The organism is Rhizobium leguminosarum (genome assembly GCF_004123835.1).
GTDB lineage: Bacteria > Pseudomonadota > Alphaproteobacteria > Rhizobiales > Rhizobiaceae > Rhizobium > Rhizobium leguminosarum_M.
In genome coordinates this window covers 1-55030 of sequence record NZ_MZMU01000015.1, presented here as the reverse complement: position 1 = coordinate 55030, position 55030 = coordinate 1, and the positions used below count along the sequence as shown (strand labels likewise).

Genomic DNA, 55030 nt, shown 5'->3' with positions numbered 1-55030 from the left:
ATCTGGGCAAACCAGTTCGATAACGTCGCCAACCGCCAGGCGCATGTCGAAACGACGGCAAAAGAAATCTGGAAAGACACCGACGGCAAGGTCGATGGCTTCATTTGCTCGGTCGGCTCCGGCGGCACGCTGGCAGGTGTCGCCGCCGGCCTCAAGGCTTTCAAGGCAGACGTCAAGATCGGCATCGCCGATCCCGATGGCGCCGCACTCTATGAATTCTACCAGAACGGCGCGCTGAAATCCGAGGGATCCTCGATCACCGAGGGCATCGGCCAGGGCCGCGTCACCGCCAATCTCGAGGGTTTCACGCCTGACTATGCCTATCGGATCTCGGATGCCGAAGCGCTGCCTTATCTCTTCGACCTCGTCGAGAACGAGGGCCTCTGCCTCGGCGGCTCGACAGCGATCAACATTGCCGGCGCGGTCAATCTCGCCCGGGATCTCGGGCCTGGTCACACGGTGGTGACGATCCTCTGCGATTACGGCAACCGCTATCAGTCTAAGCTCTTCAACCCGGATTTCCTGACGTCGAAGGGGCTGCCCGTTCCGGGCTGGATGGCCAAGTCGCCCGATATCCGCGTTCCCTACGAGCCTGTGTGAGACGCCATGCCCGTCAATGCCCTTTATCGTGACGACTTCTATCTCTCGACGTGCGAGGCGGTCGTCACCGCCGTTCACGAAGACGGGGGCATCGAACTGGACCAGACCTGCTTCTATGCCACATCAGGCGGCCAGCCCGGAGACACCGGAGAGCTCGAGCGCGCTGACGGCAGCAAGATCGCGCTCGGCCAGACGAAACATGGTCCGAGCAAGGATGTCATCATCCACGTGCCGCTCGAAGGTGCGCCGCGGCCCGTGGTCGGCGAGAACTTGGTGCTGCATGTCGACTGGCCGCGCCGCTACAGGCTGATGCGCATGCACACGGCCTGCCACTTGCTTTCCGTCGTCTGCTCCTATCCGATCACCGGGGCTGCCGTCGGCGAGGAGGAAAGCCGCGTCGACTTCGACATGATCGAGACGATCGACAAGGACGAAGTGACCGTCAAGCTGATGGAACTCGTCGGCCAGAACCATCCGGTCACCCTGCAATGGATCACCGATGAGGAACTTGCGGCCAATCCCGACATCGTCAAATCGAAGAACGTCCGCCCGCCGATGGGGCTCGGGCGCGTCAGCCTCGTCTGCATCGGCGAGAACTCCTCGATTGACAGCCAGCCCTGCGGCGGCACACATGTCTCCGAGACCCAGGAAGTCGGGCAGATCCATATCGCCAAGATCGAGAAGAAGGGCAAGGAAAACCGCCGCTTCCGCATCCGCTTCGGCACGCCCGGCGACGAAGCCTGACCATCAAGGGAGACCATCATGAGTGAGACCAAGAGCCGTTTCGTCGTTTCGGCCGACTGGCTGCAGTCCGAGCTCGGGAAAGCTGACCTGCGGGTGCTGGACGCCTCCTTCTATCTGCCGGCGCAGAAGCGCGATGCCGATGCTGAATATGCGGCCGGCCATATTCCCGGCGCCATCCGCTTCGACCAGGACAAGATCGCCGACCACTCGACGTCGCTGCCGCATACGATCCCATCGCCCGACTATTTCGCTGCCGAAGTCGGCCGGCTCGGCATCAGCGAGAATGATCGGATCGTCGTCTATGACGGCATCGGCCTGTTCGCCTCGCCGCGCGTCTGGTGGCTGTTCCGGGTGATGGGGGCGAAAAATGTCTTCGTGCTCGATGGCGGTCTCGACGGCTGGAAGGCCGAGGGCCGTCCGCTTGAAACCGAAGCGCCCAATCCTGCGCCGGCGACCTTCACGCCGAATTTCGACGAGAGCCGCGTGGTGACGCTCGATACGATGCGCGACATCGTCTCCAGCGGTGCGATGCAGATTGCCGATGCCCGCAGCGCCGGCCGCTTTGCCGCCGTCGAGCCGGAGCCGCGCGCCGGCATGCGTTCCGGCCATATGCCGGGCGCCTGCAGCCTGCCCTCTGGCGTCTTCGCCAGCCAGGGCCGTTTCAAGTCGCTGCCCGAACTCAGGCAGACGATCGAGGATGCAGGCATCGATCTTTCAAAGCCTGTCGTCACCTCCTGCGGTTCGGGAATCACCGCCGCGATCATCACGCTGGCGCTGGAATCGCTCGGTCATCACGACAACAAGCTTTATGACGGCTCGTGGAGCGAATGGGGCAGCCGTGACGATACACCCATCGTCACCGGTCCGCCGACGCCGGTCAAAGTCTGATCGCCATGGGAAAGGCACCCGCTTCGCTGAAAGCTCACATCACCCGGCTCGAAATGACGGCGCCGCCAAAGGCAAGCATGCCGGTGCCTGTCAATATCCAGACGGCGATCATGCGCGCTCCCGAGATCCCATTGCCCTTCTACCGCTATCTCTACCGGCAGGTCGGCGCGCGCTGGCAATGGGTGGACCGGTTGCGCATGAGCGACGAGCAGCTTGCCGAGACTCTGAACGACAAGCGCAACAATATCAGCGTTCTCTATGTGAACGGGGCGCCCGCCGGCTTCTACGAATATTTCTGCGAAGACGAGGATATGATCGAGCTCAGCCATTTCGGCCTGATCGAACATGCGCTCGGTCTCGGCATCGGCAAATGGTTCCTGCTGCAGGCGCTCTATGCCATCTGGTCGCTCAATCCGAAGCGGGTCACCACCACCACCAACAACCTCGACCATCCGCGTGCGCTGCAGCTCTACCAAATGTACGGCTTCTCCCCGGTTTCGACCGGCACCGGCATCGTCCGGCCGCTCAGCGACAAGGAGCTTCTGGAGATTGTGCGGAAAAGCTGACGGATGCCTTCCTGACGTAGGCAGAGCTGGTTAACGCTGCGTCAGGCTGTTCGGGCGGCGCGGGTCGTTGCGGCGCTCGAAGTCGAGCGTGCGGCCCGACTGTTCCTTCAGTTCCGCCACCTCCCGCCGCAGAGCCCTGAGCTCTTCCAGTATTTCTGCGTTCTGTTGCGCCAGCAGCGCGAGATCGATGTCGGGCATGGGCTTTTTCCTTTTCGTCATGCAGTTTTGCGGAATCCGATAGCAAATGCCAGCCATGTCGGCTTGGCCCAAAGCTGACATTCACGCTGAGCGGAAATCACCAATAACGCACGGGGGACTGTCGCCGTACCGGCGGCCGGTGATCAGCCATGCGCGCGAATCGAATTGAATTCCGTGGGGTGTCTGGTGCGCCTCCAGCATGTCGAGCAGCCGCGCTCGTATTTGGGCTGTCGTGGCGGGACGATCGAGGGCGCTCTTCACATTTTCAAATGTCTGAATCGTCGCCAATGCAGTCTCGGGATCCTGACCGTAGAACACAGGCTCGTTGATTTCACGAAACTCGATGGCAGTGAACCCTGCCGTTTCGAGCAGTCCAGACGTTACCAAGGGTTCGCTCAGCGAAAAGGCTTTGCTGGCCGCAACCGGACCGGTTGAATCCGGATCAAGCGCTTTATGTATAGCGGTCGCCCACTCATTGTGGTCTCTGCCCTGCCAGACCATGAAAATGAAACGTCCACCCGGGCGTACGGCGTTGGCGATATTGGCGAAAGCCACCGCCGGATCGGCGAAGAACATGACGCCAAATCGACTGATGCAAAGATCGAATTCCCCTTTTGCGAAGTGATAGTTCTGTGCATCCGCCACTTCGAACGTCGCATTGGGTAATCCCTCCTCGGCGCTGCGCCGGCGGGCAATCTCCAGCATCGTGACGGACAGGTCGATTCCGTGCGCCCGTCCTGCTTCCGCAGCGCGAGCGGCGTCACGTGTGGTTTGTCCGGCGCCGCAACCGACATCGAGCACACGATCAGACCGCCCGACCGCGGCGGCGACCCGAAAATGCGCGTTGTGGAGAGCAAGCTCGGCATCATAGAAGTCCGCGAAGTTCAATGCTGCTTCTTCGGCCATCACCTCTCCCTCCAAACCGAAATCGCGAGGGGTACCAGCCCCAAGCCGGCGCACCCTCTCAAAACCGAGCAGCGGCCCATACATGTGCCCCCATCGTGTATCACGGTATGAAGATGCCAAATATACCCGGCGCGGCAACGAGAGACACAATCGAACGACGACAGTCTACCGCGAGAAGCAAGCTGGTCCATGACAGGGCTCAGCCCGTTTGGGGCGACTTTTGGCGTACTCCGCAGTGTCTGAGGTTAAGAGGGGGTGGGAGCGTGCGCTTTGCGAAGAATCATATTCCGCGTTTCACTCGATCGCCCAATGCCTACGGCGTCGCAAGAATCGGGTGGCTTGCACACTCGTCCGGGTGCATTTCATGGCAATCACAAGGAGATTTGCCATGACCGCCATTCGTTTTGTGGCCATGCCGACCACTGAGGCCGAACATCTGTGGACTGGCGGCCGCGACGCTTATGACAGGCTGCCGGACACGATCGTTTCCGATGGTCCCGGCCACCCCTGCCGCCATTGCCTTCAGAATATCGATGCCAGCGAGGAGTTGCTAGTCTTCGCCTACCGGCCGTTCCCCGAGCTGCAGCCCTATGCCGAAACCGGCCCGGTCTTCCTGCACAAGCAGCCTTGTGCACGTTATGCCGCCGAAGAGATCATGCCGCCGGTGCTGACGACGAGCCGTGACTTCATCGTCCGCGGCTATAGCGAGAACGACCGCATCGTCTACGGCACCGGCGCGGTGACTGCTATCGGCGATATTCCAGCCTATGGAGAAGAGCTGCTGGGACGATCTGATATCGCCTATGTGCATGTGCGTTCCGCGCGCAACAACTGCTTCCAATGCCGGATCGACAAGGTAAAGGCGCCGGACCTGGCTGAGGCCGGCGCCTAACCTAGAGTCAGGTAGCTTACGCTACGTTCAGCACGCTCTCCGGCGCGAAGGCCTCGTAACCCAGCGCGTCGGCGACCGGCTTGTTGGTGATGCGGCCCTTGTGGACGTTGAGGCCGTTCCTCAGATGCTTGTCTTCGGCAATAGCGCGCAGACCGCGATCGGCAAGCGCCAGGCCATGAACCAATGTGGCATTGTTCAGCGCGTGCGCCGAGGTGACCGGTACGGCGCCCGGCATATTGGCGACGCAATAATGCACGACGCCGTCGACTTCATAGGTCGGATCGGAATGGGTCGTCGCATGCGAAGTCTCGAAGCAACCGCCCTGGTCGATGGCGACGTCGACGATGACGGAGCCCTTCTTCATGCCGGACAGCATCTCGCGGGTGACGAGCTTCGGAGCGGCAGCACCCGGGATCAGCACGGCGCCGATAATGAGATCGGCCGAGAAGACTTCCTCCTCCAGCGCCTGGATGCTGGAATAACGCGTGTGGATGCGGCCGGAGAAGATATCGTCGAGCTGGCGCAGGCGCGGCAGCGACTTGTCGAGGATACTGACATCGGCGCCAAGGCCTGCGGCCATCCTGGCCGCATGCAGGCCGACGACGCCGCCGCCGATGACCGCGACCTTGGCCGGCAACACGCCGGGCACGCCGCCGAGCAGGACGCCGAGGCCGCCATTGGCCTTCTGCAGGGCGGTCGCTCCTGCCTGGATCGACAGGCGGCCGGCGACCTCCGACATCGGCGCCAGCAACGGCAGACCGCCGCGCTCGTCGGTCACCGTCTCATAGGCGATCGCAGTAACGCCGGAGGCGAGCAAACCCTTGGTCTGTTCGGGATCCGGCGCCAGATGCAGATAGGTGTAGAGAAGCTGGCCGTCGCGGAGCTGTGCCCATTCGGCGGGCTGCGGCTCCTTCACCTTGACGATCATGTCGCACTTTTCGAAGATATCCTTGGCGGAGGCGGCGATTTTGGCACCGGCCGCGGCATAGGCGGCATCATCAGCGCCGATACCGACGCCCGCCTTGGTCTCCACCCAGACCTCGTGGCCGTGGGCGATATATTCGCGCACTGAAGCCGGCGTCAGGCCGACGCGATACTCATGATTCTTGATTTCCTTCGGGCAACCGACACGCATGCGCGTTCCTCTCATTTTATCTCCGCGGCCGCGGATCTTTTCGGATGAGGAATCCAACCATCAAGACAGTGAAATGTCCTTGCAAAGACGATTTGCGAAGACGCGATTTTTCGGTGATTATTGCGCTTCTTCTACCTTTCTTCGAAGGTTCTTCGAATGGCCGATCTCGATACCATCGATCTTGCGATTCTCCGGGCATTGCAGGCCAACGCCCGCATCACCAATGCCGAGCTTGCCGAAAGGATCGGATTGTCGCCTTCGGCCTGTTCGCGCCGGCTCGACATCTTGGAAAGAAGCGGCGTCATCGGCGGCTACCATGCGCGGCTTTCACACAAGGCGCTTGACTACAAGATGATCGCCATCGTGCATATCTCGCTCTCCGGCCAGTTCGCCAAGACGCTGGCGGAATTCGAGGCAGCGGTGAAGCTCTGCCCGAACGTGCTCGTCTGTTACCTGATGTCGGGCGAATACGACTATATCTTGCGCGTCGCCGCCCGCGACCTCGAGGACTATGAGCGCATCCACCGCGACTGGCTGTCGGCCCTGCCCCACGTCGTCAAGATCAATTCGAGCTTCGCGCTCAGAGAAATCATCGACAAGCCGAATGTCGGCCTTTGAGGCCTTGCATCTTAGCCGAAAGCCTGCCCAGACTTTCGGTGCGCGCAGGCGTTTCCCCACTACAGCGCCGCGCGTCTTTTCAGACGCGCAGCGCTGTAACACTTTGGACTTCTGCATAATTTCACCCTTAAATCGGAACCGATTTAAGGGTGAAATTATGCAGTAATGGCAAGTCATGACATCGAAGACCCAAGGCTATATTTTCGCGCTGCTGGCGATCACCATCTTCTCCCTGCAGGATGCCGTCTCGAAACATCTGGCGACGGCCTATCCGCCAATCTTCGTGACGATGATCCGCTACTGGGCCTTTGCGCTTTTCACGATCATCCTCGCTTCGAAGATGCGCGGCGGCATCAAGGCGACGGCCCGCACCAAACGCCCTCTCCTGCAGGTGACCCGCGGCGTGCTGCTTGCGGTCCAGGTGGTACTGGCGATCACCTGCTTTGCAATGATCGGCCTTGCCCGTTCACAGGCGATCTTTTCCGCGACGCCGATCTTGATCGCGCTGCTGGCGATGCCGATCCTCGGCGAGCGGGTCGGGTGGCGGCGGTGGGCAGCGATCGGCGCCGGACTTTTCGGGGTGCTGCTGATCCTCAAGCCGGAAGGCGAATTTTTCGACGTGAAGCTGCTTCTCGCCGTCATTTCCTGCTTCAACTTCGCCTTCTACGTCATCGCCACCCGTCTGGTCAGCCGCGAGGATTCATCGATGACCAGCTTTTTCTATACCGGCGTCGTCGGCGGCGTCACGATGACGCTCATCGGACCGTTCTACTGGAGCTGGATGTCGCCGGGTGACTGGGGTTGGATGGCGCTCGTCTGCGTCACCAGCATTTCCAGCCATTATTTCCTGATCCGCGCCTATGATATTCTCGATGCCGCCGCCGTGCAGCCGCTGACCTATCTGTCACTTGTCTACGCCTCTATCATCGGCATGGCGGTCTATGACGAAACGCTCAGTCTCAACACGATCATCGGTTCGATCATCGTGGTTGCCGCCGGGATCTTCACGGTCTGGCGGGAGCATGTGGTCGGAAGCAGGGCCGCTGCTGCCAATTGATGTTTCACTGCAATTTTAGCTAAGCCCCTAAAACCATTTCAATTTTCCGGCGCTATGCTCCTTCGCTATATACCAAGGGAGACAGTATGACCCGCAACTTGAAAATCACGGCCCGGAAGACCGATCGGAAACACTGCCGCGTTTTCGGCCATGTCAAATACGTGAACAGCCAGGTGGATGCCCGCATCCTCGACCTATCGCTGACCGGTGCCGCCCTGGAGATGAAGGGGCCGCTCCATGCCGCTTCCGGCAGCAAGGTGCGCATCGAGGCCGAAAACCTCGGGCTGCTCGAAGGCATCATCCGCTGGAAGCATAATGGCCGCGTCGGCATCCAGTTCGACGTGAATTCGAATGCGCGGGCGCAGATCTCCTCCTATTTCCGCTTTTTCCATAAGGAGGTACGGCCGGTGCTGGCGGTACGCCAACTGGCCAAAGCCGGCGCCAATAGCGACCGGACACCTCATTTGGCAACGTCGACGCTGAAATCGTAAGGCTGCACGGCCTTTGCGCCGAATGACCGGCTGAGATCGTTCCAGTAGCTGCGGTTGACGTTGACGTCGAGGGTGACCGAGCCTTGCGTCTGCGGCAGCCTGGCGCCGAGGTCCCTGACGTTGACCGTGGCGGTATTGGCGTTGGCGCCGGACAGCAGGATCGTTTCCGTGCCAAGCGGCACGTTAACTGCGCCGGGCGCCTGGCTGCTGGAGAGCGGCTCGCTTGATATGATCTGGCCGTCTCCACCAAGGAACTTGATATCGCAGGTCTGGCATTCGCCCTGCGTCCATCCGGGATTGACCTTCAACTCGACCCGCGGCGGCAGCGAGCGAGTGCCGTCCTGAGCATGGGCGACGCCGACGATGCCGAACAGGCTGGCGGCCGAGCTGACCTCGATCGGCCTCGGGTTGGCTGCACTCCCCTGTGCAGCGGCCATGATCAGAGCCGGTGCGCCGATGCCAAGAAGAAGCGCCTTCTGCAACTGCTGTTCGCGATAGATCAGGGCGATAGCGCCGCCGATAATGAAGAAGACGACGATGGCGGCAAGCGCGCAGGCAACCGAGATCCAAGGGTTTGCCGTCGTCGTCAGCCATTTCTCCACATCGCCGCTGTAGAGCGCCTGCGCCTTGTCGACCAGACTGGGTGCGATGCCTCCGAAACCTCCGACCAAAGCGATAACGACCTTGTTCATAATCCCATCTCCCCAATGGTTCCAGCTGTTACCACTGTACCATAAATTGCATTTCACGACCATGCCGCTTTCCCGCTGGATTGTTTTGCCGTTCTGTCATTTTCACGGTGTACTCCTCGGCAAATCGTCCTAATTCTGACGGGCCGGACGATGCATGATCCCTATTAGGAGAATTTCCATGTCTTCCATTTTCAATGTTGGCGCGATGAGCCGCCGTTCCCTGCTCGGCGGCCTCGCCGCCACTTCCGCCCTGGTGCTGCTGCACCCTTTCAGCGCGCGCGCCAGCGCCAACCAGGCGCATCTGAGGCTGATGGAAACGACCGACATTCACGTCAACGTCTTCCCCTATGACTATTATGCCGACAAGCCGAACGACACGATGGGCCTGTCGCGCACCGGGACGATCATCGACGCGATCCGCGCAGAGGCTGTCAATTCGCTGCTGATAGACAATGGCGACGTGCTGCAGGGCAATCCGATGGGCGATTACATGGCCTATCAGCACGGCATGAAGGACGGCGACGTCCATCCGGTGATCAAGGCGATGAACACGCTCGGCTATACGGTCGGCACGCTCGGCAATCACGAGTTCAACTACGGCCTCGACTTCATGTTCAAGGTCCTAGCAGGCGCAAACTTCCCCTTCGTCTGCGCCAACCTGACCAAGGGCCAGCTTGCCTCGGACCCGAAGCAGGACGATCTCTTCTTCAAGCCCTACATCATCGTCGAAAAGCAGATCAAGGACGGCGCCGGCAATGAGAGCCCGGTCAAGGTCGGCTTCATCGGCTTCGTGCCGCCGCAGATCATGCTCTGGGACATCAAGAACCTCGAAGGCAAGGCGCAGACGCGCGACATCGTCGAGGCCGCCAAGGCCTGGGTTCCAGCCATGAAGGAAGCCGGCGCCGATATCGTCATTGCGCTCTCGCATTCCGGCATCGACGGCAGCGCACCGTCCGAAAAGATGGAGAACGCCTCACTGCATCTCGCCGCCGTCGACGGGATCGACGCGATCTTCACCGGCCACCAGCATCTCGTCTTCCCCGGCCCGAAAAGCTGGGACGGTGTGGCCAATGCCGATCCCGTCAAGGGCACGCTGCACGGCAAACCCGCCGTGATGGCCGGCTTCTGGGGCTCGCATCTCGGCCTTATCGACCTGCTGCTCGAAAAGGACGGCAATAGCTGGAAGATCGTCGATTTCACCTCGGAAGCACGGCCGATCTTCCATCGCGACGACAAGAAGAAGGTGGTTGCCGACTTCGCCGACAAGAAGGAGGTGGTCGAGGCCGCCAAGGCCGAGCACGAGGCGACGCTTGCCTATGTCCGCACCCCGGTCGGCAAGACCTCCGCACCGCTCTATTCCTATTTCGCACTGGTCGCCGACGATCCCTCGGTGCAGGTCGTCAGCCAAGCCCAGACCTGGTACATCAAGCAGATGCTCGCCGACACCGAATTCAAGGACCTGCCGGTGCTTTCAGCGGCTGCCCCCTTCAAGGCCGGCGGTCGCGGCGGCGCCGACTACTATACCGATGTTCCGGCCGGCGATATCGCCATCAAGAACGTCGCCGACCTCTATCTCTACCCGAATACGGTGCAGGCTGTCGCCATTACCGGCGCCCAGGTGAAGAATTGGCTCGAAATGTCGGCCGGCATGTTCAATCACATCGAGGCCGGCTCGAAGGATGCGGCGCTGCTCAACAACGATTTTCCGTCCTACAATTTCGACGTGATCGACGGCGTCACCTACCAGATCGACCTGTCGCAGCCGCCGAAATATGATTCATCCGGCAAGCCAATCAATCCGGACGCCAACCGCATCCAGAACCTCGCCTTCAATGGCAAGCCGATCGATCCGGCCCAGAAGTTCGTCGTCGTCTCGAACAACTACCGCGCAGGCGGCGGCGGCAATTTCCCTGAAATCACCGCGGACAAGGTGATCTTCCAGGCGCCGGATACCAACCGCGACGTCATCGTCCGCTATGTCCATGATCAAGGCACGATCAATCCGTCTGCCGACGCCAACTGGACCTTCAAGCCGCTCCCGGGCACGACTGCGACCTTCGAAAGCGGCCCGAAGGCAAAACAGTTCCTCGCCGAGGTCAAGAGCGTCAAGATCGAGGATGCCGGCGAAGGGGCCGACGGTTTCTCGAAATTCAGGCTGGTTCTTTAGGCGGAGGACAATATCAGCGAAGGCGCGGCACCCGCGCCTTCGTCATTCGGCTGCGAGCGGCGTACCAGTTTCCTGGAGTTCCGCTATCTGAGCATGGAAATCGGCTTGGCTCGGGCAGGCGGAAAGCCGCGTGCGGAACGCGTCGATCATCCAGGTGGCGGCAGGTCCGGGCGGGTTGGCGAGCTGACGGACCGAATATATGGGATACTCCCCCTGTTCGTAGGCATCCAGATCGAGATGAACGAGCCTGCCGCTCGTCAGATCGTCATGAATCACGGAAGCCGGGAGGCCGCCCCAGCCAAGGCCGGCCCTGATGAGCTGATGCTTCGTCGCAATATCGCTAACACGCCATGTCTTGTAGGACAGCACGTTGAAATCGCGCCCCTTTGTCCGTCCCGATGCATCGGTGACGACGAGCTGCACTTCCTCGCGCACGTCGCCGAGCGTCAGCGGCCGGCCGATTCCGGCAAGCGGGTGGTTATGCGCGGCAACCGGCAACATGAAGGAATGACCGATGCGCTCCGTGACAATCGAATCGTCCTGCTTGACGACCGCGCCGCCAATCCCGATCGTCGCCTTGCCGCTGAGGACGAGATCCATGACCATTCCGAGCTCACCGACATTGAGGCTTAACGAAACGGATGGAAACATCTCCCGGAATTCGCGGAGAACGTCCACCAGGGCTCGTGAAGGCACCATGACACTGATGGCGACGGAGACCTCCGCTTCGAGCCCTTCCCTCAGGCTCTTGACGCGCGCCCGCATGACCTGCAGGTCGCCCAGAATGCGCCGCGCATCCTCCAGCATCGCCTTGCCCGCCTCCGTCAGCTTCGGCTGACGCGCGCCGGAACGCTCGAAAAGCGGCACTTCGAGCTGCGCCTCCAGATTGGCGATCGTATAGCTCACGACCGACTGTGCACGGTTCAACACCCGCGAAGCGGCCGAGAAGCTGCCGGTCTCGGCAACGGTCAGAAACACCTGCAATTGGTCCAGAGTGGGGTTCGGCAGCATCTTCTATCCATTCCATCGATAGTTTCGATCGACATTATCACCGTTTTTTCGATAGCAGGCCAGACCTATTTTCCTGATCGAGACTGCGGCTCACCTCCCAGCAACGGGCCGTCAAATTCCATTCGAAAGGAAATGCACCATGTCGTCCATCCTTCTTCTGACGTCCAGCCCGCGTGCCGAATCGCTCTCGACGCCGATCGCCGTCGATCTCGCCGAAAAGCTGAAGAGCCAGAATCCAGGCAGCGTCGTCGTTCGCCGCGACCTTGCCGCCAACCCGCTGCCGCACATCGATGACCTCTTCACCGGCGCAATCCGCAAGCCGGCCGAGGCCCGCACCGCTGAGGAAGCCGCAGCCGTCGAGACTTCCGACGAACTCGTCAACGAACTGCTCGCCGCCGACACGATCGTCATCAGCACCGGCCTCATCAACTTCAACATCTATTCGTCGCTGAAGACCTGGATCGACAACGTCGCCCGCGCCGGCCTGACCTTCAAGTACACGGAAAGCGGCCCGGTTGGCCTCGCAACCGGCAAGAAGGTCTATGTGGTGCTCGCCTCGGGTGGTATCTACTCGCAGGGACCGGCCGCCCCCTTGAACCATGCCGTGCCATACCTGAAGTCGGTTTTCGGTTTCCTCGGCATCAGCGATATCGAGACCATCTATGTCGAAGGCCTGGCCTTTGGTCCGGAAGCTGCCGAAAAGGCGATCGACGCTGCCAAGTCGCGCGTCCAGGAAATCGCGCTGGCGGCCTGATCGGCTCCTAAACGCTTCACGGAACGGCCGGCCTTTGCCGGCCGTTTTCATTTGTCGATATCGGCGACAAAATCCCGGACCGTCGCCAGGATTTCGGCCGAGAGTTCCTCATCGGACGAAATCCTGGCGAGGCCGACGCCGCCGGCCATCATCGCGAAGGCCATGATCGCCTTGCGCCGCCGTTCGCTATCGTCCATTCCCGCAGCCTTGCTCGCCAATGACGCGAAATTACGCCTGAGCCCGTCCGTCGCGATCCTCCGCGCCTTCTCGCCGCTGCGGGATAGATCGGAGGTCAGCGCGGCAAAAGGGCAGCCCTCACCGGGATTGTCGCGATGATAGGCGCTGACATAACGATCGGCGACATCGGCAGCCGTCATCTCCGCCGGGTTTATCCCCTCGGCCTCCAGCTTGCGTCCCCATGAATCAAAAGCGGACTGGATCGCCTCGGCAACCAGATCGTCACGGGAGGCGAAATGCTTGTAGAAGCCGCCGACGGTCAGTCCGGCCTCCTTCATCAGATCGGCGACGCCAATACCTTCGAGCCCCTCCTCGCGCAGCCGCTTCGACGCGATCACGACAATCTTCTCGTGCGTCTTCTGTTTCTCCAACTGCGAACGCCCCATCGGACATCTCCCCGGCACCAATCGAATGAGCATGATGTCGGCCGAAAACCGCTTACACTTTTCGGCATCATGCTCCCCTTGACTCATGTAGATTACCATCATAATCCTTATAGATAACGATCATAATCCAGATCGTTGCAAATTCCAAGAGGAGCATGAATCATGCGTCTAAGAAACAAGGTCGCCCTGATTACCGGCGGAAACAGCGGCATCGGTCTTGCGACCGCCAGGGTCTTCATCGACGAGGGTGCCAAGGTGGTGATCACCGGCCGCAACCCGGAAACGCTCGCGGCTGCTGAAAAGGCGCTCGGCGCCGGCGTGCTGGCGCTGAAGGTCGACGTCACCGATGCCGCCGCCACCGAGAAGGCCTTTGCGGAAGCTGCCGCAAAGGTCGGCAAGTTCGACATCGTCTTCGCCAATGCCGGCATCGGCGGCGCCACGCCGCTCGGCGAGACATCACCGGCGCAGTTCAACCAGATCATCAGCACCAATCTCACGGCGGTTTTCTTCACCGTGCAATCAGCCCTGCCGCATCTCAATGACGGCGCTTCGGTGATCCTCAACGGGTCGGTGCATGCGGTGCTCGGCGCTCCCGGCTGGTCGGCCTATGCGGCGACCAAGGCGGCAGTCCGGGCAATGACGCGCAATATGGCATCCGAGCTCGCGCCGCGCGGCATCCGCGTCAATCAGGTAACGCCCGGCGGCACCAAGACGCCGATCTGGTCGCCGATGGCCCAGACCGAAGACGCCATGTCGGCGCTCGAGGCCCGCATCGGCGGCATGAGCCCGCTCGGCCGCATGAGCGAAGCCGACGAAATCGCCAAGGCGGCGCTTTATCTGGCCTCGGATGATTCGGCCAATGTCACCGGCATCGAGATCACCGTCGACGGCGGCATGACGAGCGCGCCCTCCGGCGCCAAGATCTTCCGCGCTGCCTGAATAAGTTTCAGCTGAGCTTGACCACACCGGAGCGGCCGACGACGCAGTTGCGGCCGCTCTTCTTGGCTGCGTAGAGCCTGCCGTCGGCAGCCGTCAGCACGGCGGTGAAATCGACGCCGTCCTCATCGGCAGTCGCAACGCCGATACTGACCGTTACCGGCCTGTCATCCGGCGTCTTGACGCTGGTCGCGATCGTCCAGCGCAGGCGCTCGGCAAGCAGCAGACCTTCCTCGTGGTCGGTGCCCGGACAGACGGCAACGAATTCCTCGCCGCCGAAGCGGAAGACGCGATCGTTCGAGCGCAACGTCGTGCCCAATCGGGCGGCGATCGCCTTCAGCACCTCGTCGCCCTGGAGATGACCGTAGCCGTCATTGACATCCTTGAAGTGATCGGCGTCGATAATGAGGACGGTGGCGAATGACCCCTGCTTCAGTGCCTCGAGCAGCATCAGCGGCGCTTCCATTTCCATGCGCGTCCGATCGTAGACACCGGTCAGCATGTCGCGGCCGGTGCGCTCCAGCAGATCGTTGTAGCGCTCGCGGAACGTCAGGTCGCCGAACACGTCGCTGATCGAACGTGCGGACCCGGCTGCGCCGATACGGCGAATACGATACTCATAGACTGCGAACATCGCCGCGTAGAGGCAGACAGCAAGCATTTTCGCCTTCCATCCGCCCCAGAAGGCGGCGATCGGCACATCCAGGAAGTAATGCAGCGCCGCGAAGAAGCCGATCTGGTCGAAGGTCAGCAGCACGAAGCCGGAAATCAGGAAACGCAGGACCACGCGGCGGCGGAAGAACTCGCCGAGTTTTTCGTAAAGCAGGATGATGCCGAGTGAATCGACATAGAGCAGCGCCGTGCCCCAGACCATCAGCCAGCCCATCTCCTTGAGGAAATCGACGTCGGGTGTGTGGCCGGTCGACATCTGCAGCGGCTGGTGCACTTGCAGCACCCAGGCAATACCGACGGTAAGCAGGTTGCCGAGGAACAGGCCGTAGATCGGCTGGCGCACCGTCGCCGCATCTTCCTGCAGGTAGAGCATCAGGATCATCATCAGCTTGCCGGAGAAGAAGACGGATGAGCCCGGCGACACATCCCCGAACGGCAGCGAGACATAGAAGACCGCCGCCAGATAGGTCTCCATGAAATGCATGACGCCGAGCGCCGTCAGGAAAACCCCGAGACCGAGCCGATGACGGAAATGCAGAAGCGTTACCATCAGCACGAAATAGGCGATGGCTTCGACGACGAAGAGAAAGAGGTTGACTGTCTCCATCATGAGACCGCGGCTCCGGACGTTCGGCCTCCTGCTGGCGCGGCGATCGCGACAGCGAATCCTTTGGTCAATCGTCCGAAACAGTCAAACACGAGGGTGTCCTGCAAATCCTGCAGGCGATACCTTTCACCGCAATCCTTTAAGATTGCGTGAGTGAGATTGCGCCCGCCGGAGGGCACCCGGGTCACACACAGGAATAGTTGCAGCCGGTATCAAGGACCTATGCCCGGATCCCGATTCAAACCTGACGGAGCTTCTCGCCGTCGCCAAAGAGCGACGAACCATGCTGATCGATGATCTGCTGCGCCTTGCGCACCGTGCATTCGAGCGCGTCATCGGAGGAGGAAAACAGATCGGCGCGGATGAAATTGCGCACCAGCACCTCGTCGCCGACCTTCTTTTCGATGCGGCCGGCAAGGCGATACTGGCCGCCTTCCTTGCGTGGCTCGGCATAGATCGTGCAATCGCCGTAAAGCTGCGGCTCGCCGGAAGGGCCTGCCGCCTCCGAAGCCGGTTTGCCGCCGCCGGAGAACATCGAAAAGATATTTGAAATGAACGAAGCCATGCTCCGCCTTTAGCACGACCGTATCGCTGTCGCCAAGTCAAATGATCAGATTGGCGAGGATCTCGTTTTCGGTAATATCCTCGTAACCCATGCCGGCTGCTTCGAAATTTCCGATCAGCCGAGCGAAATTCTCAGGCGCCTTGGTTTCGATGCCAATCAGGATCGAGCCGAAGTTGCGCGCCGATTTCTTCAGATATTCGAAGCGGGCGATATCATCGTCGGGGCCGAGCAGATTGAGGAAGTCCCGAAGCGCGCCGGGGCGCTGGGCGAGCCGCAGGATGAAGTATTTCTTCAGCCCTGCGTAACGCATGGCTCTTTCCTTTACGTCAGGCAGACGCTCGAAATCGAAATTGCCGCCGGAGACGACAGCAACGATGGTCTTGCCGCGGATCGCTTGGCCGTCCATCGCGGCGATCGCCGTCAGTGACAGCGCGCCGGCCGGCTCCAGCACGACGCCCTCGACATTCAGCATTTCCTGAATGGTGACGCAGATGGCGTTCTCCGGCATCAGTTGCACTTGGCTTGCAGGGAACTCACGAAGAGCGGCGAAATTGAGGTCGCCGATGCGGGCGACGGCTGCGCCATCGACGAAATTGTCGACCTTGGCAAGCGTCGTCACCTTGCCCGCCTCGATGCTGCGCTTAAGGCTCGGCGCGCCGGCTGGCTCAGTGAAGACAAAAGCCGATTTCGGCACCGTGCCGTCGAGATAACCGGTGATGCCGGCGGCAAGTCCGCCGCCGCCAACCGGCAGGACGACCATGTCCGGCACGGTTCCTTCCGGCAACTGCTGCATGATTTCGGCGGCGACGGTTGCCTGGCCTTCAATGATGTCGGCATGGTCGAAGGGCGGCACCATGACGCCGCCGACCGCCTCCACATGTTCGCGGGCGGCCTGGTAGCACTGGTCGAAGAAGTCGCCGAACAGCCGGATGGTGATGAATTCAGCGCCGAACATGCGGGTCTTGTCGATCTTCTGCTGCGGTGTCGTCACCGGCATGAAGACGACGCCCGGCACGCCGAAATGGCGGCAGACGAAGGCAAAGCCCTGGGCGTGATTACCGGCCGAGGCGCAGACGAAGGTCTTGCCAGCAGCACCCTGCCCGATCGCCTTGCGGAAGAAATTGAAGGCGCCGCGGATCTTGTAGGAGCGCACCGGCGACAGATCTTCGCGCTTCAGCCAGATGTCGGCCCCGTAGCGGACCGAGAGGTGATCGTTGAGCTGCAGCGGCGTTGCCGGAAACAGGCTGCGCATTGCCTCTTCGGCGCTTTCGACATCAAGTCTCGTCACGGGTATGGTCCATTCTCATGATTACAGCGCCGCGCGTCTTTTCAGACGCGCAAAGGACGCTGTAACACTTTCAATTGCTGCATAATTTTATCCTTAAATCGATTCCGATTTAAGGAATTATGCAGTCGCCACTGCCGCTATCGCATAGGCCGACCGGCAAAAGAAAGCCCGTTTCGGCCATTTCCGGTTCGCTCCCGGGAAAGCCATTCTTAAGCCAATTGCGAAATCGGCGGCAGATGAACTGATTTTAACTGTCAATGAAAAGCCAGGCCATTAATATGAAGCCATGATGATCTTCAAATTCGCAAGACCGCTCGCCTGGCTTCTGCTCGCCTTTATCCTCTTCGTCACGGTTTCGCCGATCGGGCTGAGGCCGGAAACGGTCACGACGGTCGATACCGACCGCGGGGGCGCCTATGTTCTCGTCGGCCTCGCCTTCGCGCTCGCCTATCCCAAACAGTGGAAGACGGTGGCGGTGCTGCTGATTGCCGGTGCAGTCGCCATCGAATATCTGCAGTATCTCGCACCGACACGCCATCCGCGCCTGCACGATGCCGGCATCAAGGCCGCGGGCGCAGCCCTCGGACTGCTGGCTGGCTGGGTGATCAACAGGTGGCGCGAGACCAAAGCGCCAAACACGCTTCCGCTCACGGAGCGATGATCACTATCAGGAACAGACCGTACATAATCCCGAAAATCGAATTCGGGATCTGTCTAGGGATCGAAAGTAATAGAGCGTCCTTAGCGCGTCTTTTTAGACGCGCTAAGGACGCTCTAGAAACCGCGCAAATGCATTGCCCAGAAGAACAGCGGTATCGCGGCTATCGCAGTCCCCAGAACAAGTGCGACACTGGTCTTGAAGATGCGGATGCGCCGAACCTTAGTTCCACTCCAATCGTAAACCATCGTCTTACTCCCACAAGACAACCCTTACTCAACTGTCGCGGCGCAATCGTTACGCCGGAAATTCCTTTGTCAAGCGATAACTTGCTTTTATGCACAATATACAAGCAGATTCAATACAGGCATATTCAAACAGGATTATGAAGGTGGTGCGGGCGACGGGGGTCGAACCCGTACAGCCAAGGCCGAGGGATTTTAAGTCCCTTGCGTCTACCAGTTTCGCCACGCCCGCTTGCGGCATTTTCAATATCTTGCGTCATGGGTGATTGGAAGAGCCGTGAGGCTTAAAAATCATGCCTGTTTTGCCGGCCAGCACCGACGAATGATCGGCCAGGCATTTCCCTCCCGAAAGACCTCGCCGATGAAGGCTGCCCAGTCTCTTGTGGGAAAAAACAGAAAAGGCGCGGCGAGCCCCACGCCCGCCGCGCCTTCATCATTTCAGCGTCAAAGATCAGGCGAGCTTGGCGGCAAGCTTGGCGACATAGGCGCCCTGGTATTTCGCGCCTTCCAACTCGATCTCGGAAGGCTGGCGCGAGCCGTCGGCGTTGGTGATGGTGGAAGCGCCGTAAGGCGAGCCGCCCTTGACTTCCTCGGTGCCCATCTGGCCCTGGAAGGCATAAGGCAGACCGGCAACGACCATGCCCTGGTGCAGGAAGGTGGGGATGAAGCCGAGGATGGTCGATTCCTGGCCGCCGTGCTGGGTTGCCGAAGAAGTGAAGACCGAACCGAGCTTGCCGACAAGTTTGCCGGCGAACCAGAGACCGCCCGTCTGATCCCAGAAATTGCGCATCTGCGAAGCGACCGTGCCGAAGCGGGTGCCGGCGCCGACGATGATCGCGTCATAGTCCGCCAGTTCGTCGACGGTGGCGATCGGAGCCGCCTGGTCGACCTTGTAATAGGAGGCCTTGGCGACGTCTTCCGGAACCAGTTCCGGAACGCGCTTGACGGTGACCTCGGCACCGGCCGACTTCGCGCCTTCGGCGACCGCATAGGCCATGGTTTCGATATGGCCGTAAGCCGAATAATAAAGGACGAGAACCTTCGCCATCTTCTATCTTCCTTGAAATATCGAGTTGAATTCGTGCCCGACGCGATTTCTATCAGCGCGCCTGGGCGAACACAGCCCTGCCCTCAAGAACTCAGTGTTCACCACCCGGAGACCAAAATTCGCTTGCGGTTTTCATTTCGGCAAAAATGACGCATCGCCCGAGTTAAAGAGTTAGCGCATGATGTCGTCCGAAAACCGCCTGCACTTTTCGGCATCATGCTCTGGTGTTTGCAAAGCGAGCGAACGGCGCTACCTATTCCCCAGCCTCACATCACGGAACATCCCATGAGCCAAGACATCGTCGTCACCGCCGCCATGCTCGCCATCGGCGACGAACTTCTCTCCGGCCGCACCAAGGATAAAAATATCGGCCATCTCGCCGATTTGCTGACGCTTTCCGGCATCGATCTCAAGGAGGTGCGCATCGTCGCCGACGACGAGGAGGCGATCGTCGAGGCACTGAACGCGCTTCGCGGCAAATATGATTACGTCTTCACCTCGGGCGGCATCGGGCCGACGCATGACGACATCACCGCCGATGCCATCTCCAAGGCTTTCGGCGTACCCTGCGAATATGACGAAACAGCAATGACACTGCTTGCCGAGATGTACCGCCGCCGCGAGATGGAATTCACCGAGGCGCGCCAGCGCATGGCGCGCATGCCGCGGGGCGCTGCGCATATCGCCAATCCGGTCTCGACGGCGCCCGGCTTCATCATCGGCAACGTCTATGTCATGGCCGGCGTGCCGCAGGTCTTTCAGGCGATGGTCGACAATGTGCTGCCGACGCTTCGAACCGGCACGCCGGTGCTTTCGCTCGTCATCGCCTGCCCTTACGGCGAAGGCGAGATCGGCACGCCGCTGACCGCGATCCAGAAGGCACATCCGGAAACCAGCATTGGTTCCTATCCACGCTATATTGGCCAGAAATTTTCGACCGAGATCGTCGTACGCGGCCGCTCCCAGGCAGCAATCGATGCGGCCGGCGCCGAGGTGCAGGCGATGATCGACGCCATCCGCCAAAGAAGGGACATCGCCGAAAACCATTCCGCCGAGGCTTGAAGGCAAAGCCGGAACTGGAGGCCATCCTTGATCCCTATCAAGGAACAGGAGAACGGTCCGGCGCATTCCTTCCATCGCGCAAGCCATTTCAGCGCAAGGAGAATTGATATGTCTTACAAAACCATTCTCGCCATTCTCGATACAGCAGACAATAGTACCGCGGTCGCCGATTTCGCCTTTGCCATCGCCGCTGAAAGCGGCGCCCATGTCATCGGCCTTCATGCCGAAATCATCTCCGCCGTGCCGTTGGTGGCGCCGATGGAAATCCCCGATCCTGTTGCCGTGCAGGCGCTGCAGGATATGGCGCATAGCGAAACGATCGCCGTCGAGCGTATTTTTCGCGCGAAAGCGGAGGCATCCGGGGGCTCCTCCGAGTGGCGCAGCTTTGCCACATCAACCGGTTATGGATCGGCACCGCTGATCGAAAGTGCGCGTAGCGCCGACCTCCTGATCGCCTCGCAGGCCGATCCGGCCAAACCTTCCGACAGCCACGTCGACGTCGACAGTTTCCTTTTCGAAACCGGCCGGCCGGTGCTGATGATCCCCTATATCATTCGCCAGCCGAAGCCGATCAAGCGCGTGCTGATCGCCTGGAACGGATCGAAAGAGGTGGCGCGCGCAACCTTCGACGCACTGCCGATCCTCAAAGCCGCTGACGAAGTGGAGATCTTTTCGGTCGATCCGGCCGACACGGCGCTGCAATCGCCGCTGACCGCTGGCGCCGACATCGCCGCGACGCTTGCGCGTCATGGCGTGAAGACGACGCTTTCGACGGCCCAGAGTGTGGATAAGAGCGCATCGCATGTCATCGAGAACCGGCTTTCGGACAGCAGCATCGATCTTCTCGTCATGGGCGCCTATACGCATTCCTGGCTCTGGCAGATGATCTTCGGCGGCACGACCAAGACCTTGCTGCAATCGATGACGGCGCTGACCCTGTTATCGCGTTGATTGGCTGCTCTTGCCTTTTGCCGGCAAATCCCGCTAATTGCGGCGACCGATGACAGCTTCGAGCCTCGGCCCCAGCTCGCGCAGCTGCAGCTCGCGATCTCGCGCAGTTCCGGCTGCGCGATTTGCGTTTTGCCAATCGCCGCTTCAAGTCCATCCGGTCGCCGGCAAACGGCGTGTCGTTTTTTCATGCCGCGGAGCAGCCCGATGTCCCTTCCCGATAAAGCCTTTCCCGTTTCCTGGGATCAGTTCCACCGCGATGCGCGCGCCCTTGCCTGGCGGCTTGCCGGCTTGAATCAGACGTTCAAGGCGATCGTCTGCATCACCCGCGGCGGCCTCGTTCCGGCCGCGATCATTTCGCGCGAACTGAACATCCGGCTGATCGAGACCGTCTGCGTCGCTTCCTATCATGACTATGTGAACCAGGGCGACATGGTACTGCTCAAGGGAATAGCGCCCGAACTTATGGAGAATGGCGGCGAAACCGTGCTGGTCGTCGACGATCTGACAGATACCGGCAAGACCGCCGCACAGGTGCGCACCATGCTGCCGAGAGCACATTTCGCCTGCGTCTACGCCAAGCCGAAGGGCGTGCCGACCGTCGACACCTTCATCACCGAGGTAAGCCAGGATACCTGGATCTACTTCCCTTGGGACATGGGCTTCACCTATCAGGAGCCGATCGCCAAGGGCGCGCGCTGATCAACGCGCAGCCTTCGCATTTACCACTTGAAATTGTTCCAGATTTTGTCGGTGAGGTTTCCTGAATCCGCTATCGGGATCTGCACATCTATTTTATCTTATCCTAATAGACTGACGACGTGCGAATCCTGTCAAATTGCGCCTAAAGCGTGCAACGATCGATACGGTACAAGGAAACAAGATGGCGCGGTGGGGGCATATAAGAGCGGTTGTGACCGTCGGGCTGGCGGCCTTTCTGTTGCCGCTGGTGCCTGTCCGCGCTGAACCTGCCTATATTCCCCTCGTGCGCGACTACGTCGAGAAACGAATCCGGCCGATAGTGGAAACGCCGTTGGTGCTGAAAGCCATTGCCGAGCAGAACTCAAAATTCGGCAATGTCAGCGAAATGGATATGCGAGTGCTCGACGAGACCTACCGATCGGAGGTCGATCAGCACCACCTGCAGATGATCAAGCTGCTGCTCGACAAATCCGTGTCGCATTACCTGAGGGAAAAACAGGACGCCTCGCAGGGCGCGATTCTCGAATTTTTCGTCACGGACTCGCATGGGCTGAATGTAGGGCAGAGCACCATCACCGCCGACTACTGGCAGGGCGACGAGGAGAAATATCTCAAAACCTTCGCCAATGGCTCCCGCGAGATCTTCATCGACCGGGCGGAACGCAACGAATCCACCCAGAATCTCGAAACGCAGGCGAGCTTTGTCGTCATGGACAAAGAGAACAGGCGGATCGGCGTCGCCATCGTTACCATCGCCATCGATGCGCTTTAAAAGCATGTCGCGCAAAAGTGTGCAGCGGTTTTGCGACAACCACATGCGTAAGAACAAGAGCGCTGATTTCACCGGCGAATCGGCATGCCCATTTGCGCCGGAAATGCCATCACAAGATTTGCCGCAGGACGCTTTTTTGCCATTCCGAGGTTTTCCTTAGCCGGCAACACCTGCAAGCCATTGTAATATCAGCGCTCCCCGGCTTTCCCCAATCTCCACAGGCGCATCCACAACATGTTGTGGTTAGCAATCAATTAAAAGCCAGCCCTTGACGGAATCAGCTGTTTCAAACTTTACTGATCCTGATGTTGCGGCGGCGACAGGACCGGAGGTAACGAGCCCGGTTCCCTTTTGAAAATTAGGACGCGGAATCAGGGCGATGGACCGGGAACGGTTCAGGCCTGACAGGATTTCTGCGCGGTTTTCAGCCTCCAAAAAAAGTGACATCGGGGCTGGCGATAATAAGCTGTTAATACTATATTTAGCGTTTGCAGCCACCATCACCACAAGATACAGGAAGGACATCTCCGGATGACACCCCTGTCACAATACGGAAACGAGACTGGCTGCACGACGACAAAGTGCCGCCGGATAGAAATTTTGCGCCTGAGGTCGCGGGGACCAGGCGCCAACGCGAGGTCAAGACAATGCGCATCGAACGTCGTTTCACGAAGGCCGGCCAAGGCGCCTATGCGGATATCGAATTCCGCAAGGCGACGAGCGAGATCAAGAACCCCGATGGTTCGGTCGTGTTCCGCCTCGAGAATATCGACGTTCCGGCGCAGTTCTCCCAGGTCGCAACCGACGTGCTGGCGCAGAAGTATTTCCGCAAGGCCGGCGTTCCCACCCGGCTGAAGAAGGTCGAGGAGAACGACGTTCCCTCCTTCCTGTGGCGCTCCGTTCCCGACGATGCTGCGCTGAAGACCCTGTCGAAGGACGAGCAGACCGGCTCCGAAATCGATGCGCGCCAGGTCTTCGACCGCCTTGCCGGCACTTGGACCTATTGGGGCTGGAAGGGCGGCTATTTCTCCTCCGAGGAAGATGCCTCGGCCTTCAAGGACGAGCTTGCCTATATGCTCGCCACCCAGCGCGTCGCCCCGAACTCGCCGCAGTGGTTCAACACAGGCCTGCACTGGGCCTACGGCATCGACGGCCCTGGACAGGGCCATTTCTATGTCGATCCCTTCACCGGCAAGCTGACCAAGTCCAAGTCTGCCTACGAACACCCGCAGCCGCATGCCTGCTTCATCCAGTCTGTCGAGGACGATCTCGTCAACGAAGGCGGCATCATGGATCTCTGGGTGCGTGAAGCGCGCCTGTTCAAATACGGCTCCGGCACCGGCTCCAACTTCTCGATGCTGCGCGGCGAAGGCGAAAAGCTTTCCGGCGGCGGCCGCTCCTCCGGCCTGATGAGCTTCCTGAAGATCGGCGACCGCGCCGCCGGCGCCATCAAATCGGGCGGCACCACGCGCCGTGCCGCCAAGATGGTGGTCGTCGACATCGACCACCCCGATATCGAGGAATACATCAACTGGAAGGTCAAGGAAGAGCAGAAGGTCGCAGCTCTCGTGACCGGCTCGAAGGTCGTCGCCAAGCATCTGAAGGCGATCATGAAGGCCTGCTTCAATTGCGAAGGCGGCGATAACGGCGATTGCTTCGACCCCAACAAGAACCCTGCCCTGAAGCGCGAAATCCGCGCCGCCAAGAAGGACCAGGTTCCGGAAAACTATGTCCAGCGCGTCATCCAGTTCGCCCGCCAGGGCTACAAGGATCTCCAATTCAAGACCTACGACACGGATTGGGACTCGGAAGCCTACCTCACGGTATCCGGCCAGAACTCCAACAACTCCGTCTCGATCAAGGACGACTTCCTGCGCGCCGTCGAGAATGATGGCGAATGGAACCTGACCGCCCGCAAGGACGGCCGAGTGATGAAGACGCTGAAGGCCCGCGATCTCTGGGAAACCATTTCCTACGCTGCCTGGGCTTCCGCCGATCCGGGCATCCACTTCAACACAACGATGAACGACTGGCACACTTCGCCGGCCGGCGGCCCGATCCGTGGCTCGAACCCGTGCTCGGAATATATGTTCCTCGATGACACGGCCTGCAACCTTGCCTCGCTGAACCTGCTGCAGTTCAAGGACAAGGCCACCAAGCGCATCAACATCGCCGATTACGAACATGCGGTTCGCCTGTGGACCGTCGTGCTCGAAGTCTCGGTGATGATGGCGCAGTTCCCGTCGAAGCGCATTGCCGAACTCTCCTACGAATATCGCACGCTCGGCCTTGGCTACGCCAATATCGGCGGCCTGCTGATGTCGTCGGGCATTCCCTATGACTCCACTGAGGCCCGCGCCATTGCAGGGTCGCTGACTGCGATCATGACCGGCATCTGCTATGCGACCTCGGCCGAAATGGCTGCCGAGCTCGGCCCGTTCCCGAACTTCGCGCCGAACCGCGAGAGCATGCTCAAGGTCATTCGCAACCATCGCCGTGCGGCGCATGGCGAGAGCTCCGGCTATGAGGCGCTGTCGATCAACCCGGTCGCGCTGATCCATTCGGAAAACCCCGACCAGGATCTCGTCGCCCACGCCAAATCGGCCTGGGACAAGGCGCTCGAGCTCGGTGAACAGCATGGCTACCGCAATGCCCAGGTCTCGGTCATCGCGCCCACAGGCACGATCGGCCTCGTCATGGATTGCGACACCACCGGCATCGAGCCCGACTTCGCCCTCGTCAAGTTCAAGAAGCTTGCCGGCGGCGGCTACTTCAAGATCATCAACCGCGCCGTGCCCGACGCGCTGCGCACGCTCGGCTATTCGGAAAGCCAGATCGCCGAGATCGAGGCCTATGCCGTCGGCCACGGCAACCTGAACCAGGCGCCGGCTGTCAATCCGTCGACGCTGAAGACCAAGGGCTTTACCCACGAGAAGGTGGAAGCCGTCAACGCCGCGCTGAAGAGCGCCTTCGACATCAAGTTCGTCTTCAACCAGTGGACGCTCGGCGCCGACTTCCTGAAGGAGACGCTGAAGGTTTCCGACGAACAGCTCGGCGACATGAGCTTCAGCCTGCTCGACCATATCGGCTTCTCGAAGAAGGACATCGAAGCCGCCAATATCCATGTCTGCGGTGCGATGACGCTGGAAGGCGCGCCCTTCCTCAAGAATGAACATCTGCCGGTCTTCGATTGCGCCAATCCCTGCGGCAAGATCGGCAAGCGTTACCTCTCGGTGGAAAGCCATATCCGCATGATGGCGGCGGCCCAGCCGTTCATCTCGGGCGCGATTTCCAAGACGATCAACATGCCGAACGAGGCGACCGTCGAGGATTGCAAGAACGCCTACATGCTCTCCTGGAAGCTTGGTCTCAAGGCCAACGCGCTCTATCGCGACGGCTCGAAGCTGTCGCAGCCGCTCAATTCCTCGCTGATCGAGGACGAGGACGACGAGGATGCGCTGGAGGAACTGCTGCAGGCGCCCCTCGCCGCCCAGGCCGTCACCGTCACCGAGAAGATCATCGAGCGGGTGATCGAGCGTGTTTCCCGCGAACGCGAGAAGCTGCCGAACCGCCGCCAGGGCTATACCCAGAAGGCCGCCGTCGGCGGACACAAGGTCTATCTCCGCACCGGCGAATTCGGCGACGGCCGCATCGGCGAGATCTTCATCGACATGCACAAGGAAGGTGCTGCCTTCCGTGCGATGATGAACAATTTCGCCATCGCCATCTCGCTCGGCCTGCAATATGGCGTGCCGCTCGAGGAATATGTCGAGGCCTTCACCTTCACCAAGTTCGAGCCGGCCGGCATGGTCATCGGCAATGACGCGATCAAGAACGCCACCTCGATCCTCGACTATGTCTTCCGCGAGCTGGCCGTCTCCTATCTCGGCCGCCACGACCTGGCGCATGTCGATACGTCTGATTTCTCGAACACGGCACTCGGCAAGGGCATCCAGGAAGGCAAGACCAACCTGCTCTCCACCGGCTGGACCCGCGGCTACAAGCCGACGCTGGTCTCCGGCACCGGCGGCGAACGCCAGGCAGGCGAACCCAAGGGTGCGGCCACCGCCGCCCCTGCCCGCGCCACTTCCACCGGCACAGTGACTGCCTTTGCAGGCAGCGCGGCCCGCAAACTGGAGCCGACGATCGCCATCTCCACCTCGGAAATCGTCGCTTTCAAGCGCGATTACGAGGAGCGCGCGAAGGAATTGGCGGAAGAAATCGCCGAAGAGGTGACCGAGGAAATCACCAGCGACGCAACCGCCCTCTTCTCCGACAAGGCGGCAGCCGACGCGGCAACGGCGAAATCCGAAGCCAAGAAGCGGGAAGCCGAACGCCGCCAGCGCTCGATCATGCAGGGCTATACCGGCAATATGTGCTCGGAGTGCCAGAACTTCACGATGGTGAGGAATGGTACTTGCGAGAAGTGCGACACGTGCGGCGCGACGAGCGGGTGCAGCTGAGCAGGCGGTGGTTGTGTATGTGCCGCGCCACTAGGTTTGTCACTGCGCCACTGAAATGTCATTAAATCAGCGATTTAGAACGCTGATCAAAAAGTTTCCCGGCAGCTTCGACGGCCGGGAAAAGCCCAGAACAGACAGAGATTGATGCATCGGGGGTCCCGGGTCCCGATCCGCCGTTACGGTTTCACGCGATCGGGATGGGCCGCCTGGAAGGCGGGCAGTTCGGCGCATCTGCCGTCGATATCGACGATGCGTTTGAAAGCGGTCAACTCAACGCCCCAGCGGCGGGCGTTGTAGACCTGGGGAACGAGACAGAGGTCGGCCATCGTCGGCGCATCACCAAAGCTGAACGCGCCATCGGCTGCGCCGATCATGGCTTCCAGTTTGCGCAGTCCGTCGCTGATGAAATGCTTCATCCATTCCTCGCGGGCATCGGCCGTGTCAGTCATGGTCATCAGATGCGACACGACATGCAGGTTGCAGATCGGATGGATGTCCATGGCGACCGCATATGCGAGGGCGCGGACCTTCTGGCGATCGGCAATGTCAGATGGCAGCAATCCGCATTCCGGCCGGGTCTCGGCGACATATTCGATGATGGCCAGCGACTGCGTCAGTGTTTTCCCGTCGATCACCAATGTCGGCACGAGGCCCTGCGGGTTGAGCGCCAGATATTCCGGAGTCTTGTGTGAGCCGTCCAACAGGTTGATGGGCACGGTTTTGTAATCGATACCCAAGAGATTGAGCGCGATACGGACGCGATAGCTCGCTGATGATCGCCAGTAGTCGTAGAGAACGACCTCGTTCATTGCGGCCCGGCCCCGCTGTATTTTTCGACCGTCTGCTCGATCGCCCCGAAGATCGAATGGCCGGCCTTATCCTTCATCTCGATGCGGACCTGATCCCCGAACGTCATGAAGGGGGTCTTCGGCGATCCGGTCTCGATCGTCTCGATCATCCTGATTTCGGCGATGCAGGAGTAACCGCTTCCCCCCTCTTCCACCGGTTTTCCCGGGCCGCCGTTGAGCTTGTTGGAAATCGTTCCCGAGCCGATGATCGTGCCTGCAGCGAGATTGCGGGTTTTGGCGGCATGGGCGATCAGCTGGCCAAAATCAAAGGTCATGTCGATGCCGGCGTTGGCCTTGCCGAAGGCCTTGCCGTTCAAGCTGACGAGCAGCGGCAGATGCAGCTTGCCGCCATCCCAGGCATCTCCAAGTTCGTCGGGCGTCACGGCGACCGGGGAAAATGCCGAGGCCGGCTTGGACTGGAAGAAACCAAATCCCTTGGCCAATTCGTCGGGGATCAAACCGCGCAGCGACACGTCGTTGACGAGCATCAGCAGGCGGATGGCGCCGCGCGCAGTCTCCGGACTGGAACCCATCGCGACGTCGCCGGTGATGACGGCAACCTCGCCTTCCATGTCGATCCCGTAGGCCTCGTCTGCCATCACGATCGGGTCGCGCGGCGCAAGGAAAGCGTCCGAACCGCCTTGATAGATCAGCGGATCGGTCCAGAAGCTCGCCGGCATCTCGGCGCCGCGCGCCTTGCGCACCAGTTCGACATGATTGACGTAGGCGGAACCGTCGGCCCATTGGTAGGCGCGCGGCAAAGGTGACGTAGCGTCATGTTCGTGAAACCGGATCGTCGGCTGGGCGCCGGTCTCGATGCCTTCGGCAATCAACTGAAGTCTCGGAGCCATATGCTCCCAGTCATCGAGTGCTGCCTGGAGGGTCCGGGCAATGTGACCGACCTCGGAACAGCGGGTCAGGTCACGGGAAACGACGACCAGCCGGCCGTCGCGCGTGGAGTCCTTTAACGTTGCAAGTTTCATGTCCGAAATTCCGTGCCGGAGGATGACTTCACTTAATGCATCACTTGATCCATCACTTGATGCCCGGGGTTCCGTCGAACTTGCGTTCCAGCCCGTCCCAGCATTCCAGGTAATTATCCTGCAGCGTTTCAAGCTCGGCTGCGTATTTCGTCAGTTGCTGCGGGTACCGGGTTTCGAACATGAAGGCCATGGTGTGATCTAGTTTCACGGGTTTGAGCTCGGTATTGGATGCCTTTTCGAAGGCGAGCGCGTCCGGCCCGTGGGGAAGCATCATGTTGTGCAGGCTCATGCCACCCGGCACGAAGCCCTCTTCCTTAGCGTCATACTGGCCGTGGATCAGCCCCATGAATTCGCTCATGATGTTGCGGTGGTACCAAGGCGGACGGAACGTGTGCTCGGCGACCAGCCAGCGCGGCGGAAAGATCACGAAATCGACATTCGCCGTGCCCGCATCTTCGGTCGGGGCGGTCAGCACCGAAAAGATCGACGGATCGGGATGATCGAAGCGGATCGCTCCAACAGGAGAAAATGTCCGCAGGTCGTATTTGAACGGGGCGTAGTTGCCGTGCCAGGCCACCACATCCAGCGGCGAGTGGCCGATGTCGGTGACATAGAATTTTCCGCACCACTTCACATGCACGCGGCACGGCGTTTCCTTATCCTCGAAAGCGGCGACGGGCGTCTTGAAGTCGCGCGGATTTGCCAGGCAGTTGGCACCGATCGGTCCGCGGTCCGGCAGGGTGAACTTGGCGCCGTAGTTCTCGCATATATAGCCACGCCAGACCGTCTGCTCGCCACACCTCAGAATCTTGAACATCATGCCGCGGGGGATGAGGCATATTTCCAGAGGCTCGACGTCCATGATGCCCATTTCGGTGAACACTCTGATAGCGCCAAGCTGCGGCACGATCAGCAATTCACCGTCGGCGTTGAAGAAGTAATCGTCGACCATGTCCTCATTGAAGACATAGGCATGGGCTGACATGCCCACCTGGGTGGTGGCATCGCCTGCCGTGGTGATGGTCCGCACCCCTTCAAGGAATGTCAGCCTCTCCGAGGGTGCCGGGATGGGATCCCAGCGAAGCTGGCCGAGAGGAAGCGAATGTTCGTCCAGGCAAGGCGCAGTTTTCCAGAGCGGATAAGACGCGTTGGAGAAGCGGCGGGTGTGGCGCACGCTCGGGCGGATGCGATAGAGCCAGGACCTTTCGTTGGTCCCGCGCGGCGCGGTGAACGGCGAGCCGGAAAGCTGCTCCGCATAGAGACCGTAATTGCATTTCTGGGGACTGTTTTGGCCCTGCGGCAAGGCGCCGGGAAGCGACTCGGTTTCGAAGTCATTGCCGAACCCCGGCATATATTTCAGTTTGTTTGCCGTCGCGGCTTCACCGTCGGACGTCTGGATCGATGTCTGGTCCATGCTCACTCCTCCCCGAAAACTCCTGTGCCGCGCGTCTGAAAAGACGCACTGCGCTTTAGAGTTTACTCCGCTGCGGTCCCGATGACACCACGCTTGATCTGATCGGCCTCGATCGACTCGAAAAGAGCGCGGAAATTGCCTTCGCCAAAGCCCTCGTCACCCTTGCGCTGGATGAATTCGAAGAAGATCGGGCCGATGACGGTCTTGGAGAAGATCTGCAGCAGGATTTTCGTCATGCCGCCATTCACCACACCTTCGCCATCGATGAGGATGCCGTGTTTCTTCATGCGTTCGACCGGTTCACTATGGCCGTTCACGCGCTCATAGGACATGTCGTAATAGGTCTCCGGCGGACCCGGCATAAAGCGCAGGCCGTTGTCGGCAAGCCTGTCGGTGGCGTCGTAAATATCCTCCGTTCCAACGGCGATGTGCTGAATGCCCTCGCCCTTGTACTTCTTCAGATACTCCTCGATCTGGCTGGTGTCGTCCTTCGATTCATTCAGCGGAATGCGGATTTTGCCACAGGGCGAGGTGATGGCGCGGCTGACCAGACCGGTGATGCGCCCATCGATATCGAAGAAGTGGATCTGCTTGAAATTGAACAGGTTGCGGTAAAAATCCCACCACTTGTCCATGTTGCCGCGAAAGACGTTGTGCGTCAGATGGTCGAGATAATAAAAGCCGATCCCCTGGGGATGCGGGTTGCTCTCGCCGAGCCAATCGAACTCGGTCTCGTAGGCCGATCCCTTTGCCCCATAGGTCTCGACAAAATAGAGCAGCGAGCCGCCAATGCCGACAATTGCCGGCACGTCGAGCGCCTTGTCGTCCCCGTCATAGGGAACAGCGCCTTTGGACACCGCGTGATCGAAGGCGTGTTTGGCGTCGACGACGCGCCAGGCCATCGATGGGGCGCAGGGACCATGATTTGCGACGAAACGCGCGGCATGACTGCCCGGTTCGGCGTTCAGGACATAGTTGATATCGCCCTGGCGCCAGACGGTGATGTCTTTCGTCTTATGCCTGGCGACCGCAACATAGCCCATGCGTGTGAAGAGTTCGCGCAGCGTCTCGGGTTCAGGATGGGCAAATTCGACGAATTCGAAGCCGTCGGTGCCGGCCGGATTGTCGGCGGTGATTTCCGAGGGCGGCGCATCATGCGGGAAAGGACCCATTTTCTTTCCTCCAGAGGAGATTGCATTTGATATGCAAAGTGTGGCCCAAAACGCGTGCAAAGTTCTTGCATTCTTTATGCCCTGGGAAGAGATTATGCACGATCCGTGAGTGTTTTGGAGATTTGGTGCAATGGATGAGCCGCTCGATAAATTGGATTTGCGCCTGCTCCAGGAACTTCAAAAGGACGGCAGGTTGACGAACAACGAGTTGGGTGAGCGGATTGCGCTTTCACCGTCGCAATGCTCGCGCCGGCGCACGAGACTGGAGGCTGAAGGATATATCCGCAGCTACCGGGCCTACCTCGATCGGCAGAAGCTGGGTCTCGATATGCTGGTGGTCATCTCCGTGACGCTTGCGACCCACAATAGAGACAATGCCCGCCGATTTTCGCAACTGATCAACGGACTGCCGGAGATTCTCGAAGCCTATGCGCTAACCGGTGAAATGGATTATCACCTGACGGTCGCGACCCGCGGGCTCGCCGACCTCTCCAAATTCGTCAACGACGTGCTGTTGCCCCACGAGTCGGTGCAGCACGTGAAGACGTCGATCGTCCTCGACACGCTGAAGACGTTCGAAGGCTTTCCGGTGCTGATGCCGGGGCACTGACATGGCGACAGCACGCGATGATTCCGCTGCCTCGTTCGGCGATAAACGTCACATCACCCTTTTTACGCAATTCCGGACGGAAAACCGCTTCACACTTTTCCTGGAATTGCGTTAGAGCGGCAGTTCGGTCGAGAATTTCAGCTCGCGCAGCACAAAGCTCGAGACCACCGTGCGCACATGCGGGTTGCGCATGAGATAGCGGGTCATGAAGGCTTCGTAGCTTTCCACGTCGCTTGCCCTTATCTTCAGCATGTAGTCGAAGGCGCCTGACAGGGCGTAGCATTCCATGATCTCCGGCCGCTCCAGCACCACCGCAGCGAAAGACGCCACCGCCTCTTCGTGGTGATCCTCCAACGTCACATGCGCGATGACGCAGAGCTTGAGATCGAGTTTGCCAGGATCGAGCAGCGTCACACGCTTGCGGATGACGCCGTCGGCTTCAAGCTCCTGGATCTTCCGCCAGGCCGAACTCTGCGACATGCCGGCCTTTTCCGCCAGGTCGGCCAGCGACAGGCTGCCGTCGGCCTGGACGAGCTGCAGAAGCTTGCGGCGAAAATTCCCAGGTTCTTTCATTTTTGGTGCCACTTTCGGGAATATTTGCCACCATTATGGCGATAGCCAGCATGAAAGAAAAGAAAATCCTCCAAACTCGGATCATAATGGCAGGAAAAGCGCCGTTCTCGGGAGGATCAGCCTATGACCAAGGAAAGCAGCTACACCGCCAAACTACCCGGGCCGGACGGTTTGTATGACTACACTCCGGATGAAGATGCGATCTGGGGCGAACTCTACCGGCGTCAGATGAAGCTGCTGGCCGATACAGCCTGCCGCGAATATCTGGACGGCGTCAAAATGCTGGGGCTGAAGCCGGATAAGGTGCCGCAGCTTCTCGACGTGAACAGACGCCTGAACGAGACCACCGGCTTCGGCGTTGAAGGCGTGCCGGCGCTCATTCCGCCCTCACGCTTTTATGAGCTTCTGTCGCAAGGCAAATTCCCGCTTGCAACCTTCCTGCGCCGTCGCGAGCATATCGACTATATCGAAGAGCCGGACCTGTTCCACGAGGTTTTCGGCCACTGCCCCATGCTCACCAACCAGAGCTATGCCAATTTCGTCCGGCATTTCGGCGAAACGGCCGTCCGCCTGGGCAAGGGCTATTCATGGCATCTGTTCCGGATCTTCTGGTTTACCGTCGAATTCGGGCTGATCAATACGCCGCAAGGCCGCCGCTGCTTCGGCGCTGGCATCGTCTCATCGCCCAGCGAAGCGAAGGCGGCAATGGAAGGCAAGGCGTGCGAATTCCGGCCGTTCGAACTGTTGAGCGTGCTCCGGACGCCCTACCGGATCGATATCCTCCAGCCGATCTACTATGTCATCGACAGCTTCGCCGATCTTGAAGCGATCGTGGAGCAGGATATCGAGGCCACCATCCTCAAGGCAAAATCGCTGGGTGATTTCGCCCCCGCTTTCGAAGCCAAAGCGTCGTAAATCGCGGATGATATGGCGGTTTGCCTCGCTGCGGTGCAGCGAGGCAAAGTCTTGCGAGCACTATTGCATGACCGCCGCGAACCGCATCCACTTGGCGATCGAGTCGATCGGCGTATTATCTGGCATCTTGAGAGGGCTCTGATTGGGCGTGAACCCACGCGAAAGAGCCGAGTCCGGATCCGCCAGCAGCACGCCCACGAAGGTCGACGCCACGAGACAGCTCCCGACTTCGCCCAATCGATTTCCGCCTGCAGCCTCGGCTTCGGCCAGAATGTAGAACCAGAGCGGCGTACGCTCGTGGAAACGCGATGCAGTACCGGCGAGGAAGCTCTTCAAATCGGGTTTCGCGGCGAACAATGCTGAGACATCTTGGATCGGCGAGGACTGCACCGCGCCAATCTGGTTGAGATGCTTGTGCAAAGCCTGGCCCGTCGGGAGCCTGAGATTGTAGCCTCGACGAAGGTTTCGCCTTGCCAGGTTCTTGAACAACTCCTTGAGCTGTTGGTCGGCCTGGTCCTCCCCCTCCTTGAACAGCGTATGCAATGGCGGAGCAAGTTCCGTATCGATCCTCCTGGCAAGACGGGCCGGCTCCCCATCGCTCGCATCATGGGGATCGGCTCCCGTAAAGCGCGTCCAGTCGATTATCCAGTTCTTGGGCAGCTTCTTGTCGTCATCCAGCCTGCCGCCGCCGCCAGTGAATTCGAAAAGCAACTTCAAGGTGGCGCGCGGTAGAATACCTGTGCCCGGCCGCCCAAAGTTCTTGTTGTAGTCATAGAAGGTTCTGACCATGGAATGACCGAACCGATAAGCCGCCGTGGAGAACTCCAACGGCAGAGCATTGCCGAGCCGGGTATTCTGCCTCCGGGCATCGAACTCGGCTCTGAATTTGAAGAAATGAGAAGCCCGATCCTTGACGACGCGGTCCACCACAACCGGATCGCAAACGCCCTTGAGATATCCTTCTACAATCAACCATTGGTAATGGAGTCTTGTCAGAGCCTGCGCTGAGCTGAAATCGGCGATCCAGCCCGTATCATGCGATGCAAGATAGTCGACTGCCTTGTTATGAAACCGGAGAAAGCTCAGATGGAACTGCGCGACGACGAGATTTTCATCGTTGCGATTATCTCCGATTATCGCACGCTGGGGCAAGGTATCGGAGAATTTCTGAAACGCCTCGGGAGTCATCGCGGCCTGAGCCAGACGTAAAGCCGCCTCGCGGACAGACGACTGGACCTGGCCGTAGCGAGGGAGGTCACGATGTTCGTCGAGGTTGTCTGGAAGTGGCCCCGGATCGACGGCTGTCCCGACACGCATCTTGTTTGTCAGTGTGGGGTGACGGAGGCCGGAGATCACTTTGACAACATCTGCATCGATCCCCTCGCCGACGGCAGATCCGCCGTAGACACTATCCAGATCGAAACGGGGCGAGCGAGCATTCCTGAACTGGCTCTCCACTGTCGACGAGGCGACAGGTGGGTGTGCGTTGACCATGCTCGAGATCGCCCCTTCGCGATCAGTTCGGGCCGTCAACTCGTGATCCAGGAATTGTCCCCAATATGTGAATACAGGCGGGAGCGTGGAATCTTCCGTCGGATCCTCGCTCGTCGGCGTCGCGACAACATCAATCATCATTTCGCCGAGCTCATCGAGCTCCCCAAGCGTTTCCGCCGTGTTGGGAAGGTAATTCTCTGGCGCATCTAATGGCGGTACGAAATAACCGAAGTCAGCTTCTTCATCGACCGCGACGTCACCCGTCGCTGGCCGCCCGGCCCGAACGCTCGGGCCTGGAACTGCGCGCTCTTTCTCCGCACCCCCGTGCGATTGAAAAACGATTGCCATTGGCAACACCCTCCGTTTTCCAGCCCGCGGGATAATTCATACAGCTAGAACGCGAAGTCAACTAATCATATTGGGCTATTATTCATCTTAAAGTTGGTAAATTGCCCGTAAACCCAGTCGATATCTGTGCGGATTTAGCGCACTCGTTTTGTGCACATCGTATCCCCTGCCCCGATGTTGGTGCCTCGCTGTAAGCAGTGCCACAGCCGGCATCGCTGGCGCTTTTCGCGGCAAGTCCGTTATTGCACGGCAGTATCGATAATCGGACAGAGCCTCCTCAGGCACATAAATAACGAGTAAATCCAATGGGAAGGAGATGTAGAAGTATAGGCTACCTGAAAAACAATGAAACGCCGGCGAACGACCGCTAGAATTTTCATTTGCTAACTCAACATTAAGATGTATATTTGCCGCCGAGATTTCGGCCAGGGGAAGTACATCCCGAAATCGACCTACAAGGTACAATTTATTATGCTTGCCTGCCGAACGCTCCAATTTTCGGTTGGCGAAGCTTTGTGTTCTCGCGGCAAATCAGCGGAAAAAACATCTAGTCAATCCGCATCGATCTACCTGCAGGGTCGCCGCTGTCCCGAACGCGAGTGTCGGCTCGATTAACGGGTATGCCGCACCAAGCTTGCGGCTTTTGTATTGCTTTGAAACCGTGAAAGATGGGGGAGAGTTGATATCATGGCGAAATCAACACGAGGCAGGGTCAACGCACCGGGCGACGGCACATCGGGTCTTGGCATGGTGGTGCGATTTACACCCAAAGCAAGGAGCGAGGGTGTACAGCAACTCGAAAAAGGCGGCTTCCGTGTCGCGTCGTCCAAAGATTTTCGCAGCGCCGTGGCGGTGCCAAATGATTTCGACGGCGCTGATGTTCAGTACTTCGAACGTTTCGGAATCGCAATTGTGCGCCGTGACGGCGAGAGACTGAAGCCCATGTTGCAAAATGCCATGCAACAGAAGGTCGTCAGCGCGGCTCGGCCGGAGCGATCCTATCGTGCCCTCGGCGGCCCGCTGACGAAGCGGCTAGACCTCGCACAGGGAACGGTGGGCGGCGTTGCAACCCCTTTGGACCGTGACTACCTGCTCGGCTATCGTGACGCTGTGAACGAACTGGTCGATCGCTTATTGGGCAAAAAGGGGGCAGAGGGACTTGTCGCCCGGGCTGCCTTTGACGAGACCAGCAACACCTGGGGACTGCAGGCTGTCAGGGCTATCGAAAGTGACCTGAGCGGGGCCGGCATCAAGGTGGCAATTCTGGATACCGGATTTGACGAAACTCATCAGGATTTTGTCGGCCGTTCCGTCACCAAGAAGCTCTTTGCAACACGTAGTTCCGAAGGCGATGTTCACGGTCACGGAACGCATTGCATCGGCACGGCATGCGGTCCATTGCGACCGACCAGCGGCCCACGTTACGGCATCGCCTATGAGGCGGAAATCTACGCTGGAAAGGTGCTGGGCGACGACGGCTTCGGCACCGACCGGTCGGTCATTGCCGGCATGGAATGGGCGCTGGATGAAGGTTGCCATGTTATTTCGATGTCGCTAGGCGCTGCAACGCAATTTGGAGATGCGCCGAGTGACGACTACGAGCAAATTGGGCAGGTATGTTTAGACGCGGGAACTTTAGTTGTTGCCGCCGCTGGGAACGAGAGTTCTCGTCCTCAACAGATTGCGCCAGTTGGTTCTCCGGCGAATGCGTCCACGATCCTGGGAGTTGGCGCCGTGGATCGCCCCTTCGTGCCGGCGTCGTTTTCATGCGGCGGTTTGAATCCTGGTCAGGAAGTGGACATTGCCGCTCCTGGCGTCGACATATTTTCGAGCTTGCCCGATGATAAATATGACCGATGGGATGGCACCAGCATGGCGACTCCACATGTTGCTGGCGTTGCGGCTCTTATTGCTCAGTCTGATCCGAAGTTTCGCGGATGGGCGCTATGGGCGCGCTTGATTCAGCTTACAAAGCCTCTATCTTCTCCCGCTAGGGATGTTGGCAAGGGTCTGCTCCAAGCAAGAGGAAGCGGCGAGGTATGACGACCGAAAAGATTGAAGTTACCATTCGGATCGACAAAAACGAGGCCCGCAGTTTGGCAGAGGTCGTCGGCGACTTGAAGTCGCAAGGCCTCGAACAGGTGCAAAGCCACGAGCGCTTCATGATAGTCAACGGTAGTGTCAATCCTGACGCACTCGATGCGCTTCGCGCGGTAAAGGGAGTCGCTTCGGTTCGGAAAGATGTCGGATACAAAGCTCAAGCGAACTGATCATGCGCGGGCGGCACGGCCCATGCGCAGGCGCTGAGCCGGAGGTCGTCAGGACAAGCAGAGAACAGGGGGATTTTCAATATACTCCCCTCACTTCCGCGTGGCAGAACTTCGATTGACGAAATCCACCATGACTCCTGGCTTGACCATGCCAGCCAGCTCTTCGGCATCCCAGTTCGTCAGCCGCACGCAGCCATGCGATCCCACCTTGTCGATGAGCTTCGGCTCCGGTGTCCCATGTATCCCATAGGTGGGCTCGGTCAGGTCGATCCAGATCGTGCCGACCGGACCGTTCGGCCCTTTCGGGATCGTCAAGACCTTGTCGTTCTTTCCCTGCTTGAAATTGCGCTTCGGGTCATATCTGTAGACCGGCATTTTCGCGACGCCCTTGACCTTGTGCTTTCCTGACGGCGCCGGATTGTCTTCGCTTCCGATCGTTGCGGGATAGACGGCAAGCAACGATCCATCCGCCGCATAGGCGAGCACCTGCCCCGTCTTCTTGTCAGCCTCGATCCTCTTGACCTTTCCTTCCCTTGGAGGACCAGGGTTCACGACCCACACCGTATCGCCAGGAGCAAACTGCGAAGCCGGGTTGAGCGCATGCACGAGATCGATGCCCATGTGGAACCGCTCGGATAACTTCTCGGCAACGCTGGTATATCCCAAGCTCTGCATCTTTGACTTCTCGCCATAGTCTTCAGGGATCTTGTCAACGAGACCCGCGGCATCCTCTGCCGAGACGACATAGCTCTCAACGAGAGGGGCATTGCCTTCCAACCGGGAGGCGACGTCTGGATCCAGCCTCCCATCGACAGGCAGATCGTTCATCGCCTCGAAGCCGGCCACGGCCTTGTCGACGTTTTCGCCGGAGAGGCCATCGATCACGCCGGGAGATGAGCCTGCACGGTCGAGCAGGACTTGAAGACGGACGATCGCGGGGTCTGGATCTCCCGGCGCCGGCTTCTCAGTCCCAATGGACGCAATCGACGCGGTATTGATTTCTTCAGGTCGGAGTTCCCGCGCGGCGGCACCGCCAACGGAGAAGGCCAGAGCGAGCAGCGACATCGGCAGGGCTGTTTTCATGGACGACAAATGGTCGGCGCCGCTACTTGTTCCAGTGCGAACTGAGCCAAGCTATTGTTCACGATCATTTCAATGTCCAGTCTCTGCAAATACAGTACAACCGCCATTTGATCCGAAGGAGCTCGTGAATGCCGCGCGAGAGCGTCAATGACCTGATGGCCTTTCTGGCGGTTGCCCGAGAGAAGAGCTTTACGCGAGCGGCTGCGAAGCTGGGCGTGTCTCAATCGGCGCTCAGCCACGTTGTCCGCCAGCTCGAAACGCGGCTCGGAATCCGGCTGCTGACCCGTACCACGCGGGCCGTTTCGCTCACCGACGCCGGAGAGCGGTTGTTCCAAGGCGTGGGGCCTCATTTCGACGAGATCGAGGCGCAACTTGAAACCCTCACCGAGTTCAGGGAAAAGCCAGCCGGGAACCTCCGCATCACGGCATCAGACCACGCAATAAGGTGGATCATCTGGCCGAAACTCCAGCGCTTCCTACCGAACAACCCTGACATCAAGGTGGAGCTGATACGCGAAAACGGGCTGTCTGACATCGTGACCGAGCGCTTCGACGGCGGCGTCCGGATGGGGGAGCAGGTGGCGAAAGACATGATCTCGACACGCATCGGGCCTGATTTCCCTTTTGCCGTCGTCGGCGCGCCCTCATATTTCGACGGCAAGGGAGTTCCGGAGCATCCGCAAGACCTGGTCCGCCACAACTGCATCAACGAGCGCCTGCCCACATATGGCGGCTTCTGGGCATGGGAGTTCGAAGACAACGGGAAAGAGATCAGGATCAGGGTCGAGGGACAGCTTGCCTTCAATAACTCCTATCAGAGTGTGGAAGCGGCGCTGGAAGGCCTTGGCTTGGCATACGTACCGGAAGACGTCGCGCTACCTCATATCGCGGAAGGCCGTCTGAGACGCGTGCTGGAAGCCTTTTCCCCACACTGGGATGGCTACCATCTCTACTATCCCAGCAGAAGGCAGTCCTCTCCGGCTTTCGTGGCGCTCGCGGACGCCCTGCGCCATCGAGCCTGACGATATTCATCGGCGCCTTTGAATGCGCTGCATATTCGATTTATTGAATCATGAAAGGAAAACGCTGTCGCGCAGGGGGGATCGTTTCCGGTGAGGCGCTAATTTGGCCGTTCGCTGGTGACCCTCTCAGTGAATTGTTTTCGACCGCTTCTCGGCATGCGAAATGTCATCCAGCGTCGCCATAAGCTTTTCGAATTCGTTCAAGACACGATTGAACTCGGCGTCCTGCATGTTGGCGATTTCGGATATCGTCGAGGACACGGACGCGATCAGCTTGTCGATCCAAACGCAACGCTCGGCCGGCACATGTCCGAGAACCTCCCGCCGATGCGTCTTCAGCTCGCGGAGGATGCGAACGACTAGGGCTCCCCGGTCCTCACGGCTCAAGAGCGGAAGCCTTGTCTGTGCCTGCTGGATTTCCGTTATCAGCGCCGTCGCCATCCCGCTCTCCAAGCTCTGAATGCAACCAAGTATCACAACCGTAGCGTTTGCGACACGGACTTTAGTCCGACTGACCAGGTCGTGCAATCGGGTCCGCACCATGGGACCACATCAGTTGCTCGTCGCAACGAGATCCGACATGTCGCAGCTGCGCCGCGGTCCTTCCCATGGTTGATATGTATTGTCTTGCGGTCGATACGATCTGTAGCGAGCGGCGCACCGGGCTGCCGCCTGTGTATTCACTTTCGTGCCGACGCCTTCATCGGCCCCGGCGACAATCCGCTGGAACGGCGAAATGCACTCGCGGGTCCCGCCGCTATAGGATCGATAGCTGTTGGTCGCGGGATCGAAAGAGCGGTAGCGGTCCGTACACCAGGCAAGATGCTCGACCGAAAATTCTGGCTGGGGTGTCTGACGTTCGGTCGGCGGGCGAAGGGAATCCGGCTTCGCCCTTGCGGTGATGACGGCTGATGCCTCGGTGACATAGCTGGAATAGAGAGGCGGAATTCGTTCATAGCGCTGCTGCCGAGGATCGACTTTCACTGGCGTCATCGTCCACAGATCGCGCGATGCAAAGTCATTGAAGGCGTGGGGCTCGGAATCCGCCACGACGTGGGACGCGACAGATGCAGCAGCCATGCAAGCTCCGACCGAGCTCAAGATTCCAAAGGCAACGGATGCGATGGCTTTCATTGTCCCGCCCCCTGCTGGTGAGCCTGTGGAACCCAGACGCGACCGGCACTACTGCTATGTCGGTCGCCGGTAACGACAAGCACGGCGAGAATACCGGCCATTGCCAGCAGGATGACGATCAGCGGCAAGACCAGACCACCGGATTTCTCTTCGGAATAGATCATGTTCCTCTCCTTGCTGACACTCCGGCGGCGGAGGTCGCCGCCGGGGGCATCGGCTGTTTTTGGTCGCAAGACGACGCTGCCGTCGGTCGTGCGGCGGTTCCCGGACTTTGAGCGATGATTTCCGGATGGAGGACGCGGCGGAGGCCGCGTGTAGGATCAGGTCACTTGATAACCTGGATCACCTTGCGGGACGACGGTTCGACGATGATACGTTCATCATTAACCACCGCGTATGCATAGGTTGGGTCATCCGGGATAGGGGTGACGACGACCGTCTCCGGCAGGGGCTGGCCGACGACAATCTTTTCTTTCACGACCACGCGGGCCGACGGCGCCGGAGCCTCGCGGACATAGGTGATGACCTTTTGCGGCGGCGGATCAATCGCCGTACCGACGACTGCGCCGGCAACGCCGCCGACAGCAGCGCCAACGGGGCCGCCGACAATCGCTCCGGTGATCGCGCCACCGGCGGCACCATTTACGGTCGAGGACTGGGCGAATGCGATGCCCGACATCAGGGTCGCGGCAGTTGCCGCACCGACGATAAGCTTGGAGATCATTTTCTCCTCCTTCTGTTTCGAGGCGGCCTTCGTGACCGCTGCGAAACCAACTAGCTGGGGGCGCGGTCGTTCCACGGCCCGGACCTCAGTCTGATAGACCCCGGCCTTTGGTCCCAAACCCATGTCAATGCCCGTCGCCGGCGCTACTTCAGGATCGAAAGACCCCACACACACGGGCATAGGCAGGAGACTGAAGGAGATGGCACGATCCAACCGCCGGGAAGCTGGACGCCGGCGCCTAGCGATGCGTTTGCCGCATATGCGGACGCTGATCATGGCAGCGTGCGACCCGTTGCAGCTCGAGCTCTTCGAGGCCTACCAGATGGCAGTCGAAGCGCGCGACACACTTCGAGGACGGCCATCCAATTCGAACCTGGTACGGGAATACGACGAGACCTGCTTCAAGATCGAGCAGCACGTCATCCGCGCGATGCAAGAACCTTCCTACGCGCAGCGCACGAGTTGAGCCCGCGAGCTGTCACACTTGGCGGACAGAGCTTTTGGACATTCCATTTGAAGATCGCGCGATTGGTCCGCTGGCCTACACCAGGCGGAGTTACGACGCGCGACCGACGACGACGAACGCGCTCATGCCGCCGCACGGACGAACGCCGTGGCGTGATTCCATTCGCTCGGCCACCTCATCAACTATCTCTGAGATGCGCGCCGGCGCCCGCCTTTCGATCTCTTCTCTGAGCGGAGTGCCTTGGCAGAAGGCCATTGCGATGTCATGGGCGGCTGCAACGGAGGTCAACTCGATCCGATCGCAGGAAACTGGGTCAAATCCCGCCGAAGACATTTGCGCCTTTATCGAAGCTATATCGAAGTAGGAATATGACAAGTCTCTTAGAAATTCCGGTGGATTGGATGGAAAGAGGCTTGCCAGACATTCATCCACGCATCTTGCGAAGTCGTTGGCAGGGAGTGAATCCCACGTCGTGAACAGGAAACGACCTCCGCTCCGCAGCACTCTTTTGGCCTCGTCATAGGCCTTCACCTTATCCGGAAAGAACATCACGCCGAACTGGCAGACGACGAGGTCGAACATCGAAGACGCGAATGGGAGATTTTGTGCATCCGCGTGCATCCAGTGGGTCCGCGACATTGTCAGTGATGGTGCACCGACGTCAATCATCGCGTGGCTGAGATCGGTGGCAACGATCTCCGTTGCCGGATCAAGCGTCGCCCGCAGAGCACGCGTCAAGGCGCCTGTCCCTGCAGCGACCTCGAGAACGCTGCCCGGCTTCCATCGCTCGGCGACGATCGCCATCTCCGAGGCATAGGGCTCGAAGAGAATCGGCACGAGAAGGCTATCGTAATATTCAGCGACGCCTTCTTCGAACGGCTCGAGAGAAGCGATAGATGCGGCGCCGGCGCTGCCTTCGAAGTCCATGGAAATCGTCACTCACAAGCCTCCAAACCCAAGTCGGTCGGTCAGGAAATATGCCTGAATCTGCTGATGTCTACGGGGGTCAGACCTTGGTCCCAACCCTGTCGGACCGAAGTCCCTGGGGTGGAACGCGCGTCGGACTCGCGCCGTTTCGAACGATACTGAAGGAGATCCGAACATGAACCAGAGTCATAGATCCCGAGTGAATGACGCCTGTAACGCGTCCGTCTTCGCACTTGTTATCGTTCTGGCCGCTCTTCTCTACATCTTCGGCGCAGCCATGTCCGGCGATACCGTCGGGTTGACCCAGAGCGTAACAGGCGCCGAGGTGTTCGATACCAGGAATGTGCCCTGATGCTGTTTGGAAAACTCTAAAGACGCGGTAGGTTAATCGGGCAGTCTCTTACCGGTATCAAAATGAATTGGCTTCGCCGCTGGAATGCCCGCTCACTCGCCTCCCAGTTCTTCATCGCGGGTGGGCTCATCTCGATTGCCGCCATGTTCGTGGTGGGCTTTTTTGTGAGCCACCTCATAGAGGAGACCGTCATCCATAATTCGGGGGCGGCGACGGCGCTTTATGTGGACAGCGTGATCGCACCGCTCCTTCCCGATATGCAAACAGAGTCACTGCTTGATGAAGCCAGTGCTCAGGCTCTGGACGAGACGCTCGGTCAGGGTGCACTCGGCAAGCGCCTTGTTTCGTTCAAGCTGTGGCGAAGCGACGGCACCATCCTCTATTCGAACGAGAAGGAGCTGGTGGGCAGGAAGTTTGTGGTCAGCGACAAGCTGCAGAGGGCATTCGCAGGGTCTCTCGTCGCGCGCTACGAAATCGCCAGCGATCCGGAAAGCGACAAGGAGCGCGCGCTCGGCAAGCCGCTGATGGAGATCTATAACCCGGTGCTCCAGCCATGGTCCGGACAGGCGGTCGCCGTCCTTGAGTTCTACGAGACAGCAGAAGGACTGGGCGATAGTCTGGCGCATGCCAGGCTCCGGAGCTGGGGCGCCGTCGCCGCTCTGACGGCGACCTTTTTTCTTGTTCTCTCCGTTCTGGTGTTCCGGGGTAGCCGCACGATCGAGGCGCAGCGCAAGGATCTCAAAGAACGGGTCACCGAACTGTCTGCGCTGCTTGCGGAAAACCGCGGACTTCAGCGGCGCCTGCAGCGCGCCTCCCAGCGTGCGGCAGCGCTGAACGAAACATATTTGCGCAGCATCGGTGCCGATCTGCACGACGGTCCGGCCCAGCACATCGCCTATGCCTCATTGCGCCTGGACAGCGACCTGTTGATCAATGCGTCCACCCAGCCCGAAGCGCGTGAGAAAGAGCTTGCCTGGATACGCTCGAGCCTTGCCGAAGCGATGACCGAGATCCGCAATATCTGCAGCGGACTGGTGCTTCCGCAGATCGAAAAATCCTCGATCACCGAGATCGTCACGCGGGTCGTCGAAGCGCATCAACACAAGACAGAAAGCCATGTCGAAACGATTGTCGACGAAGATGGACCGGAACTTCCCCCCGCCGTGAAGATCTGTATCTATCGCTTCATCCAGGAGGCGTTGAATAACGCTTACCGCCACGGCGGCGGCGTTCAGCAGGCCGTCAGGGCCGTCTCGCGCGACGGCCATGTTTGTGTCGAGGTCAGCGATCACGGCGACGGCTTCGATCCGACCGAGGTGAGGCCAACGAGCCTCGGCCTCGTGGGGTTGCGCGAGCGCGTCGACAGCCTGGGAGGGTCCTTCGACATCAAGACAGGCGAAGGAGGAACGACCGTGACCATGATCTTCGAGCCAATGGAAGTGGGAGAGTAGGGATGACAGCAATCACCATCGGCGTCGTGGACGATCATCCGCTTTTTCGCGAGGGTGTAACGCGCAGCCTTTCCGAAATCAGCGGCTTTGTCGTCGTTGGCGAAGGCGCCAGCAGCGATGACGCGGCGATGATCGCCTCGGACAACCATCCCGACATCATGCTCCTCGATGTCTCGATGCCCGGCGGCGGGCTGTTTGCAGTCAGTGACGTCCTGGCGCGAAGCCCCACGACGAAAGTGCTGATGTTGACGGTATCCGAGGAGGTGGACACCTTACTGGGAGCTCTGCAACGGGGCGCGATGGGTTATGTTCTAAAAGGTGTTGGTTCACGCGGCCTGGCCGAAGCGATCCAAACCGTTTTGCGCGGCTCGCGATATATCTCGCCGACGATGTCGGCGAAAGTCATGGAAAATTCCTTGAATGGCGGAACCTCCGACAAAAGCAGCCTAACGCCACGCGAACGCGAGGTGATGGATCTTGTCGCTCAGGGCCTGTCAAACAAGCATATCGGCTTGCGTCTCAACCTGCAGGAAAAGACCGTGAAGCACCACATGACCCAGATTCTGAGCAAGCTCGGTGCCTCAAATCGGACCGAAGCGGCTCTACAGTGGCGCGAACGGCGCTGAGGCGAATTATCACCCGCCTCATGAGTCAGCGAAGAAAGCGGCTCAATCGGCGGGCATCGTTTGCCGTTGCTTGTCGACTGATGATCGTCCGGCCCTTCGAGTCCTTCATAACGTAGCGACCGCGTTGCAGAGTTTCAGTGATGCCGTTTGAATGGCGGACGTCGATGGAGCCATCGGACGCCGCTGTCGCTCTCGCGCCCGATCTTGCTGACGATCCTGTGCTAGAGGAAGATGATCCTCCACCACCGGCGGAATTTCCACCATTGCCGTTCCCGGAACCGCTATTGCCGTTGCCGTTGCCGCCACCGTTGCCATTCCCTCCCCCATTGCCATTGCCATTGCCATTGCCGCCGCCGTTGCCATTCCCTCCACCATTACCGTTGCCATTCCCGTTGTTGCCGTCCTTTGCCTGCGCAAAGTCCGCTGCCAGAACAGGAAGGGAACCGCCGAGTTTCAGTGTGACTGGTGATGCGGCAACGACGAGAGCGACGGCCGCGCTACCGCCCAATCTCAGAAAATCGCGTTTCCGGATACTCATGCAATGGCCTCATTCGTCCGTTCTTCGCCGTTTCCCATCATATATGACGCATAAGATTTCTCGCTGTTCCCAAGACAAAATGCAACCGACCTAGGTAGTAGGCGCCAGCAAGACTTTGGTCCGGGCCGACCGGTTGCCGCGCTCGACATCGGGAAAAGTCCAACGGCGTGATACAAGCGCCACATACTCGCCGTTGCTCCCGGTGCTTTGAAAAGGGGGCGCAAGCATTCTATGGAACTTCTGCCCTCGTCGTCGCTTTGTCTGTCAACGTGCAACAGAGGAAAACCCCAATGGCAAACCCGAACGAATCCCCCGCAGTCCAATCCATGCGAAAAGAGCAGGCAGAGCAGCGGAAGCAAACCCGAGACGGCCAACTCGACAAGGGTATCGAGAATACCTTTCCGGCGTCCGATCCGGTGTCAGCCACTCACACTTCAATTTCCGCCGGCCGCAGCGACGTCGAGGCGGCTGAGCGCGTGAAGCGAGAGCCCGATCCCACCAAGCTCGACGAGGAGTTTCCGCCGGTGGATCAAGCCCTGCGCTCGACCGGCGAAACCGCCCGTTCCTCCGAAGGGCTGGATGCCGATCGCGAGAAAATGCGCGCGCTTCAGAAAGAAGCCGGTCGGATTACCGAAACAGCTTCGGAACTGGCGTCCGGCACAGCCCGCCTGGCAAAAGCGGAAGCGCGCAGCTTCGTACGCGATCTCGAGGATCGGATACGCCGGCAGCCGCTGACAGCCGCAGCGATCGTCGCCGGCATCGCCTTCGTCTTCGGCGCGACGCGTTGAGGAGAGGCCAGCGGGGACGGACGGCACGCCCGCCCTCGCAACGGTCGTTGCCTAGCGCGACGCGCGGCTTCTGCCGCAACTGCGGAACGCCGCTCGGTATGACGGCAACGACCTGATCCGCGTGACAGTCGGCGGCTTGATTGAGCCCTTGCGGCGGGGCCTTCCTCAGGACGAAACTCAGGAGCGCTTCTAGAGCCCGTCCGTGCTTCAACTTCCGAGGGCATCGTGAAAATGGCAACCTACAATGTCAACGGGATCAATGGGCGGCTAGACATCCTGCTGCGCTGGCTCAAGGAGGACTCCCCTGATGTGGTCTGCCTCCAGGAACTGAAGACAGACGATGCCAGGTTTCCGCGAAAGGAGATCGAACGAGCCGGCTACGGCGCCATCTGGCACGGACAGAGATCCTGGAACGGGGTGGCCATCCTGGCGAAGGGCAAGACGCCGATCCTGACGCGTCGCGGTCTTCCCGGTGATCCTGACGATACCCACAGTCGGTATATCGAATCTGCCGTCGACGGCATCCTGATCGGATGCCTGTATCTTCCCAACGGCAATCCGTTTCCGGGAGCAAAGTTCGATTACAAGCTGCGCTGGTTCCGCCGTCTACAGGCCTACGCCGCCGAACTCCTCGAGCTCGAGGTGCCTTCGATCCTGGCCGGCGACTTCAACGTCATGCCGACGGAGATCGACGTCTACAAGCCGGAGCGCTGGCTGGACGATGCCCTCTTCAGGCCCGAGGTCCGCACGGCCTACGCTGATCTCGTCGCCCAGGGCTGGACCGATGCCGTCAGGCATCTGCATCCGGGAGAGCGTATCTATACCTTCTGGAAATACTGGCGGAATAGCTTCGAACGTGATGCGGGGCTTCGGATCGACCACTTCCTGCTCAGTCCGGCAGTCGCGCCATGGCTTCGATCGGCAACCGTCAGGAGAAAGCCGCGCAGCTGGGAGCATACGAGCGACCACGCGCCTGTCATGATCGAACTCGACGGTTCCGAAGTTAGAGCCGATCTATAAGCCGCGATGCGCAGGCGGCACGCGGAGGAGCGAGGGAACCTCGCCATATCGCCGGGAGTTTCCTTGCAAAGGGAGGTGACCGCAATGAACGAGAGCAAGAACTACCTGAACACCGACGAAATCCAGGCCGACGACCAGTTGTCGCCCAAGCCGGTCGAAGGAAAGGACCCGCCAAGGCGGGTGCGGAGAAGCGAGGAAGCCATCGCCGAAGGATCTGACGACACCGAGCGCATCCGGGTTCCGCCCCCGGTTCCGAATCCCGATTGATCGGCAGACCTACACCCCGCGCGTGGCGGCCTCAGTCATCGGCGATCATAGATCCGGCCCGTCAGCCAAGCCGGCCAATCCCGCTCGAAGAAGGACGCCGCGCTTTCATCGAAAGTACGGTTTGCACGCGTCGACAGCCTGATCTCATCGCCATCGAGCCGAACGACGATCTGCTTGTCCCGATCTGTTTCGCGTTCTCTCCGGAAACGATATTCCTCCAGCGGACCTTCGCTCGCCAGCGGAACGGATTCACCCTCAGCATCGCATATCGCTCGGGCCCCACGGCTGCCGCCGCCATTGCGAATGAAGAAGTCGAGCGCGCTGAGCACCGCTTCCGAAGCGAGCGCCGTGTGCCGCCATTGCACGCCTCGGACCGCCTCGGCTGCACGACCGTAGGCGACGCCGCGAGCGCGAATGTCCGCATTCAGCTGCCGCGCCTCGATCAAGGCCAGGGCGACGCTCTGCTGATCGCAGAGGATGCCGGCCTTCTCGCTCATGCGTACCTGCACCTCCGAGCGGATCGATTTGACGGTGAGTGGGCTCTCGGTGCGAAGAGCGGCAAGGAGGCTGGCGATACCTGCCTCTGCCGTACCGGTTATATCCTCTGTGGCTGCTCGCTTCGCCCTGCCGCTCGCGCTGATATGCTCGGCCGCGCGGGTGCCGAAGACTTGCCCGGCATTGAGCGCTGCTCCACCCGGCCTCGTCACGCCGTGTGTGCCCGCTGCTTCTCCGACCGCGTAACAGCCGCCAAGACTGCTGCGGCCCCAGATGTCGACCATGATGCCGCCGTTCATGTGCTGGTTGTTGACGGCAAATTCCAGCGGCTCCTCGGCGATATCGATCTTGTAGCGGCGGTAGAGTTCGATTGCGAGAGGGTTCATATGCTTCAATCGATCGATCGGCATGTTCTGGTCGGCGCCGGCCTTGCCGAGATATTCGCGGACGTCTTCGTCCAGTCTTTCCAGGCTGAAAGGCAGGTCGCCCGGCACCGGCAGCGGATTGCGATTGAAGTCCATGAAGACCCGCCGCCCGCCGACGGTTTCGCTTGATATGGCGAGATCCACCAGGCTTGAGCCGAAATCCAGCATGCGCGTCGCGTGAAATGGCCACTGATACCCCTTGCGGAAGACGTTCGACGCCAGCTGCTGTGTGTTGCGGTAATATTGCGCCAGGAAGTGGTGTTCGGTGCCTTCGGCGTCGACGGAGTAGATGTGTGGGATCGCCTGGACATAGGTGCCCGACAGATTCCACGGGAAGCCTTCCCTGCGCGTTCCGATGCCGAACTGACTTTCGGTCAGGTTGACGAGCTCGACGCCTGCTTCCAGTGCCAATCCGAGAGAGCCGAAGCAGCCGTTGGGATAAACGCTGTCGCGATAGAGTTCGCCCGGCCCGCCGGCGGCGAGCACGATCACGCCACTCACGAACAGTGCGATGCCCAGCGGGTTCTCCTCCGTGCGGTCGCTGGCGCGCATGACGAGCATGCCAACGACATGACGGTCAGCGCCATCGCCCTCGGTGAGGATCCTTACCGCCGTGGTCTGGTTATAGAACGGCACTCCGAGCCGGATCGCCTCCTCGGCCAACACCTTGACCATCAGGCGCGAGGTGCGCGGGCCGCAGCTGGTAGCGCGGCCGACCTCATCATGATCGGTCTGGTATCTCAGCGTTCCACCGAGCGGATCCTGAGGCAGCGGCAGGCCTAAAAACTGGAGCGATGCCATCATCCGGGACGAGCCCACGGCCTCGACGTAGGCCGTATCCTCGTCCATCGCGCCGCCGCTGCGGATGGCGCGGGCCATCGCCTTGTAATTGTCGCCCTGATCGGCGGTGTTTGCCGTGTGCAGGGTCTGCTTGTCGGATCCCGAACAGGCCGAAGTTCCACCCCACGCGCTTTGGCTGACGATGACGACGTCATCGCCGCGCCGCTTCAATTCCACCGCCGCCCGCAGACCTGCAGCACCCGATCCGACGACGACGCAACCAGCCCGGTAGACCGGCGCCTCGATGCCGGCGAGCCGGACCATTTCCGAAGAGGCGGCCTCGGACGGCAGCCGCGGCATGTCGACATCGGTCAGTGCGTCAAGAATTTCCTGCGGAACGTCTATGGTCATTGGCGTTCAGCCAGCGGGATGTCGACCCAACGCCTCTGCCGGGAAGACTCCATGCATGCGTCGACGATCTGGCAGATGTGGTGGCCGGTCTCGAATGTCGGCCACATCGGTCTGTTGGCAACGATCGAGCGGATCACCTCGGCCACCTCGATGATCTTGCTTTCATTGTAGCCTAAGCCGAAATTCGGCAGAGGAAGGAAAGCCCTGAAGGTGGGATTCTCCGGACCGACGTCGATCTCGCGGAAGCCGCGCCGACCCGTCCGGTCGTCGTTGGAGTAGAAGCGCAGCCGGTTTATTTCGTCATAGCTGTAGGCGATGCTGCCTTTCGTTCCGTAGATTTCGTAAGTCTGCATGAACTTGCGGCCGGTCGCGACACGGCTGAAATCGACGATCCCGCCGGCGCCGTTCTCGAACCGGCATAGCAGGTTAGTCGCATCGGGATTGGTGATATCAGCCCAGGTCTCATTGCCTGTCAGTTTCACCTGCTCGCCATAGGAAAGGCCCTCGACGACAGGCCGGCGCGGCGTCACGATCAGATTGTCGGCGATCAGGGAACTGACGCGGCCGACCAGGAAATCCATGAAGCTGAAGATGTGCGAACCGGTATCACCGACGATCCCGGTCGGCGCAAGCGTTCCATCGGCGCGCCACATGAAGGGCGCGCTCGGATCGCCATACATGTCGACGTGCTGGCAGCCGCGGAACAGCTTGATCTCGCCGATTTCGCCGGATTTTATGATCTCTTTCGCCAGATCATGGACGGGATTTCGGGGAAAGGCGTGTCCGACACGGGTAATCACACCCCTTTCCCTGGCGATGTCGGCCAGTTCCCGCGCTTCGGCGGCGGTGTTTGCCAATGGCTTCTCGCAGTAGACATGCTTGCCGGCCAGCAAAGCCGCCTTGGCCACCTCGTAGTGAAGATGGTCAGGCAGGCAAATATCGATCAGATCGACCTCGGGATCAGCGACGGTCAGTTTCCAATCCTGAAGAATCCTTGCGCCCGGCGCCCTGTGGGCAAGATCCTCGGCTGCCGTCGAGGGGCCTTCGACGAGAGCGACGATCCGTGCCGTTCCGTCCGACATTCCGAAGAAATGCGGAAAGGTTTGGTAGGCCATCGTGTGGACCTTTCCCATCCAGCCCGAGGCGCCAAGCACTGCCACTCTGACTTCAGACATTGTCGTCTCTCCTCTCGACAGGACTTACCGGATTTCGGCGCGGGCCCGAGGCCTCGCATCGTTGCGTTCATAGGCGAAGATGGTGGGGGCAAGTGCCGGCAAGCCGCGAATAAGATCCGATCCCTTTTCGCCGACCATGATCGTCGGCGCATTGGTATTGCAGGACGGCACGCGCGGCATGACGGATGAATCGCAGACCCTCAGGCCTTCCAGGCCATGGACCTTGAGATCGAGCCCAACAACCGCATCGGGTCCCACGCCCATCTTGCAGGTTCCCACCGGATGATGGTCGGTCTTTGCGTTGGCGCAGCCGTAGTCGAAAAGCTGCTCGTCGGTCATCACCTTCGGTCCGGGAAGCCTTTCGGCCATGACATAGGGCTTCAGCGCCGCCTGCTGCATGATCTCGCGCGCGAGCTTGAGCCCCTCCAGCGACATCTTCCTGTCATGAGGATCGGACCAGTAGTTGGGATCGATCAAGGGCGCGGCAGCCGGGTCGGAGGATGACAGACGCACAGTCCCGCGCGAGCGCGGATGCAGATAGGCGGAGTTGAGCGTCACGCCCGCATTCTTGAGCCGCTCGACGCCTGCCTCGATGCCCGATCCCAGACCGAGGTGGAACTGGATATCGGGAGACCGTGCCTGCGGATCGGCATACCAGAAGCCACCGGTCTCGAAGAGCGACGAGGCGACCGGTCCGGTCCGGAACAGGACATATTGAAGCCCTGCCCAAAGCGTCCGGTGGATCTTTGCGACGCCGTCATACGTGTGATCGCCCGTGCATTCGGCGATGACGAACAGATCCAGGTGATCCTGGAGGTTGCCGCCGACACCCGGCAGATCGTGCAGCACCTTGACGCCCACCGAGCGCAGATGGTCGGCGGGTCCGATGCCGGATTGCAAAAGCAGCTTCGGCGATCCGATGGCGCCCGATGAGACCAGTACTTCGCGATCGGCGCGGACGATCTCCTGGCCGCGCGAGGTCACGATCTCGACGCCTGTCGCACGGCCTCCTTCCACGATGATGCGTGCGACGCGCGCGCCCGTCCGGACCGTCAGGTTCTTGCTGTCCTTGATCGGCGAGAGATAGGCGAGCGAAGCCGACGACCGGCGGCGATTGCGCTGCGTCAGCTGATAAAATCCCACTCCGGCCTGCTGGCGTCCGTTGAAGTCGTGATTATAGGGAATGCCGAGCTCCTGTCCTGCGCGGATATAGGCATCGCAGATCGGCAGCGCTGCCGCCGGCATCGAGACACCTAGCGGACCGCCATAGGAATGGTAGTCATCGGCGAAGCGTTGATTGTCCTCGGCGCGTTTGAAATAGGGTAGGATCGAACGGTAGTCCCAGCCCTCGCAACCGTCTTCTCGCGCCCAGAGGTCATAATCCGCGGCGTTTCCGCGGGTATAGAGCTGAGCGTTGATCGACGAGCCGCCGCCGATGACTTTTGCCTGCGTATAACGAAGCACCCGGCCTTTCATGTGCTTCTGGGGAACGGTTTCCCATCCCCAGCTGGCGACACCTTTGGTCATCTTGGCGAAGCCGGCCGGCATATGAAAAAGCGGATTCCAATCACCGCCACCCGCCTCGAGCAGGAGCACCTTGACATCGGGATCTTCGCTCAGCCGGCTTGCAAGAACGCAACCTGCCGGACCGGCGCCGGTGATGATGTAATCAAATCCCATGTTACTGTCCTGTTGCATCCGGCCTGGCGACCGCCAGCGCCTGTGTCATGCCTGCAAAGTCCTTCGACGCAATGTGATCTGCCACTCGCAGCGCCTGGGCGGCGACGGTGAGCGCAGGATTGACCGCAGCCGAGGTGGGGAGGAAACCGGCGTCGACGACAAAGAGGTTTTCGTGATCGTAGGAACGGCAGTATGGATCCAACGGCGCTGTCGCGGGATCGTTGCCGATTCGGATCGTTCCGCACTGATGGGAAGGGGTGCGTTTGTCGAAGGGCCTGGACACCACGATCGGAAATCCGATCGACCGCAGGATCACCTTCAGCTTGGCGACAAGGGCAAGATGCGCGTCCCAGTTGCTTCTCTGCCATTGGAGAATGATCCGATCTCCATCGACCATCACGCGGCTTTCGGGATTGGGGACGTCCTCGCTCATCGCATAGAAGTCGATGGCATGGCCTGTCATGAAACGGAGAAGCCATTCCGGAGCCCGCGGCAGAGAGCCCTTCAGAACCTTTTCGGAGATGCGCCCCAACAGCTGTACATTACCAAGCGGCGGTCCTCCCTCCCCGTCGGAGAGATAGAAGTCGTTGAAGGCGAAGGTTTTCTGGTAAACGGCGGTATTCCTGAACCGTGGCGAGACGCCGATGACGGCGGAAGCGTTGTGGTTCATGAAGTTGCGACCTACCTGATCGGAAGAGTTCGCGAGGCCCCGCGGGAAGCGGTCGTTTTTCGAACGCAGCAAAAGCACGGACGACTGGACCGCTCCGGCGGAGAGGATGACGATCTTCGGCGAAACCATCAGCGTCTGTCCGTCCTTGACATAGGTGACCCGGCCGATCCTGCTCCCCGCCCCCGTGTCGAGCCGTATCACGCGCGCATTCGTCTCGAGCCGCACGTTCTCGTGCTTCAGAGCCACCGCCAGCGCTGCGGTCTCGGCATCCATCTTGCCGTCATGTGAATTCGGATGCGCATCCCAGGGCGTGCGCGCCTTGGACAGCCAGGCGTCAAGATCCAGGCCGAGCGGCAGAGAAAAGGGATGCAGTCCTTTCGCCTTGAGGCGTGCCCTGATTTCGGCGATCGGCGCCTCGTCGGGCACGGGCGGATAGTCATAGGCGGCCGAATGGTATGGTTCGGTCGGATCCTCGCCCAGACTGCCGCGAACTTGGTACAGCTGTTCCGCCTTTGAGTACCACGGCTCCAGCACCTCATACGGAAACGGCCAGGCTGGAGAAACACCCTCGCGGTGTTCGATGACTGCGAAATCTTGGCTGCGATAGCGAGACAACACGGCGCCATAGAACTTCGAATTCCCGCCGACATTGTAGTAGTTGCCGGGATTGAACCCCTTGCCGCTTGCCTCGTACCAGGTTTCCTTCGGTCGAAAATGTCCCCGCTGGAAGATCGCGCGTTGGTCGCGATTAACAGGAAGGTCGGCGATGTGATCGCCGGCTTCGAGGATCAATATCTGCGCACCGGTCGCGGCAAGGCCGGCCGCGACGGTGGCGCCGCCGACGCCCGAGCCGATGATGACGATGTCTGGTGAATTGCTCATGTTAACACCTGGCCGTCACGCGATCCGCACCTGGCTGTCTGGATCGAAGAAGACGGCCTTGTCGAGATTGAAGGCGAGGCGGGTGTTTTGTCCGGGAGCGATGCCGGTATCGGCGCGCAGGCGGGCGACGACGGATTTGCCGCCGAGCTTGGTGACGGCAAAGGTGTCGGAGCCGGCAG

At 60.0% G+C, this 55030-nt stretch carries 57 protein-coding genes, 1 tRNA gene and 1 pseudogene (1 of these 59 cut by a window edge); 29 read left to right on the top strand and 30 right to left on the bottom strand.

The genetic code is table 11. The annotated features are described in order from the left end of the window. The 4 genes in view from B5P46_RS22435 to B5P46_RS22420 are tightly spaced (at most 18 nt apart) and all read left to right on the top strand, a layout consistent with a single transcriptional unit that may run on beyond the window. Positions 1-600 carry the 3' portion of a cysteine synthase A gene (locus B5P46_RS22435; protein WP_129420660.1) on the top strand. The gene continues 438 nt to the left of window position 1, outside the view, so only the last 600 of its 1038 coding nucleotides appear in the window; its start codon lies off the left edge, out of view; its stop codon occupies positions 598-600. Between the two features lie 6 nt (positions 601-606). Continuing rightward, the gene (locus tag B5P46_RS22430; protein ID WP_129420659.1) at positions 607-1344 is read left to right on the top strand and encodes an alanyl-tRNA editing protein; all 738 of its coding nucleotides are present in this window, start codon (positions 607-609) and stop codon (positions 1342-1344) included. Positions 1345-1362: 18 nt separating this feature from the next. Next, positions 1363-2232, top strand: a complete 870-nt coding sequence (sseA, locus tag B5P46_RS22425; RefSeq protein WP_129420658.1) for a 3-mercaptopyruvate sulfurtransferase — start codon at positions 1363-1365, stop codon at positions 2230-2232. Between the two features lie 5 nt (positions 2233-2237). Beyond that, positions 2238-2798, top strand: a complete 561-nt coding sequence (locus tag B5P46_RS22420) for a GNAT family N-acetyltransferase (protein ID WP_129420657.1) — start codon at positions 2238-2240, stop codon at positions 2796-2798. 30 nt (positions 2799-2828) lie between these two features. Here the strand turns inward: B5P46_RS22420 and B5P46_RS22415 are convergent, their stop codons facing one another. Then, positions 2829-2996 (bottom strand): hypothetical protein, encoded by a 168-nt coding sequence (locus B5P46_RS22415; RefSeq protein WP_003558735.1) that lies wholly within the window; start codon positions 2994-2996, stop codon positions 2829-2831. An 81-nt stretch (positions 2997-3077) separates the two neighbouring features. Beyond that, positions 3078-3905, bottom strand: a complete 828-nt coding sequence (locus tag B5P46_RS22410; protein WP_129420656.1) for a class I SAM-dependent methyltransferase — start codon at positions 3903-3905, stop codon at positions 3078-3080. Between the two features lie 385 nt (positions 3906-4290). Here B5P46_RS22410 and B5P46_RS22405 point away from each other — a divergent pair, with 385 nt between their 5' ends. Further along, positions 4291-4794: a DUF1203 domain-containing protein gene (locus B5P46_RS22405; protein ID WP_129420655.1), complete on the top strand. Its 504-nt coding sequence runs from the start codon at positions 4291-4293 to the stop codon at positions 4792-4794. A gap of 16 nt (positions 4795-4810) precedes the next feature. Here B5P46_RS22405 and ald read toward each other — a convergent pair whose 3' ends face one another. Further along, a complete protein-coding gene (ald, locus tag B5P46_RS22400) occupies positions 4811-5929 on the bottom strand; it encodes an alanine dehydrogenase (protein ID WP_129420945.1) in 1119 nt (372 codons plus the stop codon). A 156-nt stretch (positions 5930-6085) separates the two neighbouring features. Here ald and B5P46_RS22395 point away from each other — a divergent pair, with 156 nt between their 5' ends. The 3 genes from B5P46_RS22395 (at position 6086) to B5P46_RS22385 (ending at position 8095) form a co-directional block, all read left to right on the top strand. Next, positions 6086-6547: an Lrp/AsnC family transcriptional regulator gene (locus B5P46_RS22395; RefSeq protein ID WP_003538804.1), complete on the top strand. Its 462-nt coding sequence runs from the start codon at positions 6086-6088 to the stop codon at positions 6545-6547. A gap of 175 nt (positions 6548-6722) precedes the next feature. Continuing rightward, a complete protein-coding gene (locus B5P46_RS22390; protein ID WP_129420654.1) occupies positions 6723-7604 on the top strand; it encodes a DMT family transporter in 882 nt (293 codons plus the stop codon). A gap of 86 nt (positions 7605-7690) precedes the next feature. Continuing rightward, positions 7691-8095 carry a PilZ domain-containing protein gene (locus B5P46_RS22385; protein WP_129420653.1) on the top strand — a complete coding sequence of 135 codons (405 nt, stop codon included), beginning with the start codon at positions 7691-7693 and terminating at the stop codon, positions 8093-8095. Here B5P46_RS22385 and B5P46_RS22380 read toward each other — a convergent pair. After that, positions 8065-8787, bottom strand: coding sequence for a hypothetical protein (locus tag B5P46_RS22380; RefSeq protein ID WP_003538796.1), 723 nt, complete (start codon positions 8785-8787; stop codon positions 8065-8067). The genes B5P46_RS22385 and B5P46_RS22380 overlap by 31 nt on opposite strands. 178 nt (positions 8788-8965) lie before the next feature. Between B5P46_RS22380 and B5P46_RS22375 the strand changes: the two genes are divergently transcribed. Beyond that, on the top strand, positions 8966-10954 hold the full coding sequence (locus tag B5P46_RS22375; RefSeq protein WP_129420652.1) for a bifunctional 2',3'-cyclic-nucleotide 2'-phosphodiesterase/3'-nucleotidase: 1989 nt from the start codon (positions 8966-8968) through the stop codon (positions 10952-10954). 42 nt (positions 10955-10996) lie between these two features. On the opposite strand, the gene B5P46_RS22370 is transcribed toward B5P46_RS22375, so the two are convergent. After that, the gene (locus B5P46_RS22370) at positions 10997-11965 is read right to left on the bottom strand and encodes a LysR family transcriptional regulator (RefSeq protein WP_129420651.1); all 969 of its coding nucleotides are present in this window, start codon (positions 11963-11965) and stop codon (positions 10997-10999) included. 139 nt (positions 11966-12104) lie between these two features. Here B5P46_RS22370 and B5P46_RS22365 point away from each other — a divergent pair, with 139 nt between their 5' ends. Next, positions 12105-12719 (top strand): FMN-dependent NADH-azoreductase, encoded by a 615-nt coding sequence (locus tag B5P46_RS22365; RefSeq protein WP_129420650.1) that lies wholly within the window; start codon positions 12105-12107, stop codon positions 12717-12719. Between the two features lie 47 nt (positions 12720-12766). Here B5P46_RS22365 and B5P46_RS22360 read toward each other — a convergent pair whose 3' ends face one another. Further along, positions 12767-13342, bottom strand: a complete 576-nt coding sequence (locus tag B5P46_RS22360) for a TetR/AcrR family transcriptional regulator (RefSeq protein ID WP_129420649.1) — start codon at positions 13340-13342, stop codon at positions 12767-12769. A 162-nt stretch (positions 13343-13504) separates the two neighbouring features. Between B5P46_RS22360 and B5P46_RS22355 the strand changes: the two genes are divergently transcribed. Beyond that, the gene (locus B5P46_RS22355) at positions 13505-14281 is read left to right on the top strand and encodes an SDR family oxidoreductase (RefSeq protein ID WP_129420648.1); all 777 of its coding nucleotides are present in this window, start codon (positions 13505-13507) and stop codon (positions 14279-14281) included. A 7-nt stretch (positions 14282-14288) separates the two neighbouring features. Here B5P46_RS22355 and B5P46_RS22350 read toward each other — a convergent pair whose 3' ends face one another. The 3 genes from B5P46_RS22350 to ilvA all read right to left on the bottom strand — a co-directional run bounded on the left by B5P46_RS22350 (position 14289) and on the right by ilvA (position 17410). Next, on the bottom strand, positions 14289-15560 hold the full coding sequence (locus tag B5P46_RS22350; protein ID WP_129420647.1) for a GGDEF domain-containing protein: 1272 nt from the start codon (positions 15558-15560) through the stop codon (positions 14289-14291). 235 nt (positions 15561-15795) lie between these two features. Further along, positions 15796-16122, bottom strand: coding sequence for an HlyU family transcriptional regulator (locus B5P46_RS22345; protein ID WP_003538786.1), 327 nt, complete (start codon positions 16120-16122; stop codon positions 15796-15798). 37 nt (positions 16123-16159) lie between these two features. Next, entirely contained in the window at positions 16160-17410 is a 1251-nt protein-coding gene (ilvA, locus tag B5P46_RS22340) for a threonine ammonia-lyase (protein ID WP_129420646.1), read from the bottom strand. Positions 17411-17696: 286 nt separating this feature from the next. Between ilvA and B5P46_RS22335 the strand changes: the two genes are divergently transcribed. Beyond that, the gene (locus B5P46_RS22335) at positions 17697-18071 is read left to right on the top strand and encodes a VanZ family protein (protein ID WP_129420645.1); all 375 of its coding nucleotides are present in this window, start codon (positions 17697-17699) and stop codon (positions 18069-18071) included. Positions 18072-18460: 389 nt separating this feature from the next. On the opposite strand, the gene B5P46_RS22330 is transcribed toward B5P46_RS22335, so the two are convergent. Beyond that, a tRNA-Leu gene (locus tag B5P46_RS22330) sits at positions 18461-18545 on the bottom strand. A gap of 219 nt (positions 18546-18764) precedes the next feature. Then, a complete protein-coding gene (gene wrbA, locus B5P46_RS22325) occupies positions 18765-19361 on the bottom strand; it encodes an NAD(P)H:quinone oxidoreductase type IV (protein ID WP_129420644.1) in 597 nt (198 codons plus the stop codon). Between the two features lie 285 nt (positions 19362-19646). Between wrbA and B5P46_RS22320 the strand changes: the two genes are divergently transcribed. The 4 genes from B5P46_RS22320 (at position 19647) to B5P46_RS22305 (ending at position 22845) form a co-directional block, all read left to right on the top strand. Further along, positions 19647-20423, top strand: a complete 777-nt coding sequence (locus B5P46_RS22320; RefSeq protein WP_129420643.1) for a competence/damage-inducible protein A — start codon at positions 19647-19649, stop codon at positions 20421-20423. A 108-nt stretch (positions 20424-20531) separates the two neighbouring features. Then, positions 20532-21374, top strand: coding sequence for a universal stress protein (locus B5P46_RS22315; RefSeq protein ID WP_129420642.1), 843 nt, complete (start codon positions 20532-20534; stop codon positions 21372-21374). 204 nt (positions 21375-21578) lie between these two features. After that, positions 21579-22073: a xanthine phosphoribosyltransferase gene (gene gpt, locus B5P46_RS22310; protein WP_129420641.1), complete on the top strand. Its 495-nt coding sequence runs from the start codon at positions 21579-21581 to the stop codon at positions 22071-22073. A gap of 181 nt (positions 22074-22254) precedes the next feature. Next, positions 22255-22845: a hypothetical protein gene (locus tag B5P46_RS22305; protein ID WP_129420640.1), complete on the top strand. Its 591-nt coding sequence runs from the start codon at positions 22255-22257 to the stop codon at positions 22843-22845. Between the two features lie 243 nt (positions 22846-23088). Here B5P46_RS22305 and B5P46_RS34555 read toward each other — a convergent pair whose 3' ends face one another. Next, a complete protein-coding gene (locus B5P46_RS34555; protein WP_164986537.1) occupies positions 23089-23370 on the bottom strand; it encodes a hypothetical protein in 282 nt (93 codons plus the stop codon). A 122-nt stretch (positions 23371-23492) separates the two neighbouring features. On the opposite strand from B5P46_RS34555, the gene B5P46_RS22300 reads away from it, so the two are divergent. After that, positions 23493-27308 carry a vitamin B12-dependent ribonucleotide reductase gene (locus B5P46_RS22300; protein ID WP_129420639.1) on the top strand — a complete coding sequence of 1272 codons (3816 nt, stop codon included), beginning with the start codon at positions 23493-23495 and terminating at the stop codon, positions 27306-27308. 176 nt (positions 27309-27484) lie between these two features. Here the strand turns inward: B5P46_RS22300 and maiA are convergent, their stop codons facing one another. From maiA to hppD, 4 genes are all read right to left on the bottom strand, one after another. Next, positions 27485-28117, bottom strand: a complete 633-nt coding sequence (gene maiA / locus B5P46_RS22295) for a maleylacetoacetate isomerase (protein WP_129420638.1) — start codon at positions 28115-28117, stop codon at positions 27485-27487. Beyond that, entirely contained in the window at positions 28114-29139 is a 1026-nt protein-coding gene (locus B5P46_RS22290) for a fumarylacetoacetate hydrolase family protein (protein ID WP_129420637.1), read from the bottom strand. Before B5P46_RS22290 ends, maiA begins: the two co-directional genes overlap by 4 nt. A 52-nt stretch (positions 29140-29191) precedes the next feature. Then, a complete protein-coding gene (gene hmgA / locus B5P46_RS22285) occupies positions 29192-30553 on the bottom strand; it encodes a homogentisate 1,2-dioxygenase (RefSeq protein WP_129420636.1) in 1362 nt (453 codons plus the stop codon). A 62-nt stretch (positions 30554-30615) separates the two neighbouring features. Then, positions 30616-31725 carry a 4-hydroxyphenylpyruvate dioxygenase gene (gene hppD / locus B5P46_RS22280; protein ID WP_129420635.1) on the bottom strand — a complete coding sequence of 370 codons (1110 nt, stop codon included), beginning with the start codon at positions 31723-31725 and terminating at the stop codon, positions 30616-30618. Positions 31726-31855: 130 nt separating this feature from the next. Here hppD and B5P46_RS22275 point away from each other — a divergent pair, with 130 nt between their 5' ends. Beyond that, the gene (locus B5P46_RS22275) at positions 31856-32335 is read left to right on the top strand and encodes an Lrp/AsnC family transcriptional regulator (RefSeq protein WP_129420634.1); all 480 of its coding nucleotides are present in this window, start codon (positions 31856-31858) and stop codon (positions 32333-32335) included. Between the two features lie 111 nt (positions 32336-32446). Here the strand turns inward: B5P46_RS22275 and B5P46_RS22270 are convergent, their stop codons facing one another. Then, a complete protein-coding gene (locus B5P46_RS22270) occupies positions 32447-32908 on the bottom strand; it encodes an Lrp/AsnC family transcriptional regulator (RefSeq protein WP_129420633.1) in 462 nt (153 codons plus the stop codon). Positions 32909-33031: 123 nt separating this feature from the next. On the opposite strand from B5P46_RS22270, the gene B5P46_RS22265 reads away from it, so the two are divergent. Next, positions 33032-33823 carry a phenylalanine 4-monooxygenase gene (locus B5P46_RS22265; protein ID WP_129420632.1) on the top strand — a complete coding sequence of 264 codons (792 nt, stop codon included), beginning with the start codon at positions 33032-33034 and terminating at the stop codon, positions 33821-33823. 60 nt (positions 33824-33883) lie between these two features. On the opposite strand, the gene B5P46_RS22260 is transcribed toward B5P46_RS22265, so the two are convergent. Then, positions 33884-35665 (bottom strand): peroxidase family protein, encoded by a 1782-nt coding sequence (locus B5P46_RS22260; protein WP_129420631.1) that lies wholly within the window; start codon positions 35663-35665, stop codon positions 33884-33886. Between the two features lie 687 nt (positions 35666-36352). Here B5P46_RS22260 and B5P46_RS22255 point away from each other — a divergent pair. Both B5P46_RS22255 and B5P46_RS22250 read left to right on the top strand, forming a co-directional pair. Beyond that, positions 36353-37708, top strand: coding sequence for a S8 family peptidase (locus tag B5P46_RS22255; protein ID WP_129420630.1), 1356 nt, complete (start codon positions 36353-36355; stop codon positions 37706-37708). Then, positions 37705-37935 carry a hypothetical protein gene (locus tag B5P46_RS22250; protein WP_129420629.1) on the top strand — a complete coding sequence of 77 codons (231 nt, stop codon included), beginning with the start codon at positions 37705-37707 and terminating at the stop codon, positions 37933-37935. The genes B5P46_RS22255 and B5P46_RS22250 overlap by 4 nt, the downstream gene beginning before the upstream one ends. Positions 37936-38025: 90 nt before the next feature. On the opposite strand, the gene B5P46_RS22245 is transcribed toward B5P46_RS22250, so the two are convergent. Then, on the bottom strand, positions 38026-39027 hold the full coding sequence (locus B5P46_RS22245) for a L,D-transpeptidase family protein (protein WP_129420628.1): 1002 nt from the start codon (positions 39025-39027) through the stop codon (positions 38026-38028). 119 nt (positions 39028-39146) lie between these two features. Here B5P46_RS22245 and B5P46_RS22240 point away from each other — a divergent pair, with 119 nt between their 5' ends. Continuing rightward, complete coding sequence (locus B5P46_RS22240) at positions 39147-40040, top strand: LysR family transcriptional regulator (RefSeq protein ID WP_129420627.1); 894 nt, start codon at positions 39147-39149, stop codon at positions 40038-40040. A 126-nt stretch (positions 40041-40166) separates the two neighbouring features. Here B5P46_RS22240 and B5P46_RS22235 read toward each other — a convergent pair whose 3' ends face one another. The 4 genes from B5P46_RS22235 to B5P46_RS22225 form a co-directional block, all read right to left on the bottom strand. Further along, positions 40167-40481, bottom strand: coding sequence for a hypothetical protein (locus tag B5P46_RS22235; RefSeq protein WP_129420626.1), 315 nt, complete (start codon positions 40479-40481; stop codon positions 40167-40169). A gap of 111 nt (positions 40482-40592) precedes the next feature. Continuing rightward, positions 40593-41174: a BA14K family protein gene (locus tag B5P46_RS22230; protein WP_129420625.1), complete on the bottom strand. Its 582-nt coding sequence runs from the start codon at positions 41172-41174 to the stop codon at positions 40593-40595. Next, a complete protein-coding gene (locus tag B5P46_RS34550) occupies positions 41171-41338 on the bottom strand; it encodes a hypothetical protein (protein ID WP_164986536.1) in 168 nt (55 codons plus the stop codon). Before B5P46_RS34550 ends, B5P46_RS22230 begins: the two co-directional genes overlap by 4 nt. Before the next feature lie 161 nt (positions 41339-41499). Beyond that, complete coding sequence (locus tag B5P46_RS22225; protein ID WP_129420624.1) at positions 41500-41898, bottom strand: DUF1236 domain-containing protein; 399 nt, start codon at positions 41896-41898, stop codon at positions 41500-41502. Positions 41899-42097: 199 nt separating this feature from the next. Here B5P46_RS22225 and B5P46_RS22220 point away from each other — a divergent pair, with 199 nt between their 5' ends. Further along, positions 42098-42364 carry a hypothetical protein gene (locus B5P46_RS22220; protein WP_129420623.1) on the top strand — a complete coding sequence of 89 codons (267 nt, stop codon included), beginning with the start codon at positions 42098-42100 and terminating at the stop codon, positions 42362-42364. A 90-nt stretch (positions 42365-42454) separates the two neighbouring features. On the opposite strand, the gene B5P46_RS22215 is transcribed toward B5P46_RS22220, so the two are convergent. After that, a complete protein-coding gene (locus B5P46_RS22215) occupies positions 42455-43291 on the bottom strand; it encodes a class I SAM-dependent methyltransferase (protein WP_129420944.1) in 837 nt (278 codons plus the stop codon). A gap of 175 nt (positions 43292-43466) precedes the next feature. Between B5P46_RS22215 and B5P46_RS34545 the strand changes: the two genes are divergently transcribed. From B5P46_RS34545 to B5P46_RS22205, 3 genes are all read left to right on the top strand, one after another. Next, positions 43467-43643, top strand: coding sequence for a hypothetical protein (locus B5P46_RS34545; RefSeq protein ID WP_164986535.1), 177 nt, complete (start codon positions 43467-43469; stop codon positions 43641-43643). Between the two features lie 62 nt (positions 43644-43705). Further along, on the top strand, positions 43706-45094 hold the full coding sequence (locus B5P46_RS22210) for a sensor histidine kinase (protein ID WP_129420622.1): 1389 nt from the start codon (positions 43706-43708) through the stop codon (positions 45092-45094). Between the two features lie 2 nt (positions 45095-45096). Then, positions 45097-45720, top strand: coding sequence for a LuxR C-terminal-related transcriptional regulator (locus B5P46_RS22205; RefSeq protein WP_129420621.1), 624 nt, complete (start codon positions 45097-45099; stop codon positions 45718-45720). Positions 45721-45745: 25 nt separating this feature from the next. Here the strand turns inward: B5P46_RS22205 and B5P46_RS22200 are convergent, their stop codons facing one another. Then, the gene (locus B5P46_RS22200; RefSeq protein WP_129420620.1) at positions 45746-46258 is read right to left on the bottom strand and encodes a hypothetical protein; all 513 of its coding nucleotides are present in this window, start codon (positions 46256-46258) and stop codon (positions 45746-45748) included. A gap of 290 nt (positions 46259-46548) precedes the next feature. Between B5P46_RS22200 and B5P46_RS22195 the strand changes: the two genes are divergently transcribed. From B5P46_RS22195 to B5P46_RS22180, 3 genes are all read left to right on the top strand, one after another. After that, a complete protein-coding gene (locus B5P46_RS22195; RefSeq protein WP_129420619.1) occupies positions 46549-47046 on the top strand; it encodes a hypothetical protein in 498 nt (165 codons plus the stop codon). A gap of 225 nt (positions 47047-47271) precedes the next feature. Beyond that, positions 47272-48066: an exodeoxyribonuclease III gene (gene xth / locus B5P46_RS22185; protein WP_129420618.1), complete on the top strand. Its 795-nt coding sequence runs from the start codon at positions 47272-47274 to the stop codon at positions 48064-48066. An 84-nt stretch (positions 48067-48150) separates the two neighbouring features. Continuing rightward, positions 48151-48333, top strand: a complete 183-nt coding sequence (locus B5P46_RS22180) for a hypothetical protein (RefSeq protein WP_129420617.1) — start codon at positions 48151-48153, stop codon at positions 48331-48333. Positions 48334-48368: 35 nt separating this feature from the next. Here the strand turns inward: B5P46_RS22180 and B5P46_RS22175 are convergent, their stop codons facing one another. The 5 genes and pseudogenes from B5P46_RS22175 to B5P46_RS22155 form a co-directional block, all read right to left on the bottom strand. After that, positions 48369-50444 carry an FAD-dependent oxidoreductase gene (locus B5P46_RS22175; protein WP_129420616.1) on the bottom strand — a complete coding sequence of 692 codons (2076 nt, stop codon included), beginning with the start codon at positions 50442-50444 and terminating at the stop codon, positions 48369-48371. After that, the gene (locus B5P46_RS22170) at positions 50441-51619 is read right to left on the bottom strand and encodes a Gfo/Idh/MocA family protein (RefSeq protein WP_129420615.1); all 1179 of its coding nucleotides are present in this window, start codon (positions 51617-51619) and stop codon (positions 50441-50443) included. Before B5P46_RS22170 ends, B5P46_RS22175 begins: the two co-directional genes overlap by 4 nt. Positions 51620-51643: 24 nt before the next feature. Continuing rightward, entirely contained in the window at positions 51644-53299 is a 1656-nt protein-coding gene (locus B5P46_RS22165) for a GMC family oxidoreductase (RefSeq protein ID WP_129420614.1), read from the bottom strand. 1 nt (position 53300) lies between these two features. Continuing rightward, complete coding sequence (locus B5P46_RS22160; RefSeq protein WP_129420613.1) at positions 53301-54851, bottom strand: GMC oxidoreductase; 1551 nt, start codon at positions 54849-54851, stop codon at positions 53301-53303. Between the two features lie 15 nt (positions 54852-54866). Continuing rightward, positions 54867-55030, bottom strand: a pseudogene (locus tag B5P46_RS22155) (sugar ABC transporter ATP-binding protein); the annotation flags it as partial.

Excerpts from the sequence above, each read along its gene's own strand:
- B5P46_RS22430 (WP_129420659.1), top strand. The coding sequence starts at position 607 with ATGCCCGTCAATGCCCTTTATCGTGACGACTTCTATCTCTCGACGTGC.
- sseA (WP_129420658.1), top strand. The coding sequence starts at position 1,363 with ATGAGTGAGACCAAGAGCCGTTTCGTCGTTTCGGCCGACTGGCTGCAG.
- B5P46_RS22420 (WP_129420657.1), top strand. The coding sequence starts at position 2,238 with ATGGGAAAGGCACCCGCTTCGCTGAAAGCTCACATCACCCGGCTCGAA.
- B5P46_RS22415 (WP_003558735.1), bottom strand. The coding sequence starts at position 2,996 with ATGCCCGACATCGATCTCGCGCTGCTGGCGCAACAGAACGCAGAAATA.
- B5P46_RS22405 (WP_129420655.1), top strand. The coding sequence starts at position 4,291 with ATGACCGCCATTCGTTTTGTGGCCATGCCGACCACTGAGGCCGAACAT.
- ald (WP_129420945.1), bottom strand. The coding sequence starts at position 5,929 with ATGCGTGTCGGTTGCCCGAAGGAAATCAAGAATCATGAGTATCGCGTC.
- B5P46_RS22395 (WP_003538804.1), top strand. The coding sequence starts at position 6,086 with ATGGCCGATCTCGATACCATCGATCTTGCGATTCTCCGGGCATTGCAG.
- B5P46_RS22390 (WP_129420654.1), top strand. The coding sequence starts at position 6,723 with ATGACATCGAAGACCCAAGGCTATATTTTCGCGCTGCTGGCGATCACC.
- B5P46_RS22385 (WP_129420653.1), top strand. The coding sequence starts at position 7,691 with ATGACCCGCAACTTGAAAATCACGGCCCGGAAGACCGATCGGAAACAC.
- B5P46_RS22380 (WP_003538796.1), bottom strand. The coding sequence starts at position 8,787 with ATGAACAAGGTCGTTATCGCTTTGGTCGGAGGTTTCGGAGGCATCGCA.
- B5P46_RS22375 (WP_129420652.1), top strand. The coding sequence starts at position 8,966 with ATGTCTTCCATTTTCAATGTTGGCGCGATGAGCCGCCGTTCCCTGCTC.
- B5P46_RS22370 (WP_129420651.1), bottom strand. The coding sequence starts at position 11,965 with ATGCTGCCGAACCCCACTCTGGACCAATTGCAGGTGTTTCTGACCGTT.
- B5P46_RS22365 (WP_129420650.1), top strand. The coding sequence starts at position 12,105 with ATGTCGTCCATCCTTCTTCTGACGTCCAGCCCGCGTGCCGAATCGCTC.
- B5P46_RS22360 (WP_129420649.1), bottom strand. The coding sequence starts at position 13,342 with ATGGGGCGTTCGCAGTTGGAGAAACAGAAGACGCACGAGAAGATTGTC.
- B5P46_RS22355 (WP_129420648.1), top strand. The coding sequence starts at position 13,505 with ATGCGTCTAAGAAACAAGGTCGCCCTGATTACCGGCGGAAACAGCGGC.
- B5P46_RS22350 (WP_129420647.1), bottom strand. The coding sequence starts at position 15,560 with ATGATGGAGACAGTCAACCTCTTTCTCTTCGTCGTCGAAGCCATCGCC.
- B5P46_RS22345 (WP_003538786.1), bottom strand. The coding sequence starts at position 16,122 with ATGGCTTCGTTCATTTCAAATATCTTTTCGATGTTCTCCGGCGGCGGC.
- B5P46_RS22335 (WP_129420645.1), top strand. The coding sequence starts at position 17,697 with ATGATGATCTTCAAATTCGCAAGACCGCTCGCCTGGCTTCTGCTCGCC.
- wrbA (WP_129420644.1), bottom strand. The coding sequence starts at position 19,361 with ATGGCGAAGGTTCTCGTCCTTTATTATTCGGCTTACGGCCATATCGAA.
- B5P46_RS22320 (WP_129420643.1), top strand. The coding sequence starts at position 19,647 with ATGAGCCAAGACATCGTCGTCACCGCCGCCATGCTCGCCATCGGCGAC.
- B5P46_RS22315 (WP_129420642.1), top strand. The coding sequence starts at position 20,532 with ATGTCTTACAAAACCATTCTCGCCATTCTCGATACAGCAGACAATAGT.
- gpt (WP_129420641.1), top strand. The coding sequence starts at position 21,579 with ATGTCCCTTCCCGATAAAGCCTTTCCCGTTTCCTGGGATCAGTTCCAC.
- B5P46_RS22305 (WP_129420640.1), top strand. The coding sequence starts at position 22,255 with ATGGCGCGGTGGGGGCATATAAGAGCGGTTGTGACCGTCGGGCTGGCG.
- B5P46_RS34555 (WP_164986537.1), bottom strand. The coding sequence starts at position 23,370 with ATGTCCTTCCTGTATCTTGTGGTGATGGTGGCTGCAAACGCTAAATAT.
- B5P46_RS22300 (WP_129420639.1), top strand. The coding sequence starts at position 23,493 with ATGCGCATCGAACGTCGTTTCACGAAGGCCGGCCAAGGCGCCTATGCG.
- maiA (WP_129420638.1), bottom strand. The coding sequence starts at position 28,117 with ATGAACGAGGTCGTTCTCTACGACTACTGGCGATCATCAGCGAGCTAT.
- B5P46_RS22290 (WP_129420637.1), bottom strand. The coding sequence starts at position 29,139 with ATGAAACTTGCAACGTTAAAGGACTCCACGCGCGACGGCCGGCTGGTC.
- hmgA (WP_129420636.1), bottom strand. The coding sequence starts at position 30,553 with ATGGACCAGACATCGATCCAGACGTCCGACGGTGAAGCCGCGACGGCA.
- hppD (WP_129420635.1), bottom strand. The coding sequence starts at position 31,725 with ATGGGTCCTTTCCCGCATGATGCGCCGCCCTCGGAAATCACCGCCGAC.
- B5P46_RS22275 (WP_129420634.1), top strand. The coding sequence starts at position 31,856 with ATGGATGAGCCGCTCGATAAATTGGATTTGCGCCTGCTCCAGGAACTT.
- B5P46_RS22270 (WP_129420633.1), bottom strand. The coding sequence starts at position 32,908 with ATGAAAGAACCTGGGAATTTTCGCCGCAAGCTTCTGCAGCTCGTCCAG.
- B5P46_RS22265 (WP_129420632.1), top strand. The coding sequence starts at position 33,032 with ATGACCAAGGAAAGCAGCTACACCGCCAAACTACCCGGGCCGGACGGT.
- B5P46_RS22260 (WP_129420631.1), bottom strand. The coding sequence starts at position 35,665 with ATGGCAATCGTTTTTCAATCGCACGGGGGTGCGGAGAAAGAGCGCGCA.
- B5P46_RS22255 (WP_129420630.1), top strand. The coding sequence starts at position 36,353 with ATGGCGAAATCAACACGAGGCAGGGTCAACGCACCGGGCGACGGCACA.
- B5P46_RS22250 (WP_129420629.1), top strand. The coding sequence starts at position 37,705 with ATGACGACCGAAAAGATTGAAGTTACCATTCGGATCGACAAAAACGAG.
- B5P46_RS22240 (WP_129420627.1), top strand. The coding sequence starts at position 39,147 with ATGCCGCGCGAGAGCGTCAATGACCTGATGGCCTTTCTGGCGGTTGCC.
- B5P46_RS22235 (WP_129420626.1), bottom strand. The coding sequence starts at position 40,481 with ATGGCGACGGCGCTGATAACGGAAATCCAGCAGGCACAGACAAGGCTT.
- B5P46_RS22230 (WP_129420625.1), bottom strand. The coding sequence starts at position 41,174 with ATGAAAGCCATCGCATCCGTTGCCTTTGGAATCTTGAGCTCGGTCGGA.
- B5P46_RS34550 (WP_164986536.1), bottom strand. The coding sequence starts at position 41,338 with ATGATCTATTCCGAAGAGAAATCCGGTGGTCTGGTCTTGCCGCTGATC.
- B5P46_RS22225 (WP_129420624.1), bottom strand. The coding sequence starts at position 41,898 with ATGATCTCCAAGCTTATCGTCGGTGCGGCAACTGCCGCGACCCTGATG.
- B5P46_RS22220 (WP_129420623.1), top strand. The coding sequence starts at position 42,098 with ATGGCACGATCCAACCGCCGGGAAGCTGGACGCCGGCGCCTAGCGATG.
- B5P46_RS22215 (WP_129420944.1), bottom strand. The coding sequence starts at position 43,291 with ATGGACTTCGAAGGCAGCGCCGGCGCCGCATCTATCGCTTCTCTCGAG.
- B5P46_RS34545 (WP_164986535.1), top strand. The coding sequence starts at position 43,467 with ATGAACCAGAGTCATAGATCCCGAGTGAATGACGCCTGTAACGCGTCC.
- B5P46_RS22210 (WP_129420622.1), top strand. The coding sequence starts at position 43,706 with ATGAATTGGCTTCGCCGCTGGAATGCCCGCTCACTCGCCTCCCAGTTC.
- B5P46_RS22205 (WP_129420621.1), top strand. The coding sequence starts at position 45,097 with ATGACAGCAATCACCATCGGCGTCGTGGACGATCATCCGCTTTTTCGC.
- B5P46_RS22200 (WP_129420620.1), bottom strand. The coding sequence starts at position 46,258 with ATGAGTATCCGGAAACGCGATTTTCTGAGATTGGGCGGTAGCGCGGCC.
- B5P46_RS22195 (WP_129420619.1), top strand. The coding sequence starts at position 46,549 with ATGGCAAACCCGAACGAATCCCCCGCAGTCCAATCCATGCGAAAAGAG.
- B5P46_RS22180 (WP_129420617.1), top strand. The coding sequence starts at position 48,151 with ATGAACGAGAGCAAGAACTACCTGAACACCGACGAAATCCAGGCCGAC.
- B5P46_RS22175 (WP_129420616.1), bottom strand. The coding sequence starts at position 50,444 with ATGACCATAGACGTTCCGCAGGAAATTCTTGACGCACTGACCGATGTC.
- B5P46_RS22170 (WP_129420615.1), bottom strand. The coding sequence starts at position 51,619 with ATGTCTGAAGTCAGAGTGGCAGTGCTTGGCGCCTCGGGCTGGATGGGA.
- B5P46_RS22165 (WP_129420614.1), bottom strand. The coding sequence starts at position 53,299 with ATGGGATTTGATTACATCATCACCGGCGCCGGTCCGGCAGGTTGCGTT.
- B5P46_RS22160 (WP_129420613.1), bottom strand. The coding sequence starts at position 54,851 with ATGAGCAATTCACCAGACATCGTCATCATCGGCTCGGGCGTCGGCGGC.